Raw genomic sequence first — 57671 nt, 5'->3', positions numbered from 1 at the left:
GTATTTTGTCAAGTCCAAATAAACAATCAGGCAGTTTACATGAAAAACCTGAAATTTCAACTCCTGAAATTATCAATGCTGCTGCCATCAGTCAAATTCAGAAAAGCAGAAAAAAGCAACCTTCATCAGATGAATTAATTGCCGGAATTCTTGATGGAAACAGAACTGCTTTAAGTCGTGCTATTACTTTAATTGAAAGCACTAAGCCGGAGCATACCAAAAAAGCAAACGAAGTTATTAAAGCATGTTTACCATTGGCAAATAAATCAATTCGTATTGGGATTACCGGCGTTCCCGGTGTTGGCAAAAGTACTTTTATTGAAGCTTTTGGCACTTTCCTGACACAATTAGGCAAAAAAGTGGCGGTTTTGGCAGTGGATCCCAGCAGTTCTCTTTCGCACGGAAGTATTTTAGGAGATAAGACCCGTATGGAAGAATTGGTAAAAGACGAAAATGCTTTTATCAGACCAAGTGCTTCTGGAGATTCTTTGGGCGGTGTAGCCAGAAAAACACGCGAATCAATTATTCTATGTGAAGCTACTGGTTTTGATACGATTATTATTGAAACCGTTGGTGTGGGTCAAAGTGAAACAGCCGTTCACAGTATGGTTGACTTTTTCTTATTACTGCAAATTTCCGGTGCAGGCGATGAACTTCAGGGAATTAAACGTGGTATTATGGAAATGGCAGATGCTATTGTGGTCAACAAAGCAGATGGCGATAATATCAAAAAATCTAATTTGGTTAAAATGGAATTCAATAGAGCTTTGCATTTATTTCCTTCCAAAAAATCAACCTGGCAGCCAAAAGTCACAACTTGTAGTGCTATAACCAAAGAAGGTATTTCAGAAATATGGAATACGATTTCTGAGTATTTTCAATTAACCAATGATACTGGATATTTTGAAAAAAAAAGAAAGGAACAGAATCAATTTTGGATAATGGAAACCATTAATGAACAACTCAAGCTTAACTTTTATAACAATCCAGAGATCATTTCGCAATTGGAAGAAAGTAAAAAAGCGGTGCAAAATAATGAAATATCACCTTTTGCAGCCGCTCAGTTATTATTAGAAAAATATTTTAAAAAATAACTTTTCTAATAAAAAAGAATTTAACGAATATTGCTTACTGAATTTTTAGCAGTATCGTGTTTTGTTTTCAGACGTCTTTTATCTATTGAGACTACTACTCTAACCTGCTTTTCTAATGTAGTTTTCAACTCTGATTCAGAATTGGATTTAACTGTTTTTTCTTTTGCACTTTTACTGTCCTGAGCTTTTACATTTGTTAAGCTGCACAATACTACTGCTACAGTAAAAACTGCTTTTTTAAGATTTTTCATATCGATGTAGTTTTTATGATTTATAGTACATCAATTAAACTGCTTTTTTGTTACCTTCTTTTTGATTTTTAATTAAAACAAAAAGCTGCTAAGAATTGAATAACATCTTAGCAGCTTTTTATTTTGAATATAATCTGAAATTATTTTTTCAAATCCCTCAACTTGTATTTTTTCTCTTTGTATAAATTTCCAGCAGTAATAACATGCGCTAAAGCGTCTTTTGCTAATTCCTCATTTAAGGTAACAGGAACTAAAGTCGTATCATTTTTGATTTCAAATTGAAGCGGTTTCAAATTTGGCTGCATAATCACAACCTGATTTTCGACTCTGAACGCATTGATATCATTAAATTGCATGATGGATCTTCCCTGAGTTTTCGCATCTAATTGATTAAGATTTCTTCCCACCATTGGTGTTTCAAAAGAAAGTCCCAAATAACTCAATAATGTTGGCGGAATATCAATTTGGCTCGCTAGTTTTTCATACGAAACTCCTTTAGGGACTCCAGGCCCCAATATTAAAGCCGGAATATGGAACTTGTTTATGGGTACTAAATTCTTTCCGTATGTTCTCGTGTTATGATCAGCAATTACAATGAAAATAGTGTTTTTAAAATAAGCTTCTTTTTTAGCCATTTCAAAGAATTTTCCAATCGAAAAATCAGCATATTTCATGGCATTATTTACTGTAGCCGCTTTTTTATCAAACTGTTTAATTCTTCCGACAGGATACTCAAAAGGTTCATGATTCGAAGTCGAAAACATCAAAGAGAAAAATGGTTTATCTCCTTTTGCCTTAAAATAATTATTTGCCTTTGTAACCAAATCTTCATCAGAATATCCCCAGGTTCCTTTGAAAACATATTTGTTTCCATCAGCATCAAAATCTTGCTGATCTACAATATCCTGAAAACCGTTTCCGTTGAAAAACGAAGCCATATTGTCAAAATTGGCCATTCCACCGTAGATAAAACTGGTGTCATATCCTTTTTGTTTTAAAGCATCGGCAAGCGTAAAAAATCCTTGCTGCGAATTTCCAAGTTTGACAACACTTTCAGACGGCGAAGGCAAAAATCCGGTTACAACTGCTTCAATTCCGCGAACGCTTCGTGTTCCTGTGCAATACAAATTCGTGAACAATAAACCTTCTTTCGACAATTTATCAAACTCCGGAGTTAATGGTTTTCCTCCCAGAATCCCAACATATTCGGCTCCTAAACTTTCCTGAAGAAAAATTACCAAATTGTATGGCTTCTTCGTAACAGAATCAGGCTGCTGTACATGCAGAAACGGAATATCAGCATCGGTAAAATCATTCGGACCTGCAATCATGTATTTTTTTACACGGGCAATGGCTTCGGCTTCCTCCATCTTGCCGTACATCTTGGTGTTTCCTTCGTTTTTAATAGAATAAGCTGCAAAGGCAACGGTATAAAATGAATTCAATCCAAGACAGTTTGTCAATTGATCGGTTGAAAAAACAGCATTACTGGCATTAATGGGCCGTTTTGAAGTAAGACTTGAACGTGCTCCAAAAAACAATAAAAAAGCCATTAATGGAAAAACCATTAACTTGAATTTGTATCCAGTGGCAGCTGTATAAAAGAGTTTTTTTCCTTTTTTGAAAGCAAAATAGATTACCACACCCAAAATTAGGAAGGTAACAATAATTGAAGTCAGATAACTTTTTAAAAGCATTCCCACAACTTCTTTTGGATAAATAAGATAATCAAGGAAAATCCTGTTCGGACGTGTGTCATATTGTTTTACAAAATCCGGTGAAGCCAATTCTACAAAAAGAATCAGAAACAAGAATAAAAAACTATAAATTACCAGAAATGAATTGGTAAACTTCAACCATTTATTTGGTAGAAAAGTAATTAAAACAGCCGGTAGAAAAGACAAATAACATAATAATATCAAATCCATTCGAAGACCAATTGGAAAAATATACCAGAAATCCGGTGTTTCGACCACTCTGTCTTTAAAAATAAAAAAAAGAAAGATTCTGCTTAAAGTAGTAATTAGCAATCCGATTGCTATGAAATTAAAAATGGGTTTTAAAAAACTTAATTTTTTCATTTAAAAATTTAATTACGGTATTATTTTTAATTACTCTTCGTAACGGCCAATTTCCCTGTCGTAGAACTCATTTGCTTTTACAATCAATCCCTCCATTTCAGCATTCAGTTCGGCTTCATCAAGATCTTCAGCTTCTTCCATAAATTCAACCTCATCATCTTTCAAATTAATAATAAATCTAGGGTAATCAAGGTGAATGATAAAAATATCATCTGGAAAATCAGTATTATCTCCGAGTAAAAATTTAGGTAATTCCATGTTTTAATTTATTTTAAATTTTATAATTGCCCAAAGGCTATTTTGTTATTTTTAGATTTTACAGATCAAAAACGTATTATTGTGAAATCTCATATGTTCCTTAGCATTTGCGGAATGTTATCATATTCCACCAATTAAATTTTTTAATTCTTTTGTTCTTGCTATTGTAGTTTGAGTCAAACAATCTATTTTCATTTTGTTCGTATATGGTCCACCACCATCCCCCGGGTCCTGACTTTTAAATTTGCAATTCAGATCCCTAAAATTCATCCAGGCTTTTTGAGCATCAATTAGATTCTTCTTATCCTTTTCTGTGAGTCCTTTTTTTAGTTTATTATATACAGTGTTCAATTCTTTATCTGCCTTTTCATATACGTCATAAAGTTCATCTTCTCCGGTAACAGATTGGGAAAAGGACATTATACTAAAAAGCAAAAACAGTACACAGATTATTTTTTTCATTAGGATTCAAAAATAAAATTTCGAGAATCAAATTTAGATATTTGAAACTTAATTATTGATTAATTTATTGGTTAGATAATGAAAGCGAATATACAAAAATACTGCTGCAGAAGTTAGTCCGGCCAAAAGTCCAATCCAGACACCTTCGGCTTTCCAGGAAGTGTATTCTCCTAAATAGTACGAAATTGGAAAACCAATAACCCAATACGCAACAAACGTAATATACATAGGTACTTTTACATCCTGCAAACCACGCAAAGCTCCTAAAACTACCACCTGTATTCCATCAGAAATTTGAAAAATAGCGGCTACCAAAAGTAATTTTGATGCTATACTTATCACTTCATTATTATCAAGAAGCTGTCCTCCATTTTCCATGTTTAAAAAGATATGAGGCAGGTAATTATGAAAAACAACAAACAAAATGGCAAAAACAGTTTCGATTATAATGGCCAATAAAAAAATAGAACGCGCTACAACAACTAGTTTTTTAAAATCCTGCAATCCTCTTTGATTACTAACTCTGATCATTGAGGTAACGCTTAATCCCATCGCGAACATAAAAGTCATTGAAGCCAGACTTAATGCAATTTGATTGGCCGCCTGACTCGTTTTTCCTATATTTCCGCAAAGCCAGATTGATGCTGTAAACAATACAACTTCAAAAAGCATTTGCATAGCAGATGGAAAACCAATGCTTATTATTTTTTTTATGGTTTCTTTTTTAATTTCGTCAAAGCTGAAATCTTTAAAAAATCGTTTTAAATCATTTCTCCTTGACAGCATAATATGCATAAACATAACCAGAAATATTCTTGAAATTACAGTTCCTAAAGCAGCACCAACAATTCCCATTTTAGGAAAAATCCATACACCATAAATCAACATATAATTAATTCCTACATGCAGCACATTTGCCATAATCATGGCATACATCGAATATTTGGTCATTGACATTCCGTCAGCAAATTGTTTGTATCCCTGATACATAATTAACGGAATCAATGAAAAAGCAACCCAGTCAAGATACGGTTTTGCAAGTGCAATTACCTCTGCTGGCTGGTGCAGTAATTCCATTATTGGCTTTGCCAGAACAATCACTCCAAAAAGGAATAGTCCTAAAATGGTACATAAAAATAAACCATGATGAAAAGCCGAACGAACTTTAGAATCATTTTTCTCGGCATCGCCTTCAGCTACAATTGGAGTAATAGCGGTAGAAAAGCCTATTCCCAGCGACATTGCTATAAAAATCATACTGTTTCCCAAAGAAACTGCTGCCAGTTCAGTACTTCCTAATTTACCAACCATTACATTATCGACTATGCCTATTAAGGTATGGCCAACCATTCCTAAAATTACAGGATACGCTAGTCTTAAATTATATGAAAACTCTTTTGTGTACTGCTTCAAATTCACTTTTTATCCTTTTTAGTCGGCAAAGATAATCAGATGCTTTGGATTCTTTAGAAATATTGATTTTTTAATCATTTGATTCATCTCATAATAATAAAAAAGACAGAATCACAGCAAGCTGATTACCAGTATAAAACAGCATATTTCGCTGGACTCAAAGTTCAAAAAACCTTTTAAATATTTACATAAAAAGCCTTTAAAATAAAGGGTTGACAACGTTTTTCTATTCTAAAATATTTATTAAATCTTTGCATTATGTAACGATTCCGAAAAATTATATAACAGCACGGCTGTATGTCAAAAGTACCTTTACCACATAGTAATTTTAAAAAAACACGCATGAAAAATTTAAAAAATATCAGAATTCTTTTTTTCGCAGCATTTGCAATGATTTTCTCAACAACTGCATCTGCACAAACAACATCTAATTACGATCAAAAATTCAAATTAGGATTTGGTGTAAGTGGCGGAATTCCGACTGATGGAGATGACTACGACTGGGCTCTTGGCGGTGATGTAAGACTTCAGTATGATTTATCTAAAAGAACCTCTATAACACTAACAACTGGTTTCACTAATTTATTTGTTGGAGATGACATTCCTGATTTAGGATTTATTCCTGCAAAAGCCGGATTCAAAGCTTTTGTTTGGGAAGATCAGTTTTATGTCATGGGAGAAGTTGGTGCTGGCTTTGCAGTAACTAATGGTTATAATGATACTACGTTTTTATGGGCTCCAAGTATTGGATATGCTACCAAACATATTGACATCAGTTTACGATATGAAGATTATGATAAATTCGATACCAACCAAATAGCGCTTCGTTTAGCGTATGGCTTCGAATTGTAAAAGTAAATCAAGTTATTTTTATTTTTTTTTTGGTAAAACCCGATGGATTTTTATAAATCTGTCGGGTTTAGTTTTTTATTTACTAGTGAAGAAAATAGAACAAAGCAATATTATTTAATTTTCCCCTAGCTCTTTCTTGTACATTTCAATGTTAGCTTTAGTTTTATCATCTAATTCCGGCTCTTTGATATCAGGATATTTTTGCATTTCTTCCCAGATAATCTTTGCTACAATATAACGCGCCATATCTTTATCATCTGCAGGAACAATATACCATGGTGCATGATCTGTGGACGTTTTATTTATTGCTTCCTCATAATATTCCTGATATTCATCCCAGTGTTCGCGTTCTTTTAAATCACCTGGCGAAAATTTCCAATTGTGTTTCTCTTCTTCCAAACGTCGCAATAAACGCTGTCTTTGCTCTTCTTTACTCAAATGCAGGAAAAATTTCATGACAATGGTTCCGTTTTCTGTAATATGCTTTTCAAAATTATTGATTTGTTTGATTCTTTTTTTCCAGAACTTCGGTGTAATATCTTCAACCGAATCAATTCCCGGTAAATTTTCAGCCAAAATATATTCAGGATGCACGCGCGTCACCAAAACATTCTCGTAATGTGTGCGGTTAAAAATCGCAAACTTCCCTTTTTCCGGCAAAGCGATATAATGTCGCCACAAATAATCATGTTCCAATTCGCTTGAATTTGGCGTTTTAAAACTATATACCTCTACTCCACGCGGATTAAATTCTTTAAAAACTTCCCTAATCAAACTGTCCTTCCCAGATGTATCCATCCCTTGCAGACAAATCAAAACAGAATATTTATTGTACGCATACATCACGTCCTGCAAATCACTCAGTTTCTTTTGAACTTTATCCAGTTTAGCTTCTTTTTCGTCAGAGTCAGCATCAATATCCAGCAAAGTCGGAATCTTGGATAATTTTATTTTATCTGTAACTTTAAAATTTTTTGGATCTATTGATTTCATATTTCTAAGTTTTTATACCAGTAAATATACTATTTTTACGAAGCATATTCCTGCTATTCATTGCAATACTTTTTCAATAAATTGTTTTTTCCTATACCATAACAAGAGCTTCCGCTGGCCGCTTTGTTCTGCCAGGAAAAATACAATTTGTTCTCAAAGCATTTTCATTGCTATCAGGGCTATATTTTAGTTTTCAAAAGAACATTTATTCTATTTCATAGTTCAAGTCATAATGAAAAAAATATTTTTACTTCTATTCTTCTTTAGTTTAAACCAAACTTTTTGTCAAGATATAAATGAAGATTCTGAACAGAAAATTCAACATAAAATTTACAGTAAATGCTTTGAGAGCCTAAAAGCAATTCCAGAAATAGAAAATCATATACCTTTAAAAATTATATCTTTTTGTAGTCTATTAGAATGTATTATGGGGTTTGAATATGCAAAAGATGAAAGAACTATTCAGGAGGCAATTTCAAAAAGAGCTATTGAAATTTCTGTTCTTCTTTATGATCAAGGTACCCCAATTTATCTGACTAGCGGAATGGATAGTTCATATGATGCCGATGAGAAAAACCAAAATTTAACTGATGACAATCATTTAGTATATATTAGTATTGCGGAGTGTCTCTCTTCTAAATCGTTAGAAAAAATTAAGGACATTATCAATGAACAGACTAAAAAATTAATCAATAAAAACCAAACTAAAACATATCTGTTAAAAGAGGAATTCTAAAACAAAATTCATGGAAAAGTTCACACTAGAAATATTATTTCAAATCATCGGAATCGGTTCGGCATCCGGATTATTCTTCAATAACAACTCCCTTTATATCATCAGCGATAACAGCGGGTTTTTATACGAATACAACATGCAGAATCAGCAATTGAATCAACATCCTTTAATTGACAATCCGTCTCAAAATATTCCAAAAAGTATAAAGCCGGATTTCGAATCTATCACGCAACACAACGATACTTTGTATGTTTTTGGTTCCGGTTCTACCGAAAACCGAAACAAAATGATTGCCTTCGATCTTAAAAGCAAAACCATTTTACAAAAAAACAATCTGGTCGATTTATATGCTTTGATGCAAAGTTTCGGCGAAATAAAACCGGAAGATTTCAATCTGGAAGGCGCTATTTTTGATGGCGAAAACTGGTATTTATTCAATCGTGGTAATGGTATTTCCAACAAAAACACCATTTTTACTATTCATGCTAAAAGTCTGGGTGAAGAATTTGCTTTGGTGGCAACGAATTATAAATTGCCCAAAATAAAAGGCGTCCGCTCTAGTTTTACCGATGCTGTTTTGGTCGAAGATAAAATCTATTTCCTCGCTACTGCCGAAGATACTCAATCAACTTACGATGACGGTGAAGTACTGGGAAGTTTCATAGGAAGAATAGATCTCAAAACCATGAAAATCGATTTTACCCAAAAAATCACTTCCACAAATAAATTCGAAGGTTTGACTTTCTATCAGAAAACAAATGACAAAATCGAGTTTCTGCTTTGCGAAGATAATGATACGGAACTTTTGGAAACGAAGATTTTTAAATTGAGTTTGCCGGTTAAGTAGTACTATTTCTATGAAAAAAATAATTCTCTCACTAATAATAATTTTCATTATTTCAATTGGCGGTTATCTGTTTTGTTACTTCAAAATAAACAATGCACAAAAAGATAACTTAGAATTTACAAGTATAGAAAATTTAATACAAAAAGAATATTCCAAAACTATACATGCAAAAGATTTAGACCCAAAATCATTTATAACACTCCTCGCTGAGAAATATAAAGAAGACTCTCCATTGAATTTCGTCACAATGATAGGAGATTTCCCTAATGACTGGGTAAAACCCAAAGATCTCCAATATTTAATTTCAATTATGTATTCAAAAGAAAAATGTTGTGGATATATGAGTTTTTTCTCTTCAACTATTTCAGATGAAAATGCTGAAATAGGTGGTTTTGCTATAATTTTTCTAAACTCTTATATTTCTCACACCAAAATAAATTTAGGATTAAATAGTAATCCTAAAACAAATGAAGAGACAACAAAGAAAATAGAAAAATGGTATAACAATAATCAAAACCTACAAACTAAATAAATGCTAAACAGTACCTATTCAAAAAAAACAGTATTAATTGGCGGCATTATACTTTCCGGACTTCTCCCTTTTCTGGCTATTTGTTCTTATTTAATATTCAAAGATTTAGGTTTTAGTAAAGAAACTCAATTCTACATTTCGAGATTTGCAATTTGGGTTTCATTACTCCTCTTATTCCTTTATTCCTTTAAAATAGAGAAACAGCCTTTTCTACTTTGGAAAGAAACTGGATATCCATTTTCTTTTTTAGCTGCAGCAATATTCAAAACATTCTTAAAATTATTCCTGGCTGTTTTCTTAACAGGTCTTTTATTTATGTTATTTAAAATGACTTCAGAAAGTACCGTATTAAATAAAGCTTTGGAACTTTTTAAAAAGAGTTATGTATTGCTTTTTTTTACTTGCGTAACCGCTGGTATTACCGAAGAATTAATTTTTAGAGGTTATCTGTTCCCAAGATTAGAAGTATTGCTAAAAAATCAAAAGCGGGCTATCATTATTTCAAGTCTTGTTTTTGGATTCATGCATTACGGTTATGGTACTTTGGTAAATGTTATTGGTCCAATCGTTATCGGATTGGTCTTTGCGCTGCAATATGAAAAATACAGAAACATTAAAATTGTGATTATCTGTCATTTTTTATGGGACTTATTTCTTTTGATTCTAAAAACGAAATAAATTTAAAATCAAAACAAAACACACAATAACAATAACTTACAAAAAAATTTAATTTATTTTTACATTTATTTCATCGCCTTCCCAACCTTTTTATCTTTTAGCCTCTCTTTAGTATAAAGACAACCATTGTGATAAACGAAACCATCATTTCCAACTGTAAAAAAATGCACCGCGATGCCCAGCGTCAGGTGTATGAGTATATGGCTCCAAAATTGTATCGCGTTTGTAAACGATATCTAAAGAAAGAAGAGGAAATTGAAGAAGCTCTGGCTGATTCTTTTTTTACTGTCTTCACAAAACTGGATCAGCTTAAAGAAGATAAAGCTTTTGAAGCCTGGGCGCGAAAAATAACCGTCAATCACTGTTTAGCAACAATTAAGAAGCATACTAATTTTAATATGTATCTGCATGATGTCAAATTACTTTCTCAGCCTTTTACAGACGAAATTAATGCTCTAGAAGAAGAAGATTTACTCAATTTACTAAATCATATTCCGGACGGCTGCAAAACTGTTTTCAACCTTTTTGTCATAGAAGGTTTTGCGCATAAGGAAATAGCCGGAATGCTCAACATTTCAGAAGGCACTTCAAAATCACAATTGAATGCGGCTAAAACCAAACTGAAGGAATTAGTAAATAAATTGTATTATCAAAAAGCAAAATAGTCATGGACAATCAAGATAAAATATTCGATAAGTTTAAAGAAGCCTCACAAAACTCGGAACAAAAGGATTTTTCGGGAATGGAAAAGGTCTGGTCTCGTGTTGAAAATAAGTTAGACAAGAAACAAGACAAAAAAACCATTTCATTATGGAAAAAAATAGCCATTGCAGCTTCTCTTCTATTATTAATATCTCTAGGATCTCCGTTTTTAAAATCAGATAAAACCAAAGAAATTCAAAATCATCAGGTTGTTGTTACGGATTCTGTAGAAAAACGAATTCAGAATGCCGTTGTAGAAAAAGATGGTGTCGCTGTCCAAAATTCTGAAATACTTCCTAAAGAAGATGCAGTTAAAATTCTGGACAAACAAATTCAAAAACAGCAAAATGTAGCGGTAAATGAAACAAAAAGTTCTTTGAACGAAATTGCAATAACAACCCCAACTACAACAGCTGCCAGTGAAACAATAGCTCCAATACAAGCCGAAGAAGAATATTCAAAAGACGAAGATTTTGCTGAAACAGACAAAGCTGACCAAAGTTTTGCGTATTCAAATGCTGCACGAAAAGAATCTGCTAAAGTTGCCTTTGCCGACAAACAAGAGCTAAAAGCTAAAAAATCAGCTCCTTTGATTGTCCTTAACGGAAATGCAATCTCCCACAGCAATGATGAAAAAAGAGATAAAATGATGCAGGATGAACTTCCTAATTTAAGTCCCGAAAATGTAGAATCTCTGGTTATATTAGATGAACCTTTATATATTATTGACGGTATTTATTATTCTGAAAATGATTTGTTTGGCAATAATCCAACAAGCCCTTATGCACCATTAAATAAACAAGAAATTAAAAGCATTACCATACTCCAAGATCTGGAAGCAATCTCAAAATATGGTGAAAAAGGAAAAAAAGGAGTTGTCATTATCACTACTAAAAACGGAAAACCAGCTACTCAGAAATAGCTAAAACCTAAACATTAATTTTTAAAATTTACTAGCATGAAAAACGTAAAACTTATTTCATTAGCCCTTTCTATGCTTATATGTTTCGTAACATTCGCACAGGAAAAAACCATTACAGGAATCGTTTCAGACGAAAGCAAATTACCGCTTCCTGGTGTTAACATTACAAATCAAAACACAAAGAAAACTGCCATAACAAATTTTAATGGAGCATACACTATTCAGGCACAAAAAGGAGATCTTCTGGTTTTTGATTATATTGGCTATAAATCTCAAAGACAAAAAGTAGAAAGCTCAAATACAATTAACATCAAACTGCTGCCTCAATCTCAATCTTTACAGGAAGTCGTTGTTGTGGGGTATGGGACCAGCTCTAATGAATATGAAAACAATAGTTATAGTACTTCAAAAAGAAAAGATAAAAAATTGAACTCGGAAATGCTTTCAGGAAGAGTTGCTGGTGTACAGATTTCGCAAAATACGTCCTACATGGCCAGCCCAAAAGTTGTTATTCGAGGAACTCAATCGCTTTCCTCTAAAAATGAACCTTTGTATGTCATTGACGGTGTTCTTGCAAAAGCAGATCAAATTGCTAAAATTAATCCGAATGACATTCAAGAAGTCTCTATTTTAAAAGATAGTGCAGCCACATCACTTTATGGCGGTCGCGCTGCAAATGGAGTTGTAATTGTAACTTCAAAAAACGAAATCTACAAAAATCTTACCGAGAAAGAACTTGATAAAAAACTCAAAAATTTAAATACAGCACAACCTGTTGAATCTAATCAGGAAGATTATGACTCTTTTGTTGAAAATGCTTTCGAAAGCCCGAAAACGGCTCCGCTTTCAACTTTTTCTATTGATGTTGACAATGCTTCTTACACCAACGTAAGACGTTTTATCAATAATGGACAAGCGGTTCCAAAAGATGCAGTGCGTGTGGAGGAAATGGTAAATTTCTTTAAATACAATTATCCACAGCCAAAAGACCAACATCCTTTTTCTATCAATACCGAATTAAGTGATTCACCCTGGAATAGTAAAAACCATATCCTGAAAATAGGCTTACAGGGAAAAAATATCCCAACTGAAGATTTACCCGCTTCTAATTTAGTTTTTCTGATAGATGTTTCAGGTTCGATGAGTAATGCTAACAAATTACCATTATTAAAACAATCGATGAAAATATTGGTAAATGAATTACGCAAAAAAGACAAAGTGGCGATTGTCGTATATGCAGGCGCTGCAGGAATGGTTTTGTCACCAACATCTGGAGACGAGAAAAAAACAATCATTGATGCTTTAGAAAATCTAAACGCCGGAGGAAGCACAGCCGGAGGAGCCGGAATTAATTTAGCTTATAAAATTGCTGAGGAAAATTTTATTAAAAACGGAAATAATCGAGTAATTCTGGCAACAGATGGTGATTTTAATGTAGGCAGTACTTCTAATTCCGAAATGGAAAAATTGATTGAAGAGAAAAGAAAAACCGGAGTTTTCCTTACTTGTCTGGGTTATGGAATGGGAAATTACAAAGACAGTAAAATGGAAACGCTGGCTGATAAAGGAAACGGAAACTATGCTTATATCGATAATATTCAGGAAGCGAATCGTTTTTTAGGAAAAGAATTTAAAGGTTCGATGTTTGCGATTGCGAAAGATGTAAAAATTCAGATTGAGTTTAACCCAAAACAAGTTCAGGCCTATCGTCTAATTGGTTACGAGAACAGAAAATTACGTCCGGAAGATTTTAAAAATGATGCAATTGATGCCGGAGAATTAGGAAGTAATCATACGGTTACGGCTTTGTATGAAATTATTCCATCCGGAATTGAAAGCGATTATCTAAACCAAAAGCCTGACGATTTAAAATATACAAAAACTGAAACTGCTTCAAGCAATTACAGCAATGAATTGGCAACAGTAAAATTCCGTTACAAAAAACCGGATGGCGATAAGAGCATCGAAATGGTAAAAGTGATTGAAAATAAATCGGTTCCTTTAGGTAAATCAACTGATGATTTTAAATTCAGTACAGCAGTTGCCTGGTTTGGTTTAAAATTGAGAGATTCAAAACTCATCTCCAACAAATCATATGAAAACATTTTAAAATTAGCCAAACAAGGATTAACTAACGACGTTGACGGATATAAAGCTGAATTAATTCGTCTTGTTGAATCTGAGATCAAGATTTATTAATAGATATTTTATTACATTTGACTTCCTTTTGAAATCCTGTCATTAAGGAAGTCAATATATTTATTTACAAATCAATTTCAAACAAAATTTAATGAACCCAATTTTAAATCAGAATTTATTTCTTGTAAAAGAACACGTTGGAATGTTTAAAGCTGCTAACAATTATGATATTTATGATCCTGCGAATAATCAGATCATCATGAATTGCAGAGAAAATAGTTTAGGGATTTTTACTAAAATATTACGTTTTACAGATTACAAAAGAATGACACCTTTTAACGTCGAAATCACTACTGCTTCGGGTGAAAAATTGATTTCAGTAAAACGTGGTGTAGCCTTTTTTCGTTCTACTGTGGAAGTTTTTGATGAGAGAGATCGTTTGGTTGGAACTTTCAAACAAAAGTTCTTTTCTTTTGGAGGAAAATTTGAAGTATTGGATAAAAATGAAAAACCAGTTTGTACGTTACAAGGAAAATGGACTGGTTGGGATTTTAAATTCACTCATGAAAACAAACAGCTCGCGCAAGTAAATAAAAAATGGGCAGGGTTAGGTAAAGAGTTTTTTACCAGTGCAGATAATTATGTTCTTCAAATTGAAGAGACCGTAGCAGCAGACTCTCCGCTTAGACAATTAATCCTTGCCGCAGTTATGTGCATTGACATGGTTTTAAAAGAATAAATAAGTTGTTAAACTTAGATTAAGAAAATAAAAAAAGCATCATTTTAGGAAGCAAAAACTGTATTTTTGTGTAACTCAACTGATGCTTTTTGCATTTCTAAAAAATACACTCATGTCAGACTTAAAAAATAAAAATGCCTTAATTACAGGTGCCGGAAAAGGAATTGGAAAAGCTATTGCTATTGCTCTTGCAAAAGAAGGCGTAAACGTAATCTTAATTTCAAGAACGCAATTGGATGTTGAACAATTGTCCGTAAAAATTGAAAACTTCGGAGTTAAATCGTTAGCCTTAACTGCAGATGTTTCAGATATTAATTCCATAAATGCAGCAGTAGAAACAGCATTATCAAAGTTTAAAACCATTGATATTTTAATCAATAATGCCGGAATTGCTTCTTTTGGAAAATTTCTGGAATTAGAACCAGCCGAATGGGAGAAAATCATTCAGGTAAATTTAATGGGAACTTATTATACAACACGTGCCGTTTTACCTAACATGATCGAAAGACAAACTGGTGACATCATCAATATTTCATCTACTGCTGGATTAAACGGAAATGCTATGACAAGTGCTTACAGTGCTTCAAAATTTGCCGTTTTAGGCTTGACCGATTCTTTAATGCAGGAGATGAGAAAACACAATATTCGTGTTACAGCTTTAACTCCAAGTACAGTTGCAACTGATATGGCAAAAGATTTAAACCTTACTGACGGTAATCCTGAAAGAGTAATGCAGTCTGAGGATATTGCCGAATTAATTATTGCACAACTCAAATTAAATCGCAGGGTGTTTATAAAAAACAGCAGTATCTGGTCTACTAATCCTTAAAAATACAAATTCTAATATTTTAAATTCCAAATTCCAATTTTTACAGTAACGAAAAGCAGTTGGAAATTGGATTTAAGAATTGGAATTTCAAAAACTAAAATGATGGAACAATATTTAAGACAATTGATTTCAATTGCATTTACAGATAAAAAAGAAATCTTTACCGGTTTTCTAATTGATTACTCTGATGATTGGATTTTACTAAGAAACAATCCTATTGATTTTATAATTGACGGCTTTGTAATTTTAAGAAACAAAAACATCGAAGCTATTGAAAGAGACGAAGAGCTTGAATTTAATGAGAAAGTGATTCGCCTGAAAGGTTTAAAAACAAATGCCGAAGACATCATTCCGATTAAGGATCTGAATACAATCCTGAACTATGTCAATACTAAATACGGTATTTTTCAGATTGTAAAAAAATCAGCAAAATCAGTTTATTTAGGCAAACTTATCGAGGTAAACGATGAAATACTAACTATTGATTTCCTGGACATCAGAGGTGCTTTTGGGGGAGAGTTAAGTTTCAATCCTGAAAAAATAAGAGTTATCGAATTTGATTCAGATTATATTAATTCATTGAAATTGGTTTCAGCAGAAAACGAAAAATAAGATTTTATAAAATACAACAAAGCCCTTTCAAAAACAAGAAGGGCTTTGTTGTGTTTTGTCACATCCAGCGGAGTCGAGATACTTTCTTTTCATGAGGTTCTCGACTCCGCTCGAACTGACAATGATATTAATTTGCTGAATTTTTTAAACTAAGCTTCAGCTAATTTGTTTAAAAGCTCCAAACGAACACTGCCTTCTTCATCAATTTTAGTCAGGTTGATTTCTTGTAAAGTATTAATTAATTCAGGATTCCATGGTGTTTTTACTTTTACGTAATTTTCTGTAAAACCATGAATGTAACCTTCTTTATTTTCACTTTCGAATAAAACGGTTCTGTTTGTTCCAATTTGGGTTTCATAAAAAGCACGGCGTTTTTTAACGGATAAGCCACGCAGCATTTTACTTCTTTTCGCTCTTACATTCGCCGGAACAACACCGGGCATATCAGCAGCTTCTGTATTATCTCTTTCAGAATAAGTAAATACATGTAAATAGGATATATCCATTTCATTTAGAAAATGGTACGTTTCTAAAAAATGCTCATCTGTTTCGCCTGGAAAACCAACAATAACATCAACACCAATACAAGCATGCGGCATTAGTTCACGTATCTTATTCACGCGTTCTGTATACACCTCACGTAAATAACGGCGTTTCATTAATTTTAAAATAGCATTGCTTCCGGATTGCAACGGAATATGAAAATGAGGTACAAAAGTGCGGCTTTTAGAAACGAATTCAATTGTTTCGTTTTTTAATAAATTTGGTTCAATCGATGAGATTCTTAAACGCTCGATTCCTTCAACTTTATCTAAAGCCTGAACTAAATCCAGGAAAGTGTGTTCGTGTTTTTTGTTTCCGAATTCCCCTTTCCCGTAATCACCAATATTCACTCCCGTCAAAACAATTTCTTTAATATTTTGAGCAGAGATTTCTTTTGCATTCTGTAACACATTCTCTAAAGCATCACTTCTTGAAATTCCCCTTGCTAATGGAATGGTACAATAGGTACATTTGTAATCGCAACCATCCTGAACTTTTAAAAAAGCGCGGGTTCTGTCTCCAATAGAATAGCTTCCAACATAAAAATCGGCTTCGGCAATTTCACAAGAGTGAACCTCACCCATATCATTTTTACTTAAATCATGAATGTAATCTGTGATTTTGAATTTTTCAGTAGCCCCTAAGACCAAATCAACACCATCAACAGCTGCTAATTCTTCAGGTTTTAATTGTGCATAACAACCAACAGCAGCAACAAAAGCCTTCTCATTGAGTTTCATTGCTTTTTTAACAACCTGTTTAAATTGCTTATCAGCATTTTCAGTTACAGAGCAGGTATTAATAACATATATGTCTGCTACTTCTTCAAAATCAACTCTGTCAAAACCTTCATTATTAAAGTTTCTGGCAATAGTTGATGTTTCTGAAAAGTTCAGTTTGCATCCAAGCGTATAAAAAGCAACTTTTTTTCTATTTTCCATGAGAATACACTACATTTTAAGTAGTAAGATATTATATTTACGTCTTCAATTGAAGAGTTTGCAAATTTACACACAAATTTCTTTAAAATAAAATCAATAACTCACTAAAAGTCAATATATTGAACTATTTAGCTATTTATTTTTCCTTAAAAAGCAATTGAATTAAATTTTAAGTGACAAAAAACTGAATAAATCCTTAAAATCGAGCTAAAAATTAAAAAAGCTTAAAAATGAAAGAAAACATCGACAAAAGACAAATAAACCCGATTAAATACAAAAGATAATTTTAAAAAAATAAATTTAACTCATAATTTTCTTTGTTGTCATTGATTTTAGTTCTAAATTCACGCATCGTAAATTTTATTAATTTTAATTCAATAAAATAAGCATTGAATCATAAGATTTTTAAATTTACAACGTTGTACATATTTCAAAATATAATTAATGGGAAAGCCGAAAACCAATTTTAGAGTAGGCAAATTTAAAATTCAAACTAAATATGAAAGCATTTTTCCCCACAATCTGCTTGATGCTATTCGTAATTTTCAGTACACAGGCACAAACAAATGCTCCGGCTGCTAATTCAAATTCGTTTCCAACAATCAGCACATTAACAACCTGGGCTAGTTTAAACTCACAACAACAGTTTGACATTGCCATACGTTCAGTTGGATTTAAATTTGAAGTTAAAGAACCGGGAGAAGGATCTACAGCCTATACGTACATTCGTAAAGTAGTAGTTAATGATGTTAATTATACTGATAGAATTGTATACCGAATTACAAATAATAACTCAGCAAGTATTATCTCTTTAGTTACGGCTTCTACAGATTTAGTAAGTTTATATACGCCTCAATTGGCTACTTTTAAAAACAACAACTGTAAAACTGAAATGTCTAAAGACAAAAACACAACATGCAGCTGTTACGAAAGTGCAAATTTTGCAATTGACCTTTGTGACGAGCGCGTAAAATTAACTATGGGTGACGGAAACAAATATTTCGTTTCTGTAGCCAAAAAATAATTAATCTAAAGTTTTTCTAAAAAACCACAAGCTTCTAAGCTAAAAAAGCCCAAATTTTAATATTAAAATTTGGGCTTTTTTAATTCATACCAGACTTCTTTTTCTCCTTCGTATTCAAATGAATTAATATATTTCAAACCGAGTTTTTCTAAAATAGATCTGGATTTTTCATTTTCTTCATCTGCATAAGCATATACAGCCTCAACTTTCATAGTGTTAAAAGCATAATCTATAAAGGCCTTCCCTGCCTCAGTTGCATATCCTTTTCCCCAATGTTTTTCTATAAAACGATATCCAATTTCATAAAAGTTTTTATGCTTATTAATTTCATTGGTAATGAATTTTATTCCGGACCAACCTATAAAATCATTTGTTTCTTTGAGAATTACTGCCCAACGTCCAGTTCCGAAATCTTTGTATTGCTGCTGAACAAATTCAATATAAGCACGACTTTGATCAATATGAGTAATGGGTTTATTCCCTACATACGTATGCACTTTTGGATTAGACTCTAATTCAAACATTGCCTCAACATCTGACATCTGCAATTCCCTCAAAAGCAAACGTTCTGTTTCAATTGGATTTTTCATCAAAAAATAATTTAGTTTAAAATATAGCGCTGCACAACCTCAGCAACACCATCATCATTATTTGATGCTACAATTATATTAGCCTTATCACGCAATTCAGGTGTTACATTATCAACCCAAACGCCTAAACCTGCATATTCGATCATTGAAAGATCATTTCCTGCATTTCCAACTGCAATAATTTCACTTTGATGAATTTTTAATTTTGAAGCAAGAAACTTTATACTTGCCGCTTTATCAATTCCATATTGAGCCGCTTCTAAGAAAAAAGGCTTTGACATTGAAATACTCAAATGAGGCATTGCGGCTTTCAAATCCTGTTCCACTTCTTTTAAATATACCGGATCTTCCAATAAAATACATTTTACTGCTGCTTTACTTACTGCTGCTTTAAAGTCAGAAACTTTATTATGCGGTAATCCTGTAATTTCTTTTTCGATTTCAATATATTCTGAATCAGTCTCGCTTACTATTTCACCATCAATATAGGTGATAATATGCGTTTTCATTTTCACACTATAATCGTATAAATCATGAATTTGTTCCGGTGTCAGACATTGTTCAAATAAGACCAAATCATCTTTCACTGTACTGATTACAGCACCATTAAAAGAAATAATATAGGAATCGTTTAAATCCAATTCTAATTGTTTTGCAAAAGCAGTCATTGCCGATGTTGGGCGGCCGGATGCCAAAACCACATAAACACCTTTTGCCTGTGCCTCAAGAAGTACTTTTTTATTTAATTCCGAAATTTTATGATCATCTGTCAACAAGGTATCATCCATGTCGAGTACCAGCATTTTATATTGCATGTTTTTTAGTTTTCAGTTTTCAGTCGCAGTAAACAGTTCTCTACTGAGACTAAAAACTGAGACTGCTAACTTGCATTATATACTCATTCTGAAATCTTCAATAACCGGATTTGCTTTTGCAAAATCAGTTTCCTGAATAAATACTTCAACAGCTAAATCAGTCTGACCAAATCCTGCCAGACGAGCCGATTGAATATTATCCTTTTTTACGGTTTCTACTCCCGCTTTTTCTAATCTTTCCTGTAAAGCAATTGCTAAAACTTCGCTCCCTGAAAATACCTTCATTAATCCCATGCCGTTTTATTTTTTATTATTATTTATTGTAATATTATTTTTAACTGATTTTGGAAATCATTGTTTTCATTCATTCCAATATGTCCTTGATCATTTAAAGGATAGAAATATCCGTTCGTTTTTAATATTTTACTCAATTTTACGGAGTTTTCATAAGGAATTAATCGATCATCTATCCCATGGAAAATATAAATCGGCGCCTTTACTTTTGGCAGATACCTAAAAGTATCTAAATGAAACTTCTTCATGAAATCTGGAAAAAATGGAACTCTGCCGCTAGATAATTCAGTAAAACTAAAATAAGGAGATTGCAATATCAAAGCTTTTGGTTTATTCTCAGAAGCTAAAATTGCAGCTAACCCTGAACCAATCGAATATCCGGTGATAATGATTTTATTTTCAGGATATCGCATATTTAATGTTTTATAAACTATCGAAATATCTTTATTTAACTGTTCTTCATTTTCAATTTTTCCTTCACTTTTTCCAAAACTTCGATAATCTAAAATAAAAATATCATAGGATAGATTAGTATATATTTTTGCTATTTTACCCCAGCTTTCAATATTTCCTGCATTTCCATGAAGATAGAAAATAAGTCCTTTCGAATTTTTAGCTTTAAACAAGAGTCCATTTAAATTTACTCCATCAAATGATTTAATATTTAATTCTTCAAATTTACTTTGATAATCAAATTTATATTCTTTTGAAAGCGAAGCACTTTTAAAAATCATTCCAATCTGATTGAAGTATACATAAGAAACAATAATTAAATAAATCACAACTAAAAATGCTAAAAGTACAATTGTCAAAAATTTAAGTGTTCTTATTATTTCCATAAACTATCTAAGAGATTTACTCCTCCTCTTCAATTCCGTCTTCTTCTTCGTCCAATTCTTCTCCTTCTTCATCCATATCAAAGAAATAAGGTTCCAACAACATTTTATCAGCCAGAATTTCAATACGTTCTGTCAATGTTTCGGCAAAAATGATACGTTGTGTTTTTGTTATGCTATTAGAAATACGCATGATTTTTGTTTCATTACGCAATTTCAAAATTGGGTCAGCATCGTCAAGAATAAACATTTTTAAACGATTTACATTATAACCTGCCGTGGTAAACATATCGCTTAACTTGTTTGGTGTGCCGATTAAAACATCAATTCCGGTTGAAATATAATTTTTATCATAATCCATATCGCCCTTGTCGTGTACACCATATACTTCAAGATTGGCATACTTACCATATTTCTCAAAAAGTTCTTCCATAGCCAAAACCTTCTCCTTGTCTTCCACAATAATCAAAGCACGCGGTGACTCTTCTGTTTGTCCAGCCAATTGCTGAATCACATTCAATACAATTGTTGTCGATTTTCCAGTTCCTTTTGGAGAAATAATCATACAATCAGCGCCACTTTTAATAGTAGAAAAAGTTTCCATCTGCAATATGTTTGCTTCCGTTAAACCATTTTCAATTAGACCGTCTTGTAACTTCTCGTTTATTTTTTTTAGTTTCATGTTTTGAATGCTTTAGGCTTTAGGCTGTAAGCCATAAGCTAAAAATTATTTGTATTCCTTAAAAAGCGTAAAGCTTATAGCCCAATGTGCAAAGCTTATTTACTCGCAAACATTTTTACATCCGTTTCAGAAATTTCAGTTCCTCCTAGAATAATAAGTCTTTCAACTACATTTCGAAGTTCACGGATATTTCCAGTCCAGTCATATTCCTGTAATAATTTTATCGCCTGCAGTGAAAAGACTTTGACAACATTTCCTTGTTCAGACGCTATTTTATCTGCAAAATGTCTTATCAAAGCCGGAATATCATCTCGTCTTTCATTTAATGGCGGAACTTTAATTAAAATTACAGCCAAACGATGGTACAAATCTTCGCGAAAACGGCCTTCAGCAATTTCTGTCTTCAGATCCTTATTGGTTGCTGCCACAACGCGAACATCAACTTTAATATCTTTTTCTGCTCCAACTCTGGTAATCATGCTTTCCTGTAATGCACGCAACACTTTGGCTTGCGCCGAAAGACTCATATCTCCAATTTCATCTAAGAAAATAGTTCCTTTGTCTGCTGCCTCAAACTTACCTGCACGATCTTTCACCGCCGATGTAAAAGCACCTTTTACATGACCAAACAATTCACTTTCAATCAATTCACTAGGAATAGCGGCACAATTTACTTCAATTAAAGGAAAATTTACACGTTCACTTTTTTCATGTAATTGATGTGCTACCAGTTCTTTTCCGGTTCCGTTTGGCCCTGTAATTAAAACTCGTGCTTCTGTAGGCGCAACTTTGTCAATCATCACTTTGATATGATTAATGGATTCACTCTCCCCGATCATCTCGTAGTTTTTACTGACTTTTTTCTTCAGGATTTTATTTTCAACTACCAGTTGTTTTTTATCCAAAGCATTACGAACTGTATTCAATAAACGATTCAAATCCGGTGGTTTTGAGATATAATCAAAAGCTCCCAGACGCATTGTATGAATTGCTGTTTCCATATCGCCGTGACCAGAGATCATGACCATCGGAATTTCTGGCTTAATCTTTTTTACTTCTTCTAAAACCTCAACACCGTCCATTTTTGGCATCTTGATATCGCATAAGACCAAATCATAATCGTTATTTTTTATTTTATCAAGCCCTGCCAAACCGTCTTCTGCTTCATCAACCTGATACAAATCGTTTTCTTCAGATAATATTTTTGAGAGCACTCTGCGAATAGCTGATTCGTCTTCTATAATTAAAATTTTACTCATACTGTGTTTAAATTATTCATTTCGTTTATTGAAAACAAAATCTTTTGGTGTTGAAACTAAATGCAAATCAAGCTGTGGAAACGATATTGAGATATTATTTGCCTCAAAAAGTTCATAAATTTTAAATCGGACTTCACTTTGTATACCCGGTGCTTTCAAACCGTTTGGAACATAAAAATGGATAGAAAAATTAAGTGAGGAGGAGGCAAAATCATCAAAGGTCACGTTTATCCTTTCCGCTTTTACAATGCTATCAATAGATTGTACACATTCAAGTAGCAATTTCTCTACTAATTTTACATCACTCCCATATGCGACACCTACAGAAACCTTTTCACGATTACTGGACTTATTTTGTGTCCAATTGAATAACGGATCCTGCATGAAAATATGATTAGGAATAATCATGACACGGTCATTTCTGGTAATCATAACGGTAGTACGCAATTTTATTTCTTTTACTTCGCCAACATGATCGTTAATTTCAATAACATCACCAACATGCAATGACTTGTCTAAAATGATTAATACTCCTGAAATTATGTCTTGAAAGAAAGTCTGCAAAGCAAAACCCAAACCAACAAAAATAGCAGCAGAAGCTGTTAAAAATACTCCAACATTGACACCAACCTCTTTGAGTATTACAACTACAACAAAAATGTAAACTATATATTTGAAAACCTGAAAAACGCTGCTAAAGCGCTTCATCTCATCAGGATTTAGTTTTTTCTTAAAAAAGTTATGTATTGCTTTTAGCACAAACTGTGTTGCTATAATGGCAACGATAACCACAGCGATATCTAAAATAGAAATCTTTACATTTTTACCATTGATAAAATTCGTGGTAACAAAATCTATTATTTCCTGCCACATAAAAACTAGTATTTAAGCCATTTGTACAATTCTTTCCAGGATGGTTTTTTACCATACATTAATATTCCAACTCTATAAATTTTGGCTGCAAACCAAACAACTGTAAAAAATGATGCAAAAAGTAAAGTTACAGAAATTCCAATTTGCCACCAAGGCACTCCAAAAGGAATTCGCATTAACATCACAATGGGCGAAGTCAGCGGAATCATCGAAAATACAACGGCAATTGTTCCGTTAGGGTCATTTACAACCGTAAAAAAACCAATGTAAACACTTAAAATAAGGGGCATTATAATTGGTAACAAAAATTGCTGTGAATCTGTTTGATTATCTACTGCGGCACCAATTGCGGCATAAAATGAACTGTATAAAAAATACCCTCCTATAAAATAAACAACAAAACCAATCAGGATGCCTGCAATTGGTAAATTCCATAATTCACTGATATACATTTGTGCCGATCCTGCAAATTCATGTTGTGCTGATTGCATTAACTCTGGCGGAATTTTAGCTGTTGGTCCTACATTAACACCAAAAAATGCCGAAGCCGCAAACATCAGGCCCAAACCAATTATCGCCCAAATTAAAAATTGCAATAATCCGGCAAGTGAAGTTCCTACAATTTTACCAATCATCAATTGAAATGGTTTTACTGATGAAATGATGATTTCGATAATTCGGTTGGTTTTTTCTTCGATCACACTTCGCATCACCATATTTCCATAAATGATAATAAACATCATAATCAAATATCCAAATGCACCTCCAATACCAATTTTTATTTCGTTTAATCCTTTCAGACTTTCTTCTCCCGAAGCTTTTGACAAATGAATATTAACTTCAGCTTTCGCTTTTTGAATGGCTAAGGTGTCTAGTTTTGCTTTTTCGAAATTTAGTTTTGTAATTTTTGAAGCAATAATTTCCTGGGTATTTTCAATAAAAGAAATACTGGGACTATTATTCGAAACAAAATCTATTTTGCTTTCTAAATCTTTTAAATTATTTGTTCTTGGAATAATAATTAAACCACTAAAATTTTCTTTTGTAATACTGTCTTTCAACGCTTTTGTATCAATTTCAGAAAGATTTAAATATCTATATTCTCCATCCTTTTTATTCTGTTTTACAAAATCCTCGGCAAATAAGCCTGTTTCATCGTGAATCGCAATTCGTTTGGTTTCTGCTTTCATCGAACTCAAATAACCAATAAATCCAGCTATTGCGACAAACAATAACGGACTTAAAAATGTCATAACAACAAAAGATTTATTGCGCACTTTGGCAATAAATTCTCTTTTTATAATCAGCGAAATGATGCTCATAAATATTTTTATTTTCAAATTCCAAATCTAATTTTAAAACCTTCAAATCCGAAACTGGAATTTATTTTTTGAATTTTATTTCTGTGTTACGGTTTGAATAAAAATATCGTTTACACTCGGTATTTTTTCTACAAAATGCGTTACTTGTCCACGTTGTGTCAGGATATGTAATAATTCATTGGGCGTTGCATTTCCTATTTGAATGTCTAATTTCAAATCATCATTTAAAGATTTAAAATTTGCCGGCGAAAAAGTAAATTTCTGCGTTATATCGTACATTAGACCTTCAACGTTGCTTGTCAAAATTCCAACTTCAAAACTATTAGTTTTAAATTGACGTTTTACATCGCTGACTTTTCCTTCGATCAATTTGTTCGATTTATGAATTAGAGCAATATGATCGCAAAGTTCTTCAACACTTTCCATTCTGTGAGTTGAAAAAATAATAGTTGCCCCTTGTTCTTTTAATGCCAGAATTTCATCTTTAATAACATTTGCATTTACGGGATCAAAACCAGAAAAAGGTTCGTCAAAAATGAGCAATTTAGGTTTATGCAATACACAAACCACAAACTGGATTTTCTGTGCCATTCCTTTCGAAAGCTCCTGGATTTTTTTATTCCACCAACCCTGAATTCCCAAACGGTCAAACCAATATTCTAATTGAATTTTAGCTTCAGCCTTAGAAAGTCCTTTCATCTGGGCCAAATACAAACATTGTTCTCCTACTTTCATAGAAGTATACAAACCTCTTTCTTCAGGGAGATAGCCAATAGTCTGTACGTGTTTTGGCTGCAATTTTTCTCCATCTAAAATTATTTCACCGCTATCCGGCAAAGTAATTTGATTGATGATTCTGATGAGGGAAGTTTTTCCGGCTCCATTTGGCCCTAGCAATCCGTAAATACTGCCTTTTGGCACATTTAATGAAACTTCGTTAAGCGCTACATAATCGCCATATTGTTTTACGACTTTATGTACTTCAAGTAAGTTGCTCATGCTGTTTTTAGAATTTCTGCGTCAGCTTGACCATTGTGACCAAGCGATTGTAAAAGTAAATAATTAGTACCGATTCTAAGTAATAATACATAAAAAACCCATTCTAAATTTTAATTCAGAATGGGTTTTAAAAATTTATTTTCTTTTTTAGAAAAAGTTGAGTTTATGAAAACATATCTTTTACTTTTTCAAAAAATGATTTTTCTGATTTTTCAGGACTTGGAATAAAGTGTTCGTCGTTTAAGGCATTTTCAAAAAATTGCTTTTGCTCTTTATTCAATGTCTTAGGTGTCCAAACGTTTACATGAACTAGTAAATCTCCGCTTCCGTAACCATTGATACTTGGAATACCTTTTCCTTTTAATCTCAATATTTTTCCTGACTGAATTCCTTCCTCCAGTTTAATACGAACTTTTCCGTTGATTGCTTCAATGTCTTTAGAAACACCTAAAACAGCTTCCGGGAAACTAATGTATAAATCATAGTGAATATTTTCACCTTCACGCTTCAAAAATTCATGTTCTAACTCTTCAATTGCAACGATCAAATCTCCCGGAATACTATTTCCCGGAGCATCGTTTCCTTTGTTAGAAACTTTCAATTGCATACCGTCAACAACACCAGCAGGAATTTTGATTGAAACAGTTTCGTCTTCAACTACCATTCCCTGAGCATCTGCTTCAGAAGGTCTTTTATCTAAAATTTGTCCGGAACCGCCACAGGCTGGACAAGTTGATGCAGACTGCATTCTTCCCAAAATTGTGTTTGTTACACGCATTACCTGTCCCTGACCATTACAAGTCGAACACGTTTTGTACGTTACTCCTTTTGCCTGAACTTTTCGCTTTACTTTTACTTTTTTCTCAACTCCATTCGCAATTTCTTCTAAAGTCAATTTTACTTTAATTCGAAGATTACTTCCTTTAGCGCGACGAGGTCCGCCTCCGCCTCCACCGAAACCTCCAAATCCGCCACCAAAAATATCACCAAACTGGCTGAAAATGTCATCCATATTCATACCACCGTGACCACCTCCAAATCCGCCGGAGCCATCAAAAGCCTGATGTCCGTATTGATCGTATTTCGCTTTTTTGTTAGGATCGCTTAAAACTTCATAAGCTTCAGCCGCAAGTTTGAAGTTTTCTTCTGCCTCTTTGTCTCCTGGATTTTTATCCGGGTGATATTTCAACGCACTTTTTCGGTATGCTTTTTTAATTTCAGCACCGTCAGCATTTTTTGAAATGCCTAATATTTCGTAAAAATCTTTTTTCATAATTAGGTTTAAATTCCAAACTATAAATCCCAAATTCCAATAATAAAGAATTGGCTTTTAGAATTTTATTTGCATTTTTTAGTTTCCGATTACTACTTTAGGGAAACGAATAATTTTGTCTCCTAATTTGTATCCTTTTTCAATAACATCAACAATTTTCCCTTTTAATTTCTCAGACGGTGCTGGAATTTGGGTAATTGCTTCGGCAAAATCAGCATTAAAAGCATCACCCGCTCTTACTTCAACTTGTTCTAAACCTTTTGAAACTAAAGTGCTTTTTAATTTTTCATGAATCAGCTCAACACCTTTTTTCAAATTTTCATCTTCAGATTTGTTGATCTCTACAGTTGCTCTGTCAAAATCATCCAAAACAGGGAGCATTGCTAACAAAACTTCTTGATTTGCTGTTTTAAACAGATCGATACGCTCTTTTGAAGTTCTTTTTTTGTAATTTTCAAATTCGGCAAATAATCTCAAAAACTTATCTTTTTCTTTTGCCAAGTCTTGAGCCAATTGCTCTTCAACACTTAATTCTTCAACAATTAACTGTTCTCCGTTGGCATTGTTTTCTAACGTTACATCATCTAATTCCTGATCGAATTCTGTATTTTCCGTAGTCATATTACTTTTATTTTTAAAAATATCTTTAAACTTCATTTTTTATTCTTTCTGTTGGATAGCAAAAGTACTGCCAAATCTTTTAAGATGTCAAATTGTCACTTCTGTTTAAACTTATAGAATTCATAAGACATGATTTATTAAAGAAAATTTAGTATAATTTTAAGACTATTACGTTTTAGTTTGTATTAAATTTGAAGCTGAAAAACCAAATCATATTATTACCTATCAAAATTGAATTTAAGGGTTAGCCTCGGCTTATATAAATTATTAATTCAAGTTTACCTTATATTAAAAAAAGCTTCGTATCTAACGAAGCTTTTTTTTGTCTTTTCCATAATAATTTTCGAAAACCTCTGATAAAAAATTAAAAAACTGAGTTCTGTCGATATGCTTTATTGCACGGGCGGAGGGATTCGAACCCCCATCAACGGTTTTGGAGACCGCTATTCTACCCTTGAACTACGCCCGTAACTTAAAGCGGCAAATTAAAAGTTTTTTTTCTTTCCATGCAATTATTTCATCACAAATAAAATCTTGGCAAAACTAGCGTAAATCCTAGCAAACTTATCTATTAAGAAGAAGCCAGCAAAGCCTTTTTCAATCCTTCAAAATCAACCGAAACCTGTTCACCAGAAACCAGATTCTTAAGTGAATATGAGTTAGAAGCAATTTCCTGATCGCCTGCAATTACTGCAAACGGAATCAAGCGTTTATCTGCATACTGAAACTGTTTCCCAACTTTTACATTGTCCGGATACAATTCTACTTTTATATTTTCTTGTCTTAATTTCTGAATGGCCTGTGATGCATACAAAGCCTCAGCATCTCCATAATTAATAAACAACGCTTTTGATGTCGCCGCAACCGTTTTAGGAAATAGTTGCAATTCTTCCAGAACTAAATAAATTCGGTCTAAACCAAAAGAAATTCCAACGCCACTCATATTTTTCAAACCAAAGATACCCGTCAAATCGTCGTATCTTCCGCCACCGCCAATAGAGCCCATTGAAACTGTTTTTGGAGCTCCTACTTCAAAAATTGCTCCGGTATAATAATTTAGTCCGCGTGCTAATGTCACATCCAGATCTAATGTTGCCGTCGACAACCCTAAATTTGCCACATTGTCACAAATAAATTTAAGTTCCTGCACTCCTTTCATTCCTTCTTCTGATGAAGCTAATAAATCGGAAAGCTGATTTATTTTATCTGAAAAAGTTCCCGTAAAACTAAAAAGAGGCTGTACTTTCACTAATGCTTCTTCCGAAATTCCTTTTTCAATCATTTCTTTCTTTACACCATCCTCCCCAATTTTGTCCAGTTTATCAAGAGCAACCGTAAAATCGATCAATTTATCTGAAGCGCCAATTACTTCTGCAATTCCGGACAATATTTTTCTATTATTAATTTTGATAGTAACTCCCTCTAAACCTAAAGAACTAAAAACAGTATCATACAATTGAACCAATTCTACTTCCTGCCACAATGATTTTGACCCAACAACATCTGCGTCACATTGATAAAATTCTCTGTAACGCCCTCTTTGCGGACGATCAGCTCTCCAAACCGGTTGAATTTGATATCTTTTAAAAGGAAACTCAATTTCGTTTTGATGTTGTACAACGTATCTCGCAAACGGAACTGTTAAATCGTAACGCAGGGCTTTCTCTGAAATTTTTCCGGTAAATTTATTTAGCTCAATTCTTTGATTCAAATCAATAGTTTCGGCCGAATTAATTTGCAGCGATTCTATAGATTCCGGCAATTCAATTTTATTTTTATTGAAGAAAAAATTACCCGAATTCAATATTTTAAAAATCAACCGATCGCCTTCTTCTCCATATTTCCCCATTAAGGTATCTGAATTTTCAAACGAAGGAGTTTCTATCGGCTGAAAACCAAATTTTTCAAAATTATTTTTTATGGTCTGAATAATATATTGACGTTTTGACACCTCTGCAGGCGAAAAATCTCTAGTTCCTTGTGGTATACTTGGTTTTGAAGCCATTTCTTTAGATTATTTGATTTTTGGATCTTTAGATTATTAAATTTCTTTTGTTTGAAATCTTAAATTTAAATGATCCTAAGATTATTGGATTTTCTCAGATTTTAGATTTCTCTTAAATTCTAATCGTGTGCAAATATCTTATTTTTTAAAATAAATTAGCCTACTTCGAAAACAAACTTGTAACAAAAAACGTATTTTCGTGTCAAATTAGTCATGATGCTAAAATTATTTAAAGAAAATATCCGAATTGCTTTTGGTTCTATCAAAACACAATTGCTGCGAACGATTCTTACCGTATTAATTATCGCTATCGGGATTACGGCTTTGGTAGGGATTTTAACGGTTGTAACAGCGCTTGAAAACACTGTTTCTACCAATTTTGCATCTATGGGTGCCAATACTTTCAACATTAATCAATACGAAAATACGGTTAGAAATCGTGGCGGTAAAGAACGCGAAGTCATCAATCCAATTATTTCATATCCTGAAGCGGTCGCTTTCAAAAACAAATATAAATATCCTTTTACCGAAACTTCTCTTTCATTTACTGCAACATCATCTGCCGAAGTAAAATATTTAGACCAAAAAACAGATCCTGAAATTAAAATCCTGGGAGTTGATGAACATTTTATTTCTAATTCTGGTTTAGAAATTAACTTGGGACGCTCTTTTAATCAATTTGATATTGACAACAATACCTATTCCTGTATTGTCGGTTCTGATTTTGAAAAAGGATTATTGAAAGATGTAAACCCAATTGACAAAATCATTTCAATTCGTGGTGCCCGCTTTAAAGTCATTGGAGTATTAAAAGAAAAAGGCTCAACATTTGGAAACAGTCAGGATTTACGCGTTTTAATTCCAATTCAGGTAGCACGTTCTTTATTTACCGCCCCAAATATCAATTATACAATGAGCGTCATGGTTTCTAAAAAAGAACTTTTAGATCAAGCCATTGATAATGCGACAAGTACCATGCGAAGAGTTCGAAAACTGAGCCCGGTTCGTGACAATAATTTCGGAATTGGCCGAAGCGACGATTTGATCAACAGAATCCTCGGAATCACACAATATTTAGATTGGGCCTCCGCTGTTATTAGTATCATTACAATCTTAGGATCATCAATTGCATTAATGAATATCATGATAGTTTCGGTTACAGAACGTACCCGGGAAATTGGTGTTAGAAAAGCATTAGGGGCAACAAGAGCGACCGTTGCATTTCAATTTTTCATTGAAACTTTGTTAATTGGACAAATTGGCGGATTAGTTGGTATTATATTAGGAATGTTAATTGGCTTTGGTATTGCTACTGCCATGAGTTTTGTATTCGTAGTACCATGGTTTGCCATCATCATCGCTTTTGGAACCAGTTTTATGGTTGCAATTGTTTCCGGATTATATCCAGCAATAAAGGCATCAAAATTAGACCCTATCGAGGCCTTACGTTATGAGTAGTCTTATGTATTTGAAGCAGAATTTACTCGTTTCACAAGACTAATTGTCCCGCTATCCGCTTCAAACTTTTGCACCGAACCCCGGTACAAAAGGTTTTTCACTTCTATCGTGGCTAGATTAGAGGTTTTCAACTTTTAAGAAATTTCCCCTACAATGTTCTGAAAACCTTGCAGCAAATCATGCGGTCATTATTATAAATATCTTTTCGAAGTTCAATATTCTTAAAATTCATTTTTTCAAGTAAATCAGTCATTTCCTTTCCTAAATACTGATTGATTTCAAAATACAATTGTCCTTTTTCCAAAAGACTGCTTTTTGCCAAAACAGCTATTTTTTTATAAAAAACCAAAGCATCATTATCGTCTACAAAAAGCGCCAAATGCGGCTCATAATCCAAAACATTCTTTTTGATTTCTTTCTTCTCTAAATTTCGAACATAAGGCGGATTCGACACAATGATATCAAAATTACAAGTAAGCACATCTGTTTCTAAAATATCCAAAAACATAAAAGTAACATCCACATTATTATTAGCAGCATTCTTTTTGGCGGTTTCTATCGCTTTTTTCGAAACATCAATACCATAAACCTCTGCATTTATCAGGTTTTTAGCCAAAGAAATGGCAATACACCCACTACCGGTTCCTATGTCAAGAATTTTTAGTTTTTTATATTTCTCCGTTTTTGTATTCTCATTGATAATCCACTCTACCAATTCTTCTGTTTCCGGTCTCGGAATCAAAACATTTTCATTTACTTCAAAATCCAATCCGTAGAAATTTGTTTTCCCAAGTAAATACTGAATAGGAACTTCTTTTTTTAACTGCTTTAAAAAAGCGCTCCATGCAACCAAATCAGCATCTGAAAAAGTCAATTCATGATTCAGCGCCAAATCAATTTGTCTAAGTTTATGTTTGTTTTCTAATATCAGATAAAAAAAACTCTCTGCTTCATATGCATCATACAACGAAGAAAGTTCCTTAATAAATTGAGTTCTGTATTGTTTAATTTTCATTTGGGAGCTTTTGAGCATTTTTAGCTAAATCCAATTGTATTTTCGATATAAGTATCGCAAAATAAATTTTGTTACAATGTTATTTTACAATTCTTTCAACATCCAGACAGGGCAGGAATTATGCCCGGTACATCCCAATGGAGCATCTAAATACTCAAATCCAGACTTTTTATATAATTTTTGGGCAGTATACATAAAAGGCATCGTTTCGATATAACATTTTTCAAAACCAAAACTTTTAGCTTCCTCCAAACATTTCTCCATCATTTTACTTCCAATTCCTAATCCGCGGGTTTTAGGCAAAAAATACATCTTTTGTAATTCGCAAATCTTTGGATCACCATTTTCCAAAGGCGCAATTCCACAGCAACCCACAATTTCTCCTTCATTTTCAATCACAAAATAAACAGATTCTGGCTTATTATATTCCTCAAACATTAAATCTAAACACGGATCTGCATACGCTGTTCCTACTTTCGGGATCTCCATTTCTTCAAAAACCGATCGTATTAATTGAGCAACTGCCTGATTGTCTTGTTTTTTAATTCTTCTGATAAACCAATTTTCCATATTCTAAATTCATCTGATATACTACAAAAGTAAAAATACTTTTTTGATAGTTTCATAACTATCCCAATAACTATCGGCATAAAACTCAAAAATAATTACTTTTGTATCGTGGATATACATGAGAAATATATAAAACGTTGCATTGAGCTGGCTCAAAATGGGCTTGGAACAACCTATCCAAATCCAATGGTGGGAAGTGTAATTGTTTACGAAGATAAAATTATTGGCGAAGGTTGGCATAAAAAAGCAGGAGAACCTCATGCCGAAGTCAATGCAATTCGATCTGTAAAAGACAAATCGCTGCTTAAAAAAGCTACTATTTATGTAAGTTTAGAACCTTGCAGCCATTTCGGAAAAACACCTCCTTGTTGTAATTTAATTATTGCAAATGAAATTCCGAATGTAGTGGTTGGAACTTTAGATCCTAACGAAAAAGTAGCGGGAAAAGGCATTAAAAAATTAATTGATGCCGGGGCAAATGTTACAGTTGGCATTTTAGAAAACGAATGCCACGAACTCAACAAACGCTTTTTTACCTTTCATCAAAAAAAGAGACCTTACATTATATTAAAATGGGCCGAAAGTCAGGACGGATTTTTAGCTCCTGAAAAAGAAATCAATCAGGAAAGAAAACCCGTTTGGATTACCAACACCTATTCCAGACAATTGGTTCATAAATGGCGAAGTGAAGAACAGGCTATTTTGGTTGGTACTCAGACGGTAATTGATGATAATCCGAAATTAAACGTTAGAGATTGGTCAGGAAATAATCCTGTTCGCGTTGTTTTAGATCAAAATAACCGTATTTCAAAAGAGAGTTTTATTTTTGATGGGAGCGTTAAAACTATCATATTTACAAAATCTGAAATTAGCTTTCCAGCAGAAAACACTATCTTTGAGGTAATTTACTTTAATGAAAATACTGCATTTCAGGTTTTGACTGTTTTACATCGACATCAAATTCAGTCTATTATCATTGAAGGCGGTTTGCAAACTTTACAATCTTTTATAGACCAAAACATTTGGGATGAAGCTCGCATTTTTATTGGAAAACATTCTTTTGGAAAGGGAATAAAAGCCCCGGCTCTCCTAAAGAAAAATGTAATAAAAACTCACATTCAAAATGATGAATTAATACACTTTAGAAATCATGATTGATACAATAATTTTTGACTTTGGAGATATTTTTATCAATTTAAATAAAGAAGCTACCATTTCGGAATTGCAAAAATTAGGTATGACCGAATGGAATTCAGAGTTTGACCGTTTGAATCTACTATTTGAAACCGGTGACATTTCGTATGATGATTTTTTGGAAGGTTTTCAAAAGCAACTTCCGAATGCTTCAATTGAAGAAATTCTTAAGGCGTGGAATGCCGTTTTAGCAGACTTTCCTTTATATAGATTAGAATTCCTGCAGCTTCTTTCTGAAAAATACAGATTATTTTTATTGAGTAATACAGATTCTATTCACATTGCCACTTTTGAAAATAAAACCGGGATATCATTTTACAGTGATTTTTATCAATGTTTTGAAAAAGTTTATTTCTCATTTGAAATTGGAAGAAGGAAACCAGACCCAGAAGCTTTTCAATATATTATCAACAAACATGAATTATCACCAAAACGAACTTTGTTTGTAGATGATAAAAAAGAAAACACAGATGCAGCGGCAGCTTTAGGCCTTCATATTTGGAATTTACAGGTTGGCAAAGAAGATGTTATAGATTTATTTGAAAAACAAATACTTTAGAAATTAGCTTTGGAATATAACGACACCTATAAAACTATAGCTTTTGGGTCCGAAGAAATACTTTTTAAGGAAAAAGGAAGCAAATTCTTTGGCTATGCTTTTCCTTTAGAAAATGAAGACGAAGTAAAACCCTTTATAGAAAACTTAAAAAAAAAGCATCCACATGCTGTACATTACTGCTACGCCTATCAATTAGGGACTGCTCCAAAAATATCATATCGGGCTAATGACGACGGTGAGCCAAGTAATACGGCCGGAGCACCAATTTACGGACAAATACAATCTTTTGGCTTAACCAACGTTCTGGTTGTGGTAGTGCGAATTTTTGGAGGAATCAAATTAGGCGTCGGCGGATTAATTGCAGCTTACAAAACTGCAGCTCAATTGACACTTGAAGTTTGCGAAATTGTAGATAAAACCATCGATGTAGATTTTTTAATCTCTTTTGATTACAAAAACATGAACAAAGTGATGCGTGTAATTAAAGAAAAAAAGTTAGAAATAACTTCTCAGGAAATGGAAATCGATGAAGATTCCGGACTTCCAATTGGCAAAATAACAACAAAAACACGTAAAAAAAATGCCGAATCAGTATTCGGCATTTTTGATTTAATGTTCGAAATCGACATTAAAATGATATAAATTGATATAAAAACGCACATCGTTTTAACAATTACACCAGTGTTTTAAATAATTCTAAAATATAATCAGGAGGAGCAGTTGGACGACCTGATTTTAACGAAATAAATACTAAAATAAACACTGCCGTTGTTAATAACTCATCCGCTTCATTATAGATTGCACAGTCAAATTCAATCTTAACAGAAGATTGGCTTTTGAAAGTAGTATGGATCGTTAAAAGCTCATCATAACGCGCCGATTTTTTATAATTTATCTGCATCGAAACAATGGGCAGTCCAATTCCGCTTTCTTCCATGCTTTTATACGAAATCCCTTTGTTTCTAAGCCATTCCACGCGTCCTATCTCAAAATACGGAACATAATTTCCGTGATACACAACACCCATTTGATCAGTTTCAGAGTAACGAACACGTACTTGAGTTTGATGATTTTTCATTATTTATATATTAAAAAAAATTAACTTTAAAAAGCCTCCTTACAACATTTTTTTATAAAATTAGAGGGCAAAATATTTTTTTTTACAGAATTTTGTTCACATATTTGTTATCCCGAAATACGGAATAAAATTGCTCCATTTTTATTAGGAGAATCTTTATCAATAATAAAAAAATTTATCTGAATTTATGACTAAAACTGCTCAATCGGTATGGGAAAACTGTTTGTCCTTTATAAAAGACAATATTCAAGACCAAGCATACAAAACTTGGTTTGAACCAATCAAATCAGTTGAGCTAACCGACAACGCGTTATATATTCAGGTACCAAGTAAATTTTTCTACGAATGGCTAGAAGAACATTACGTAAAATTATTGAAAGTTGCGCTTACCAAAGAACTGGGAAAAAACGCAAAGTTACTCTATAAAATTAAAATGGAAAACACTTATGGCAATAAACAACCGTTTACCGAACAATTGCCAAGTGCCAACAGAGTGCCAATGAAACCGCAAGAGGTTGACGCTCCGTTTAAAAACTTAAATCCGGAACTTAAAAATCCGTTTGTAATTCCCGGAATTAGAAATTTAAAAATTGAATCGCAATTAAATGCAAATTACAGTTTTGATAATTTTCTTGAAGGAGACTCAAACCGTTTGGCGCGTTCTGCAGGTATGGCTGTAGCTAATAAACCTGGAGGGACATCATTTAATCCGTTATTGATTTTTGGCGGAGTTGGTTTAGGGAAAACACACTTAGCACACGCTATTGGTGTTGAAGTAAAAGACAAATATCCTGAAAAAACAGTTTTATATATTTCTGCCGAAATTTTCACCCAGCAATATATAGATTCGGTTAAAAAGAATAATCGTAATGATTTCATTCATTTTTACCAGTTAATCGATGTTTTGATTATTGATGATGTTCAGTTTTTATCTGGAAAATCAGGAACTCAGGACGTATTTTTCCACATTTTCAACTATTTGCACCAAAACGGAAAACAGGTAATTTTAACTTCGGATAAAGCTCCTGTTGACATGCAGGATATTGAACAGCGATTGTTATCTCGTTTTAAATGGGGATTATCTGCTGAGTTGCATCAGCCGGATTATGAAACCCGTATTTCGATATTAAAAAACATTCTTTACCGCGATGGTGTTGAAATGCCGGAAGATATTATTGAATATGTTGCCCGTAATATTAAAAGCAATGTTCGTGAGCTTGAAGGTGCTATTATTTCATTAATTGCTCAATCTTCTTTCAACAAAAAAGAAGTTACAATCGAGTTAGCGAAAAGTGTTGTAGAGAAATTTGTTAAAAATGTAAAGAGAGAAATCTCAATCGATTATATTCAAAAAATTGTGTCTGATTATTTTCAGTTAGATATTGAAACCCTTCAATCTAAAACCAGAAAAAGACACGTGGTTCAGGCGAGACAATTGGCGATGTTTTTTGCAAAGAAATTCACAAAAGCTTCTTTAGCAAACATTGGTTCACAAATTGGAGATCGCGATCATGCTACCGTATTACATGCTTGTAAAACAGTTGACAACTTAGTTTCTACAGACAAACAATTCAAAAAATTTGTCGAAGACATCAACAAAAAATTAACGCTATAAACGCGAATCATGCCAGTAAAAATTTTAATGGTTTGTTTGGGAAATATTTGCAGATCACCTTTAGCAGAAGGTATTTTAGCATCAAAACTACCAAATGAAACTTTTATAGTTGATTCAGCCGGAACCGGTTCCTGGCATGTAGGTCACTCTCCTGACAAACGTTCTATTGCCGTTGCCCAAAAAAATGGCTTAAGCATTGAAGGTCAAAAAGGAAGACAATTTAAAACTTCTGATTTTGAAGAGTTTGATTATATTTACGTAATGGACAATTCTAATTACCGCGATGTGATCCATCTTGCCAAAACACCTGATCACAAAAATAAAGTTCATTTAATTCTGAATGAATTATTCCCTGATGAAAATGTAGATGTACCAGATCCTTATTTTGGTATAACCAACGGATTTGACAATGTATATCAAATGCTAGATGAAGTAACAGATGTCATAGCAAAAAAACTCATAGAAAAACATTCTTAATACCTATCTTGCCTTTCAGTTATTTATGGATGAATAATTGTTGGCTTTTTCGTTTTTATAATCTATAAAATAAAGCATATGAAACTTCTCGGAAAACTATATTTAATTCCAACTACTATGGGCGAAAGCGATCCGATGGATGTTTTACCTCAAACCGTAAAAAGAAGTATTGAACTTATAGATTATTATATCGTTGAGAATGACAAAACAGCAAGAAAATCTATAAAAGCAGTTTATCCCGAAAAAAAACAATCAGAATTAGTTCTTTTTACTTTGAATAAACGTACGGAACCAAGCGAGTATTTAAACTTCATTAAACCTTTATTAGAAGGGAAAAACATGGGATTAATGAGCGAAGCAGGCTGTCCCGGTGTTGCAGATCCTGGTGCTGTGATTGTAAAAATTGCCCATGAAAAAGGTATTCAGGTTGTACCTTTAGTTGGTCCTTCTTCTATTTTATTAGCGATGATGGCTTCCGGAATGAATGGTCAGAGCTTTACTTTCAATGGCTATTTACCAATTGATAAAGACGAGAAAAAATCAGCACTAAAACATTTTGAAAAATTATCTCAGGATAAAAATCAATCACAGATTTTTATTGAAACTCCATACAGAAACAATAAATTAGTTGAAGATCTTTTGCAGATTTTAAACCCTTCAACACATCTTTGTATTGCGACTGATATCACATTACCAACAGAATTCATTAAAACATTGCGTGTTTCTGACTGGAAGAAACTAAAAGTTGATTTGCATAATCGACCAACGATTTTTATTATTCATAAAATGTAAACTAACTTTAAATTATTGCAATGAAAAAGTTTTTAATTCTGATCTTAATTTGCTTTGTGCAGAATTTATTTTCTCAAACCAAAAGTACTGTAAAAAATATTTCCAATGATGAAAACCAAGTTTACAATACAGCCGGAATAGATATTGCACCCGAATTCCCCGGAGGAATGAATGAATTTTATAAATTTATTGCTCAAAATTATATAGTTCCAAAAGAAAAACCTGCTTCTCTAAAAGGAAAAGTCTACGCTACTTTCATTATTGAAAAAGATGGTTCGTTAAATGAAATAAAAATACTTAGAGACATCGGTTTTAGTACGGGAAATGAAGCTATTCGAGTCTTAAAAATATGCCCCAAATGGACTCCTGGAAAACTACAGAACCTTCCTGTCAGAGTACTTTACGCCCTTCCTATAAATATCAATTAATATTTATTTGTATACTTCCCTTTCACTCACAAGTTTTTCTTAATCAAACTTCATCATGAGTAAACTTCCAAATGTAACGACAAGCATTTTCACGGTAATGTCGAAAATGGCAGCCGAGTATAATGCAATTAATCTTTCGCAGGGATTCCCAAATTTTCCTGTTGATGAAAGATTGACAGACATTTTAGCGAAGTTATCCAGAGAAAATGTGCATCAATACACCCCAATGGCAGGTTATCCTCCATTGATGAACCAAATTGCAAAATTAATTCAGAGTTCTTATAACAGAACCATTAATCCTGATTTAGAGCTTTTGGTAACTGCGGGTGCAACACAGGGAATTTTCACTTCAATTTTAGCTTTAGTAAAAACAGACGACGAAGTTATTATTCTGGATCCGAGTTACGATTCATATGAATCTCCGGTTTTACTTTGTAAAGCGAAACCTATTCGGGTGGCGCTAAATGATGATTACACCCCAAATTGGGAAACCATTGAAAAAGCGTGTTCTTCAAAAACGAAAATGATTATCATCAATAATCCGCATAATCCAACAGGAAAAATATTAAATGAAAATGATTTTTTAGAACTTGAAAAAATACTTGCAAAACATCCTGATATTCTGGTCTTATCTGACGAAGTGTACGAATACATTACTTTTGAAGAAAAACACATTTCAGCACATACGAAAGATTTTCTCTTGAACCGTTGTATAATGATTTCTTCTTTCGGAAAATCATTTCATATTACCGGCTGGAAAATTGGTTATACGGTAGCACCTGAATATTTGATGAAAGAAATTAAAAAAATACATCAGTTTTTGGTTTTCAGTGTTAACAGTATTTCTCAAGCAGCGATTTGTGAATATCTTGATATTGTGGATGTAAATCTGCTTGGAAAATTCTATCAGGATAAACGTGATTATTTCCAGAAATTATTACAAAATAGTCGCTTTGAATTGAAACCTTGTGAAGGTACTTATTTTCAGGTGGCTTCCTATGCCAATATTTCTAATGATGATGATGTAACTTTCTGTAAAAAATTAATCATCGATCATGGTATTGCAGCAATTCCAATTTCAACCTTTTATTCCGATCATAAAGACCAGAAATTAATACGTTTTTGTTTTGCCAAAGATGACTTTACACTTGAATCTGCAGCAAAAAAAATATGTCAAGTATAAAGTTTTTTAAAAATTTATAACAATATTATGCATGCATCCTATTTAAATTAATTAATTTTGTAAAATAAAAAGTATGAGCTATACAGATAAAATGTTACGAGACGATGCCTTAAAAGGTAAAGTTATTGTAGTTACAGGCGGCGGAAGTGGTTTAGGAAAAGCAATGACTAAATATTTTTTAGAATTGGGAGCTCAGGTAGCGATTACTTCAAGAGATTTAGAGAAACTAAAAGCAACAGCAACTGAACTGGAAACTGAAACTGGCGGGAAATGTTTACCGCTTCAATGTGATGTTCGTTATTATGAAGAAGTTGAAAACATGCTTCAGGAAGTTTTAAAAGCTTTTGGAAAAGTTGATGTTCTTTTGAACAATGCAGCCGGAAATTTTATTTCCCCAACTGAACGTTTGTCAGCCAATGCATTTGACACTATTATAGATATTGTTTTGAAAGGTTCTAAAAACTGTACACTTGCTTTTGGAAAACACTGGATAGACAGCAAACAAACATCGGCTACGATTTTAAATATTGTAACTACTTATGCCTGGACTGGATCTGCTTATGTGGTTCCAAGCGCAACTGCAAAAGCAGGGGTTTTGGCCATGACAAGAAGCTTGGCTGTAGAGTGGGCAAAATACGGAATTCGTTCTAATGCTATTGCTCCGGGACCATTCCCAACAAAAGGTGCCTGGGACAGATTGTTACCTGGAGATCTTGCTGAAAAGTTTGACATGGCAAAAAAAGTCCCATTAAAACGTGTAGGAGATCACCAGGAGTTAGCCAACTTAGCAGCTTATTTAGTTTCTGATTTCTCAGCTTATGTAAATGGTGATGTAATTACAATTGATGGCGGTGAATGGCTTAAAGGTGCCGGACAATTCAATTTATTGGAAGCAATTCCTGAAGAACTTTGGGACCAGCTTGAAATGATGATAAAAGCAAAAAAGAATAAATAATTACAAGTGCTTACTAAATTCAGAATATTTTATATAAACTATACTGATTGCACTAAATCCCGATAGCATCGCTGTCGGGATTTTTTTTATTATTTTCACCATATAAGTGATATAAGTTCAGTGAAGTACTATTTTACTTGAATATCTTATTGCTTAAATTTACTTACATTACTTATATGGTTAAATACATTAATATGTTCAATCAATTCACTTAAATTATTATTTTTGTCAAACAAATATATAATATCAAATTATGCTCATTATTGGAATTGCAGGAGGAACAGGAAGTGGAAAAACAACAGTAGTACATCAAATCATGAACGAATTGCCAGATACTGAAGTTGGCGTAATTTCTCAGGATTCTTACTATAAAGAAACCCATAATTTGTCGTTTGACGAAAGAGCTTTAATCAATTTTGATCATCCCAGATCTATTGATTTTGAATTATTAGAAAAACACCTTAAAGCTTTAAAAGCAGGTGAAACAATCGATCAGCCAGTTTATTCTTTTATACAGCACAACAGAACTGACGATACGGTTTCAACACATCCCCGAAAAGTAATGATTGTTGAAGGTATCTTAATTTTGACAAATCCCGAATTACGAGAGCTTTTTGATATCAAAATTTATGTTCATGCCGATTCTGACGAAAGATTAGTGCGCCGCTTAAAACGTGATATTTCAGAACGTGGACGCGATATCGACGAAGTTTTAACACGTTATCAAAATACGCTAAAACCTATGCATGAGCAATTTATTGAGCCCTCAAAAGCTTTTGCCGACATCATAATTCCAAATGACAAATACAATACGGTTGCAATAGATGTAGTTCGTGCGGTAATTAATCAGCGAATTTTATAATTTTTATTGTAAATTTATTCCATAATAATTAGGAGCTGTTTCCCGCTTTCACCTTTATCTTTTTATGGCAGAAAAAGCCATAAAAAGGATACCGGCTCTATCGGGGCTAAAAAGACGAATCTATTCAAAAGAAGTAATCGGTTAAAAATAAACTAAATGAAAAATCCATACAAAGACAAAAAATGGTTCAAATTCCTGAGCAATAAATATGTTTGGGTTTTGCTTTTTTTTGTGGTCTGGATGTTATTTTTAGACAATTACTCCTATTTTGATCATCGTTTTTTGGACAATCAAATCAATGAACTTGAGGACAATAAAACCTATTATCAGGAAGAAATAAAAAAAGATCAGGAACAAATCAAACAACTCAAAAATCCTGAACAGATAGAAAAATATGCACGCGAGAAGTATTTCATGAAAAAAGACAGCGAAGACATATACATCATCAAATTCGAAGGCGATACGATTCAAGAAAAAGAATAAATTTATAAAAAACACCCAAATGGCCACTAACCTATTCGACGATTTTAATCCGGTTTCATCCAAACAATGGAAACAAAAAATTCAGTTTGAATTGGATGGAGCCGATTACAACAAAACCGTAATTTGGAATTCTCCGGAAGATATTCAGGTAAAACCATTTTATCACAGCGATGAATTTTCTAAAACTGCTTCGGTAAAAACGCAGGCAACTAATTTTAAAATCTGCCAAAATATATTTGTCTACGATATCGAAAAATCGATTCAACGGGCGATTAATACCCTCGAAAGAGGTGCTGAAAGTTTACGCTTCACTATTCAGAACGAAACAACTGATATCCAGAAATTATTAGAAAATCTTCCTTTGGAAAGCAGGAATGTTTACTTCAATTTGAAATTTATTTCAATCGATTTCGTAAAAAAACTGGACTCCATTTCGATTCAAAAAAAAGCTATTTTTTTCTGTAATATGGATCCGATTGGTCATTTTGCAAGAGAAGGAAATTGGTTTCCAACATCGGATAAAAATAATTTCGAAACGCTCGAAAAGATTTCAAAAGCAAACGCGAATCTTTCTTTACTGAGTATTGATTTAGGTTTGTACCAAAATGCCGGTGCCAATATTACCCAGCAAATTGCCTACGGTTTAGCTCACGCCAATGAATATTTGAACCGTTTCCCAAATATTACAAAACCAATTGTTTTTCAAATTTCTGTAGGGACTAATTATTTTTTTGAAATTGCAAAACTTCGTGCTCTGCGAATGCTTTTCCATTTAATTGCCGCCGAATATAATCCGGAATTAGAATGCCATTTATTGGTTACACCAACCAAACGCAACAAAACGATTTACGATTACAATGTCAACATGCTTCGTACCACAACAGAATGTATGTCGGCAGTATTAGGCGGAGCTGACGCTGTCGCCAATTTATCATATGATGCGTTATATCACAAAGACAATGAATTTGGAGACCGAATTGCAAGAAATCAATTGTTAATTTTAAAGCACGAAAGCTATTTTGACAAAGTCAATAATCCAGCAGATGGAAGTTATTACATTGAAAGCCTTACCATGCAATTAGCTGAAAAAAGTTTGGCCTTATTTAAAAATATTGAAGCTGAAGGTGGTTTCCTAAAACTTCTGAATGACGGTACAATCAAAAAGAAAATTCAGGAAAGTGCTAATAAGGAACAGGAATTATTCGATTCTAAAAAAGAAGTTTTATTAGGAACAAATAAATATCCAAATCCGGAAGATAGAATGAAACAGGATTTAGAATTATTTCCTTTTGTAAAAATAAAACCAAGAAAAACATTAATTACACCCATAATAGAAAAAAGATTAGCCGAGAAACTGGAACAGGAACGACTGGAACTTGAATAATCCTATTTGAAGTAATTAATTCTCAAAGAATCAACATGGTAAGAAAAGACCTTAAGCATATTAATTTAGAAAGTCAAAAGTCAAAAGTCGAAAGTCAAAAATCAGAAGATTGGACTAACAGCTTTATAACTGCTGAAGGAATCGAGCTAAAAGAAACGTATTCAGAAAAAGATATTGAAGATTTGGAATTTACTGATTTCGGAGCAGGTTTCGCACCTTATCTGCGTGGCCCTTATTCAACCATGTACGTACAGCGTCCCTGGACCATCCGTCAATATGCAGGATTTTCAACAGCAGAAGAAAGCAATGCTTTTTACAGAAGAAATTTAGCAGCTGGTCAAAAGGGTTTATCCATCGCTTTTGACTTACCAACCCATCGAGGTTATGATTCAGATCACGAAAGAGTGGTTGGTGATGTTGGAAAAGCAGGAGTTGCCATTGATTCGGTTGAAGATATGAAAGTGCTTTTTGATCAGATTCCCTTGGATGAAATGTCAGTTTCTATGACCATGAATGGTGCTGTTTTACCTATTATGGCATTTTATATCGTAGCTGCAGAAGAACAAGGTATCGCAATTGAAATGTTATCAGGAACAATTCAGAATGATATTTTGAAAGAATTCATGGTGCGTAATACTTATATTTATCCACCAACACCTTCGATGAAAATCATAGCAGATATTTTTGAATTTACGAGCAAAAAAATGCCAAAATTCAATTCTATTTCGATTTCTGGATATCATATGCAGGAGGCCGGAGCGACAGCTCATATTGAATTGGCTTATACTCTGGCTGATGGTTTAGAATATATCCGAACTGGATTATCAACAGGAATGACAATTGATGAATTTGCACCCAGATTATCCTTTTTTTGGGCAATCGGAATGAATCACTTTATGGAAATTGCTAAGATGCGCGCGGGTAGAATGATTTGGTCTAAATTGGTTAAACAGTTTAATCCAAAAAGTGATAGATCATTAATTTTAAGAACGCATTGCCAAACGAGCGGTTGGAGCTTAACAGAGCAGGATCCTTTTAATAATGTCACAAGAACTTGCATAGAAGCCTCAGCTGCCGCTTTTGGAGGAACTCAATCCCTTCATACAAATGCCCTTGATGAGGCCATTGCATTACCAACTGATTTTTCAGCAAGAATTGCACGTAATACTCAGATTTTTCTACAGGAAGAGACTAAAATCACTAAAACAGTCGATCCTTGGGCAGGAAGTTATTATGTTGAAAGCCTTACCAACGAAATGGTTGAAAAAACATGGAAACTCATTGAAGAAGTGGAAGAATTAGGAGGAATGACAAAAGCCATTGAAACAGGAATTCCAAAATTGAGGATTGAAGAAGCTGCAGCCAAAAAACAAGCAAGAATAGACAGTGGACAAGATGTCATAGTTGGCGTAAATAAATTTCGATTAGAAAAAGAAGATCCTTTGCATATTTTGGATGTAGACAACCAAATGGTCCGTAAAAAGCAAATCGAAAGGCTTGAAAAAATAAAAGCAACAAGAAATACTGAAAAAGTAAATCAATCACTCGAAAAATTAATTCATTGTGCTAAAACCGGACATGGAAACTTACTGCAAATCGCTGTTGAGGCTGCGAGAAACAGAGCCACACTCGGTGAAATAAGTAATGCTCTTGAAAGCATCTTTGGCAGGTTTAAAGCGCAAATAAAATCTATTACCGGTGTGTATAGTGCAGCAATAAAGAATGACGAAAATTTCGAAAAAGCAAAGCAACTCGCAGATGCCTTTGCCAAACAAGAAGGAAGACGCCCGAGAATTATGATTGCAAAAATGGGCCAAGATGGGCATGATCGCGGTGCAAAAGTAGTAGCAACAGGGTACGCAGATGTAGGTTTTGACGTAGATATTGGCCCTCTTTTTCAAACTCCGTCTGAAGCTGCAAAACAAGCAGTTGAAAATGATGTACATATTTTAGGAATTTCTTCACTGGCAGCAGGTCACAAAACATTAGTTCCACAAGTTATTGAGGAACTTAAAAAACATGGTCGTGAAGATATTATGGTGATTGTTGGAGGTGTTATACCAAAACAGGATTATCCATTTTTATTTGATGCAGGAGTAATCGGTATTTTTGGTCCAGGGACAAAAATTAGTGAAGCTGCCATCCAAATTTTAGAAATACTTATTGATTAGAAATGCTATCGCATAAAAAATCCCGAATTATATCGGGATTTTATTTTTCTAATTCTTAATCGTTAATTGTGGCATGACTATCTGCTTCAATATAAGAAAGATCATAACCTCCAAAGGCTTTCATATAACTTCTTAAAGAAGTGCCATAAGCATCTCTAAAACGTTTATTCCCTTTATTCCTGAAGAAGTTTTTTACTGAACCTGCACCACCTAAATGCGCAGCCGCTAAAATTCCTGATTCGGTAATTTCAACTCCATTGATAATTTTTCCTTCATACTTTTTAATCTCTCTACGTAAAATCCATTTATTTTTAGATAATAACGCAATAAAAGCTTTCTCTTGTAATGCCGGATTTTTTAAAAAGGTTTTTTCATTGTGAACACCTACAGCTCTTAAAGTTTTAGAGCCAAATTGGTACTTACCCATGTAACCGATAGAATTTACTTTTCGGTATTTTCCCTGAGATTCTTTAAAACCTACTGCTTCTTTAAAACCAATCAGGCGCTTTCCCGTAAATGGAACATTTAACTTGTGTAAGACAGGATAGTCATCCTCCTCTTGTGATGGAAATATATATTCAGATCCATCTGTTTTTTCTGTTATAAACCAAGGTTTGGTTTCTCGATTAAAGGGTTTAAAACCCAAACTTAAAAATGTAATAATAACGACTAAACTCGCATAAAAATACCACTTCTTTATCATAAATTGTTTTTCTTCAAAACGCTGTCACCTTTTTGAAATTTCTGCGGTGCAAAGGTAACAAATATAAAACAATACTGAAAATCAGTACTTTATGTTTTTTAAAAATAAATCACATAACCTTTAATCCCTTTATTGGTGCTATATTCGAAGGTTGGGGCCGGAATTTTAATCGAGTTAAAAACAGAAAAAATTGTTTTAAAAAAATGTGATTTTGTGGAAATTTTAGTCAAATCTATATCAAAACTAAGATAAAACTGACGAAATATTTCTGGATTTTGAGAAGAAAACGGAATTTCGTTTTCAATATTTCCTGTTAGCATGCCATCAGCTCCATAACCAAATGCAAGATTTAGCCACTTCGGAATTTTACTATCTTTTGCAAAAGAATGCAGGTTTACAGAAAGCCAATACGTTTGTCCATTATAGTCTTTTAAAATCTGTTCACTAAGTGAAGAACCCAATTTTTCAGGACTTCGATTTGCGTAATAAGTAGTATGGAAAGAAAATTTAGGTGTGATTCGTTGTTCTTCCCAAATTAATTCTTGGGAAACATACAAAGCTGTTCCAGTGGCATTGGCAATTATATCACCTGCAGATGCGCCCCATTCTGCAGAGTATCCGTCTAAAGCTTCGACTGCGGTAAGAAATACAAAACCTAAACCGGCACCATAAATTAATTGTTTTTTACGACTTGTACGACCCCACTTCAGAGCTTCGGCACCAAATCTCCCTAAATGATAAGCAGAATAAAAGTGCCCAATTTTATCCATTTGAAGCCATTCATTATTATCATTAATAAAATGAAAATCAGACTGTGGATAATCGGCATACCAAACCTGATTCAGGCCAATTAAAGTAGCCGAAGCCAAAACGGCTTCGGTTATGATAACTGTATTTTGTCTTTTTTTATTTAAAGTATCTGAAGGAGTTAAAAAACTTTCAAATTTACTTTGCGCTTCAATGGATTGAAAACTCAAAAAAGATGAAATCGATAAGAAAAGGGAAACTTTAAAATTCAAAACTATCTTATTACACCCTGACTAGCAATCCAGTCTGAATATTTTTTTGCATTTTTTGTATGTTGCTCATAAGTCGAAGCAAATTCATGGTATCCAAAACGATCGATACTGGCACAGAAATAAATATAATCGTGTTTCTCTGGGTTTAAAACTGCTTCTACCGCTGTAATATCTGGCATTGCAATTGGTCCGGGTGGAAGCCCAATATTTACATAAGTATTGTAAGAAGATCTCATAACCAAATCGTTGTAAAAAACTCTTTTGATTACCTGATCAAAATTATTGTCTCTCAATTTTAAAGCATAGATAACAGTAGGATCAGCTTGCAAAGGCATTTCTAAACGTAAACGATTCAAATATACTCCGGCAATGCGCGGTCGCTCATCTTTTTTAACCGATTCTTTATGTACAATAGAGGCTAAAATTGTAGCCTGAACTGGAGTTAATCCCTGTTTTTTTGCTTTATCAATTCTTTCTTCAGTCCAAAAATTATGATATTCCTTAATCATTTTATCACGAAATTTCTCTGCCGAGGTATTCCAATACACTTCATAAGTATTCGGAATAAACATGGCAAAAACATTGTCTTCATTAAAACCATTTGCAGCCATGAAATCAGGATCTTTAAAAGCTTTCATTAAGGATAAACTATCTGCTTCAATTTGAGAACCTATTCTTCCCGCAAAATTCTCTAAACGTTCCTGATTATTAAAAGCTAATTTAACCGGAATATTGGATCGCATAGCGCGCACCAAATCAATATTATTCATATCTTTTTTGAGTAAAAAACGACCTGATTTTACATTTTCAGGATAGTTTCTTTTGTCCGCTACCATTTCGAAGTCTTCGAAATTCTTAATATAAGGAGCTACTATCTTTTTAACATCTGTATAATTGGCTCCTGTTGGAACATATACATACAGTTCTTTTTCTTCAAATTTTGTGTTGGCACTAAAAATTCTGCTAATTAAAATAAATCCGTAAATCATTAAAACCGAAATTACGGCTACGGCAGTTAACGTGATAATCTTTTTTATACTCAAAGCTAAAAATTTAAATTTGTTCCTTAATCAACTGAAAAATTGCTTCGTCCTGATATTGTCCATTTAGCAAGATCCAATCTTTTTTAATTCCTGTTTTCTCAAAGCCAAATTTAGTAAAAAGAGCCACACTTGCTACATTTCCTATATTAATATTTGCATACAATTGATGCAGATTTAAATTATAAAAAGAATAGTTAATTAATAACTCTAAAGCCTCAGAACCAATATTTTGATTTCTGTTTCCTTTTTTTTGAATCACAATACCAACTCCTGCCCTGTTATTTTTAGGATCAAATTCAAATAAATCAATTAATCCGATAGCAGGAAAATCTTCATCCTGACAGATTGCCAGACGCAATTGTTTCGCTTCATAAATATCCTGATGTGCATTTTCAAGATACTGGCGAACCAAAAAACGGCTATAGGGTGTTTGCGTATTGCTAACCTCCCAAATACTCTGATCATTTTCCATGGCATATACAAACTCTAAATCATTAGGTTCTAGAGCTCGGAGATAAATGTTCTTGCCTTTAAGTGTAATCATTAATTTTTTAAATTTAGAAGAATATCAAGTTTGAATTGATAATGCTAGATTTCAATTGTTCCCTTAAAAACAAATTTAGCCGGTCCGGTAAGGAAAACATTTGTAAAATGATCCCCAAGTTTATCAAATGAAACGACCAATTTTCCGCCTTCCACATTTAAATTGATTGAAGTTTTATCCGTTTGGCCGGTTGCATTCATAGCAATTGCAACTGCTGTTGCACCGGTTCCGCAAGCCAGGGTTTCATCTTCTACACCTCTTTCATAGGTCCGAAGTGAAAACTCAGAATCATTTACTTTTTTTACAAAATTGATATTACTACCTTTTTCTCCATACAATTCTCCGTAGCGAATCGCAGCTCCGTTATCTTTTACATTATAATGTTCCAAATCATCAACAATTTGTACATGATGAGGAGAGCCTGTATTCAAAAAAGTATAAGAATCTTTCTTATGCACTTCATCAATATCAATCATTTGTAATGAAATAACAGCATCTTCACCTACTGTAGCATGATGCAAACCATCTGTTGCTATAAAAGTTGTTTTATTTTCGATAACCCCCAATTGATTGGCAAATGCTACCAAGCATCGGCCGCCATTTCCGCACATCGAACTCTGATTACCATCAGAATTATAATAAACCATTTTAAAATCGGTTTGAACATCATTTTCAAGTAAAATCAAACCATCTGCACCAATTCCAAAACGTCTGTCGCACAAACGCTCAATCATCTGAACATCTTGTTTTGGAAAAAAATCTGTACGATTATCAATCATTACAAAATCGTTCCCAGTACCTTGATATTTATAAAATTCTATTTGCATTTCTTTTTTAATTATAAAGTACAAAAGTACAAACTATTACTTAACCGTTGATTGTAAATTTTAAAATCATCCGATAGCAAATTAATGTTAATTTTTTAAGATTACCCATTCAAAAATCATAATTTAAAATTTATTAAACAAATCATTAGTACTTATACAGTATAATTTGTGATTCAATATGTTAAAACAGCATTCGTTTTAACATACAATTAATTAATAAAATGTTAATGATTGTTAAAGAGCGTTAAAGCGTTTTTCCAGACAGTTTTTTCACGTAATTTTACATTAAATAACTTAAACATAAATACTAATTATGAAAAGATTTTCAACCTTATTTTTAGTGTCCTTATTAAGTGGCGCTACTACACTTGGAGCTTACAAGTTATTATTTGACAGTAACGATCCTTATTTTGGAAAAGGGAATTCGATTACTACACTTGCCCCCGATTCATATGGAAAAAATGTTGGATTAGCAGCCGAAGCTGTTGATTTCACTGAAGCCGCAGACAAGACAATCCACACTGTGGTTCACGTTAAAAATGTTTCGCGTCGAACTGTTAGTAATCCTATGTTAGAGTTTTTCTACGGTTATGGAGGAGGACAACAGCAAGAACAAGTAGGAACTGGTTCCGGTGTCATTATTTCTGAAGACGGTTACATTGTAACTAACAATCACGTAATCAAAGATGCAACAGAAATTGAAATTACCTTAAATAACAAAAAATCATACAAAGCAAAACTGATTGGAACCGATTCTAAAATGGATATCGCTTTATTAAAAATTGATGCTGATGAAAAACTTCCTTATACTGCTTTTGCTAATTCTGATAGTGTAAAAGTTGGGGAATGGGTTTTGGCAGTTGGTAATCCTTACAACTTGACTTCCACGGTTACAGCCGGTATCGTTTCGGCAAAAGCCAGAAATTTAGATACAAGTGGAATACAATCTTTCATTCAGACTGATGCTGCAGTAAACCCTGGAAATAGTGGTGGTGCATTAGTAAATACCCGCGGAGAATTAATTGGTATTAATACTATGATCTCTTCAATGACAGGATCATACGTTGGGTATTCTTTTGCAGTCCCATCAAATAATGCCCGTAAAATTATTGAAGACATTATGGAATTTGGTAATGTGCAACGAGGAATCTTAGGAGTTGAAGGTGGCGAATTAAACAGTAATGCTTCTAAAGAATTAGGAATTTCTGAAACACAAGGTTTTTATATCAATAAAGTTTCCCCGAAATCAGGTGCTCAAAAAGCCGGACTTACAAAAGGTGATATTATTGTAAAACTTGACAATCAAAATGTAGCTACTTTTGCTGATCTATCAGGTTATATTAATACGAAAAGACCAAATGATGTGGTACAAGTAACTTACATGCGAGAAGGAAAAGCAAAAGTTGTTCCGGTAACATTAAGCAAAAATGAATTTTTTAGCACTGAATTTAAAGGAATCGAATTAGAAAATATTGATACTAATGACAAAAAGAAATTCAAAATTGATTATGGAGTAAAAATTAAAAACATTACTAATGAGAATTTGATGCAATATCAAAACGAATTACAAGGCAATATTATTTTAAGCATAGATAATATCAAGGCTACAAATGTTGAAACGGTGTCGAAACTTTTAAATAAAAAAGACGAAGGTCAAAGTGTACGCATCGAAATGATCAATAAAAATGGTGAAATATTTAGAATCATTATCTAGAAAATAAATCTTAAAAAATAAAGCAAAGCCATCTTACAGATAAGTAAGGTGGCTTTTTTATTATAAATAAATGAAAAAATAGCTTACGAAATCGATTGAAATAGATACTTTTGCCAAAAATATAAAATAAGTGAGTGTTTTATTATTTCAATTTAATTTATTATGAGCAACAAATCTTTGTACCAAAAAGAGGTATCGTTACAAGTCGACCGAAGAAGAGCTGGTGTCGAATTAGTTAAAATCATTAGTGATTTATGGTATGATAAATCAATAGAAATGGTTTTATTCAAAAACCAGTTATTGGATAAAAATGTCAGTGACATAATGAACTTACATCAATATGCAGGTGAATTCGTAGGTAAACCTATTAGTGTTTTTGATTCGGTTGAAATTGCAAAAGTAATTTTATCGTTAGATTTTCCACCTGCAAAATTAGACTTAGGAAAACTTACATACGAATTTCTTTTAGAAGAAGAAAAATATCCGGATGCGAGATATTTTGTAATGGAAAAATTGAAAAAAGTAAAATCAACAAAAGAGATAAAGCCAAAAGATGTGGTTTTATATGGTTTTGGAAGAATTGGACGTTTGCTTGCCAGAGAATTAATGTCAAAAACAGGAAAGGGAAACCAATTGCGTTTGAGAGCTATCGTGACCCGTGACAAAAATGATGCATCCATTTTAGAGAAACGTGCTTCTCTACTGCGTTATGATTCAATTCATGGTGATTTTCAGGGTTCTGTAATTGCAGACCCAAGGAATAATGCTTTAATCATAAACGGCACTACCGTTCACATCATAAATGCCGATAATCCGGAAGAAATAGATTATACACAATACGGAATCACTGACGCTTTAGTTATTGATAATACTGGTGCTTTTACGACAGAGGAAACTCTAAAAAGACATTTAACCTCAAACGGGGCTAGCAAAATTCTATTGACAGCGCCCGGAAAAGGAATTCCAAATATTGTTCACGGTGTTAATCATAACGAATATAATCCGGACGAAATAAATATTTTTTCTGCAGCTTCATGCACTACAAATGCGATTACGCCAATTTTAAAAGTTATTGAAGAAACTTTAGGAGTTTCAAAAGGTCACTTAGAAACTATTCATGCCTACACAAACGATCAGAATCTGGTTGACAATATGCACAAAAAATACCGTAGGGGAAGAGCTGCTGCCTTAAACATGGTTATTACTGAAACCGGTGCCGGAACTGCAGTTGCAAAAGCAATTCCTTCTCTAGAGGGTAAATTAACTTCAAACGCAATCAGAGTTCCTGTTCCCAATGGATCTTTAGTTGTTGTAAACTTAGAAGTTAAAAAAAAGACATCAATAGATGCAATCAACAAAATAATGAAAAAGTATGCTTTAGAAGGCGAATTGGTAGAACAAATCAAATATTCACTAAACAATGAACTAGTTTCTTCTGATATTATTGGTATTTCTGCTCCTTCTATTTATGACAGCAATGCTACTATAGTTTCTAAAGATGGGAAAAACATTATACTTTATATTTGGTATGACAATGAATATGGCTATAGTCATCAGGTAATTCGTTTAGCAAAATATATCGCCAAAGTAAGGCGTTTTACTTACTATTAATGTAAAACCAATTTCATTAAAACCATCAAGCTTATTGATGGTTTTTTCTTTTTAATTAAATTGGAAGAACTGTAGTACTCTTTACTTCAGAAATCACAAAGACTGTATTTATTAGAGAAACCTCAGGTAAAATTGACAGCTTTTTCTGATGAAAATGATGGTAACTTTCCATATCCGGAATGATTATTTTAAGCATATAATCAAAATTTCCCGATACATAATTACACTCTACAACTTCCGGCATGTTTAAGATCAACTGATTAAAGCCTTCAGAAGTATCATAGGTCTGTTTAGTAAGCGTAACCTGACAATAAACTGTTAGGTTATTACCTAGTTTTTTCTTGTTCAAGATCGAAACATATTTCTCTATAACCCCTTCTTTTTCAAGACGTTTAACCCTATCATGAACTGGTGTTAATGACAAATTTATTTTATTTGCAATGTCTTTCAAAGTATAATGTGCATTTTCCTGTAAAAGACGTAAGATTTTCTTGTCAATTTCATCTAAAGCCATAGCGCAAACGTTTTCTTAAATTAATAAAATTTAGTCATTTTTTCTTTTTTGAGAATTACAAGTCTATCAAAAAAGAATATTTTTCTGTAAAAATATAAAATAAAATAATATTTTCTTATTTACAAGACAAATAACAATAATATATTCTCTATCAGTAGCTTTGTAAACAAATAAAAAAAACATTAAAAAAAATAACGATATGATAATAGGTGTTCCAAAAGAAATCAAGAATAATGAAAACCGTGTTGCTGTTACTCCAGCTGGTGTAGCAGAAATGAAAAATAACGGTCACGCTGTATATGTACAAACAACTGCTGGTGAAGGTAGTGGTTTTACTGATCAGGAATATATCGCTGCTGGTGCACAAATTTTAGGTACAATTGAAGAGATATATGCTATTGCTGAAATGATTGTTAAGGTCAAAGAGCCTATTGCTTCTGAATATCCTTTAGTTAAAAAAAATCAGTTAGTATTTACCTATTTTCACTTTGCATCATCTGAACCATTAACTCATGCCATGCTAGAAAGCGGAGCAGTATGTTTGGCTTATGAAACTGTTGAAAAAGCAGACCGTAGTCTACCTCTATTAGTACCAATGTCTGAAGTGGCTGGACGTATGTCTATCCAAGAAGGTGCTAAATATCTTGAAAAACCTTTAAAAGGAAGAGGAATTCTTTTAGGAGGTGTTCCAGGTGTACCTCCTGCTAAAGTTTTAGTTTTAGGTGGTGGAATTGTTGGAACTCAAGCTGCAAAAATGGCTGCAGGTTTAGGAGCTCATGTTACAATTATGGATGTAAGTTTACCACGTTTGCGTCAACTTTCAGATATTATGCCGGCTAACGTTACAACTATTATGTCTAATCGTTATAACATCTACAACGCTATTAAAGAATCTGACTTGATCATTGGAGCTGTATTAATTCCAGGAGCAAAAGCACCAAACTTAATTACCCGTGAGATGCTTAAAGATATGCGACCAGGAACTGTTCTTGTTGACGTAGCTGTTGACCAGGGTGGTTGCATTGAAACTTGTACTCCTACAACTCACGAAAATCCAACTTTTATTATTGATGATATTGTACATTATTGTGTAGCTAATATGCCAGGGGCTGTACCTTATACTTCTACTTTGGCGCTTACAAATGCAACTTTACCGTATGTTCTTCAATTAGCGAACAAAGGATGGCAAAAAGCATGTGCAGAGAATGAAGAATTGAAGAAAGGATTAAATGTTGCTAACGGTAAAATCTTATACAAAGGTGTTGCTGAAGCTTGGAATCTTCCTTTTAATGAAGAATTAGTATTGGCAGACGCATAGTTGATAGTAAAGAAGTGTTTCCTAAGTAATAAAGCAAAAGGCTTTTCGCAATGAAAAGCCTTTTTTGTTGCAAAAAACTCCCATACAAAGCAGTTTTAACTTTTATAGGATTATTATTTATTTTCGTCTAAAACTTCTTGCAATACTTTGGCTTCAGTTCCATTAGGGAAAGCAACTTTAATTTTCTGTGAAATTGTTGGAGCTATCTCAGTAATTTCTTTTTTATCGTAAGATTCTCCTTTTTTAATATGCCATCCGTAAAAAATTGCCGGAACATGAGTATCATAACTGTACATTGTACCATGAGAAGTTCCTGTTGTAGAATATTCAATATCTCCAGGTTTATCTACAATCACTAAATCACCATTTTGAGTTGCATCATAACCTTTTGCTACAAAATTTAAGCTGTAATCATTTCCTCCATTAGCCAAAATTTCTTCCTCAGTATAGACTTTTTTAACTTGTGGCTGAGAAATTAAAAAATCTTTAAAAGCTTGTTTTACTTTTACCAATTCCAAACCATTATTATTAATCATTTCTTTGTTAAGGAAAACATTAAAATTTGAATAATTCAATAGTAAATCAGATCCAAAAGTTTTTGCTGAGAAATCCTGCATGCTTTTCTTAACCTCTTTTGATGGATAATTATCCACATTATACTTGTGATCTTTTAAATAAATAACGTTTTCAGCACCAGCATGGTCCGCAGTTAAGAAAAGTAAATAATTTCCTTTGCCCACAGCTTTATCTAAGTAAGTCAAGAAATCAGCAATTGTTTGATCTAATCTCAAATAAGTATCCTGAAGTTCCATAGATCTTGGTCCAAGTAAGTGCCCGACATAATCTGTAGAAGAAAAGCTAATCGTTAAGAAATCAGTAATATTATCTTTTCCAAGTTCTTCTTTTTCGATAGCTCTTTTTGCAAAATCTGCTAATAAATCATTTCCATAAGGAGTTGCACGAATAATACCTGCATCATTTTTCTCGTACATCGATTTTAAATCATATGGAAAAACTGGCGCCTCACTTCCATATAATTTACCTTCATAAGGATTATCATCAGGAAGACTTTCATTGTATACGGATGCCGGTTTAAATAAATTCCACCCTTTATTGATGTATTTTAGATAGTTTTTCTCATTATTAAATTCAGATACCCATTCAGGCAGCTTATCACCGTAAAAAGTACTTGAAATAAAAGAACCCGTTTTACTAAACCAAAATGCCCAATTTGCAAAATGACCGGCAGGTAAAATTGCACCACGATCTTTAAGACTCATTCCAATTACTTTACCTTTAAAATTAGTTGCCATACGAACTTCATCTGTAATTGTAGTAGTTTGAAGGTTTTTAGGAGACATCGCACCCTCTTCTGCCGTTCCGTCACCAACTATTTTCACACCTGCATCATCGGTACAATATAAGTCCTTTTCAAGAGTTCTGCTAAACCATTCGTTACCCACAATTCCATGTACAGCTGGTGTTGTACCTGTATATATTGAAGCATGGCCCGGAGCAGTATAGGTTGGCATGTAATTATAATGCATGTTTTGAAAAACATATCCATTATCCATTAGCTTTTTAAAACCATTTGGTGAAAAATCATCTGAAAAACGATATAAATATTCCATTTTCATTTGATCAACTACTATACCCACAACTAATTTAGGACGTTGTTGTGCACTTAAATTTGTAATTATAAAAAGCGCCAACAGTAAAATACTTTTCTTCATGTTAAAATAAATAATTTGAACACAAAAATACTCATTCCTATTCAAAAAAATCTCTAAAATCAAATTTAAGAAACAATAATTGATTATAATTTAACAATCAAAAATTTAGAAACAGCGACTAATTTAAAAACAAAAAACCCTTCATCGTTGATGAAGGGTTTTTAAAAGAAAGGCGACGACATACTCTCCCACAAAACTGCAGTA

59 protein-coding genes and 1 tRNA gene are annotated in these 57671 nt (G+C 33.1%); 30 read left to right on the top strand and 30 right to left on the bottom strand.

Annotated elements, in window-relative coordinates; genetic code table 11:
- Positions 1-5: 5 nt before the first annotated feature.
- Positions 6-1094, top strand: a complete 1089-nt coding sequence (meaB, locus tag ACEN2I_RS00300; protein WP_441764123.1) for a methylmalonyl Co-A mutase-associated GTPase MeaB — start codon at positions 6-8, stop codon at positions 1092-1094.
- A 20-nt stretch (positions 1095-1114) separates the two neighbouring features.
- On the opposite strand, the gene ACEN2I_RS00295 is transcribed toward meaB, so the two are convergent.
- The 5 genes from ACEN2I_RS00295 to ACEN2I_RS00275 form a co-directional block, all read right to left on the bottom strand.
- On the bottom strand, positions 1115-1345 hold the full coding sequence (locus ACEN2I_RS00295; protein ID WP_441764122.1) for a hypothetical protein: 231 nt from the start codon (positions 1343-1345) through the stop codon (positions 1115-1117).
- A gap of 140 nt (positions 1346-1485) precedes the next feature.
- A complete protein-coding gene (locus tag ACEN2I_RS00290; RefSeq protein WP_441764121.1) occupies positions 1486-3426 on the bottom strand; it encodes an LTA synthase family protein in 1941 nt (646 codons plus the stop codon).
- A gap of 30 nt (positions 3427-3456) precedes the next feature.
- Positions 3457-3684 carry a hypothetical protein gene (locus tag ACEN2I_RS00285; RefSeq protein ID WP_160376333.1) on the bottom strand — a complete coding sequence of 76 codons (228 nt, stop codon included), beginning with the start codon at positions 3682-3684 and terminating at the stop codon, positions 3457-3459.
- Positions 3685-3804: 120 nt separating this feature from the next.
- Positions 3805-4146 carry a lysozyme inhibitor LprI family protein gene (locus tag ACEN2I_RS00280; protein WP_441764120.1) on the bottom strand — a complete coding sequence of 114 codons (342 nt, stop codon included), beginning with the start codon at positions 4144-4146 and terminating at the stop codon, positions 3805-3807.
- Positions 4147-4194: 48 nt separating this feature from the next.
- Positions 4195-5565 carry an MATE family efflux transporter gene (locus ACEN2I_RS00275; RefSeq protein ID WP_441764119.1) on the bottom strand — a complete coding sequence of 457 codons (1371 nt, stop codon included), beginning with the start codon at positions 5563-5565 and terminating at the stop codon, positions 4195-4197.
- Between the two features lie 336 nt (positions 5566-5901).
- Between ACEN2I_RS00275 and ACEN2I_RS00270 the strand changes: the two genes are divergently transcribed.
- The gene (locus tag ACEN2I_RS00270) at positions 5902-6411 is read left to right on the top strand and encodes a hypothetical protein (RefSeq protein WP_441764118.1); all 510 of its coding nucleotides are present in this window, start codon (positions 5902-5904) and stop codon (positions 6409-6411) included.
- A 114-nt stretch (positions 6412-6525) separates the two neighbouring features.
- Here ACEN2I_RS00270 and ACEN2I_RS00265 read toward each other — a convergent pair whose 3' ends face one another.
- A complete protein-coding gene (locus ACEN2I_RS00265; RefSeq protein ID WP_441764117.1) occupies positions 6526-7404 on the bottom strand; it encodes a PPK2 family polyphosphate kinase in 879 nt (292 codons plus the stop codon).
- 232 nt (positions 7405-7636) lie between these two features.
- Here ACEN2I_RS00265 and ACEN2I_RS00260 point away from each other — a divergent pair, with 232 nt between their 5' ends.
- The 10 genes from ACEN2I_RS00260 to ACEN2I_RS00215 all read left to right on the top strand — a co-directional run bounded on the left by ACEN2I_RS00260 (position 7637) and on the right by ACEN2I_RS00215 (position 16140).
- Complete coding sequence (locus ACEN2I_RS00260) at positions 7637-8140, top strand: hypothetical protein (RefSeq protein ID WP_441764116.1); 504 nt, start codon at positions 7637-7639, stop codon at positions 8138-8140.
- A 10-nt stretch (positions 8141-8150) separates the two neighbouring features.
- Complete coding sequence (locus ACEN2I_RS00255) at positions 8151-8987, top strand: DUF6929 family protein (protein WP_441764115.1); 837 nt, start codon at positions 8151-8153, stop codon at positions 8985-8987.
- A 10-nt stretch (positions 8988-8997) separates the two neighbouring features.
- The gene (locus ACEN2I_RS00250; protein WP_441764114.1) at positions 8998-9519 is read left to right on the top strand and encodes a hypothetical protein; all 522 of its coding nucleotides are present in this window, start codon (positions 8998-9000) and stop codon (positions 9517-9519) included.
- Complete coding sequence (locus ACEN2I_RS00245; protein WP_441764113.1) at positions 9520-10197, top strand: CPBP family intramembrane glutamic endopeptidase; 678 nt, start codon at positions 9520-9522, stop codon at positions 10195-10197.
- 164 nt (positions 10198-10361) lie between these two features.
- Positions 10362-10862 carry an RNA polymerase sigma factor gene (locus tag ACEN2I_RS00240; protein WP_441764429.1) on the top strand — a complete coding sequence of 167 codons (501 nt, stop codon included), beginning with the start codon at positions 10362-10364 and terminating at the stop codon, positions 10860-10862.
- Positions 10863-10864: 2 nt separating this feature from the next.
- Complete coding sequence (locus ACEN2I_RS00235) at positions 10865-11821, top strand: hypothetical protein (protein ID WP_441764112.1); 957 nt, start codon at positions 10865-10867, stop codon at positions 11819-11821.
- Between the two features lie 36 nt (positions 11822-11857).
- Positions 11858-14020, top strand: a complete 2163-nt coding sequence (locus ACEN2I_RS00230; RefSeq protein WP_441764111.1) for a YfbK domain-containing protein — start codon at positions 11858-11860, stop codon at positions 14018-14020.
- Between the two features lie 91 nt (positions 14021-14111).
- Entirely contained in the window at positions 14112-14699 is a 588-nt protein-coding gene (locus tag ACEN2I_RS00225; RefSeq protein ID WP_441764110.1) for an LURP-one-related/scramblase family protein, read from the top strand.
- Positions 14700-14811: 112 nt separating this feature from the next.
- Positions 14812-15528, top strand: a complete 717-nt coding sequence (locus ACEN2I_RS00220; protein ID WP_441764109.1) for a 3-ketoacyl-ACP reductase — start codon at positions 14812-14814, stop codon at positions 15526-15528.
- Between the two features lie 102 nt (positions 15529-15630).
- Positions 15631-16140 (top strand): hypothetical protein, encoded by a 510-nt coding sequence (locus tag ACEN2I_RS00215; protein ID WP_441764428.1) that lies wholly within the window; start codon positions 15631-15633, stop codon positions 16138-16140.
- 149 nt (positions 16141-16289) lie between these two features.
- Here the strand turns inward: ACEN2I_RS00215 and mtaB are convergent, their stop codons facing one another.
- Entirely contained in the window at positions 16290-17624 is a 1335-nt protein-coding gene (mtaB, locus tag ACEN2I_RS00210; protein WP_441764108.1) for a tRNA (N(6)-L-threonylcarbamoyladenosine(37)-C(2))-methylthiotransferase MtaB, read from the bottom strand.
- Positions 17625-18123: 499 nt separating this feature from the next.
- On the opposite strand from mtaB, the gene ACEN2I_RS00205 reads away from it, so the two are divergent.
- A complete protein-coding gene (locus ACEN2I_RS00205) occupies positions 18124-18648 on the top strand; it encodes a hypothetical protein (protein ID WP_441764107.1) in 525 nt (174 codons plus the stop codon).
- Between the two features lie 62 nt (positions 18649-18710).
- Here the strand turns inward: ACEN2I_RS00205 and ACEN2I_RS00200 are convergent, their stop codons facing one another.
- The 13 genes from ACEN2I_RS00200 to hisS form a co-directional block, all read right to left on the bottom strand.
- On the bottom strand, positions 18711-19238 hold the full coding sequence (locus tag ACEN2I_RS00200; protein WP_441764106.1) for a GNAT family N-acetyltransferase: 528 nt from the start codon (positions 19236-19238) through the stop codon (positions 18711-18713).
- An 11-nt stretch (positions 19239-19249) separates the two neighbouring features.
- Positions 19250-20041 carry a Cof-type HAD-IIB family hydrolase gene (locus ACEN2I_RS00195; protein WP_441764105.1) on the bottom strand — a complete coding sequence of 264 codons (792 nt, stop codon included), beginning with the start codon at positions 20039-20041 and terminating at the stop codon, positions 19250-19252.
- An 87-nt stretch (positions 20042-20128) separates the two neighbouring features.
- A complete protein-coding gene (locus tag ACEN2I_RS00190) occupies positions 20129-20347 on the bottom strand; it encodes a putative signal transducing protein (RefSeq protein WP_294932018.1) in 219 nt (72 codons plus the stop codon).
- A gap of 23 nt (positions 20348-20370) precedes the next feature.
- Entirely contained in the window at positions 20371-21186 is an 816-nt protein-coding gene (locus ACEN2I_RS00185) for an alpha/beta hydrolase (RefSeq protein ID WP_441764104.1), read from the bottom strand.
- Positions 21187-21202: 16 nt separating this feature from the next.
- Positions 21203-21865, bottom strand: coding sequence for a DEAD/DEAH box helicase (locus ACEN2I_RS00180; RefSeq protein ID WP_441764103.1), 663 nt, complete (start codon positions 21863-21865; stop codon positions 21203-21205).
- A 95-nt stretch (positions 21866-21960) separates the two neighbouring features.
- On the bottom strand, positions 21961-23124 hold the full coding sequence (locus tag ACEN2I_RS00175) for a sigma-54-dependent transcriptional regulator (RefSeq protein ID WP_441764102.1): 1164 nt from the start codon (positions 23122-23124) through the stop codon (positions 21961-21963).
- 12 nt (positions 23125-23136) lie between these two features.
- The gene (locus tag ACEN2I_RS00170; protein ID WP_441764101.1) at positions 23137-23997 is read right to left on the bottom strand and encodes a mechanosensitive ion channel family protein; all 861 of its coding nucleotides are present in this window, start codon (positions 23995-23997) and stop codon (positions 23137-23139) included.
- A 5-nt stretch (positions 23998-24002) separates the two neighbouring features.
- Positions 24003-25319 carry an ABC transporter permease gene (locus tag ACEN2I_RS00165; protein ID WP_441764100.1) on the bottom strand — a complete coding sequence of 439 codons (1317 nt, stop codon included), beginning with the start codon at positions 25317-25319 and terminating at the stop codon, positions 24003-24005.
- 75 nt (positions 25320-25394) lie between these two features.
- The gene (locus ACEN2I_RS00160) at positions 25395-26318 is read right to left on the bottom strand and encodes an ABC transporter ATP-binding protein (protein WP_441764099.1); all 924 of its coding nucleotides are present in this window, start codon (positions 26316-26318) and stop codon (positions 25395-25397) included.
- 163 nt (positions 26319-26481) lie between these two features.
- Positions 26482-27591 (bottom strand): molecular chaperone DnaJ, encoded by a 1110-nt coding sequence (dnaJ, locus tag ACEN2I_RS00155; RefSeq protein ID WP_441764098.1) that lies wholly within the window; start codon positions 27589-27591, stop codon positions 26482-26484.
- A gap of 78 nt (positions 27592-27669) precedes the next feature.
- A complete protein-coding gene (locus ACEN2I_RS00150; protein WP_441764097.1) occupies positions 27670-28248 on the bottom strand; it encodes a nucleotide exchange factor GrpE in 579 nt (192 codons plus the stop codon).
- A 362-nt stretch (positions 28249-28610) separates the two neighbouring features.
- A tRNA-Trp gene (locus ACEN2I_RS00145) sits at positions 28611-28681 on the bottom strand.
- A gap of 102 nt (positions 28682-28783) precedes the next feature.
- Positions 28784-30217, bottom strand: coding sequence for a histidine--tRNA ligase (hisS, locus tag ACEN2I_RS00140; protein ID WP_441764096.1), 1434 nt, complete (start codon positions 30215-30217; stop codon positions 28784-28786).
- Positions 30218-30430: 213 nt separating this feature from the next.
- On the opposite strand from hisS, the gene ACEN2I_RS00135 reads away from it, so the two are divergent.
- Positions 30431-31675: an ABC transporter permease gene (locus ACEN2I_RS00135; RefSeq protein WP_441764095.1), complete on the top strand. Its 1245-nt coding sequence runs from the start codon at positions 30431-30433 to the stop codon at positions 31673-31675.
- A gap of 148 nt (positions 31676-31823) precedes the next feature.
- Here the strand turns inward: ACEN2I_RS00135 and prmC are convergent, their stop codons facing one another.
- Positions 31824-32690: a peptide chain release factor N(5)-glutamine methyltransferase gene (prmC, locus tag ACEN2I_RS00130; protein ID WP_441764094.1), complete on the bottom strand. Its 867-nt coding sequence runs from the start codon at positions 32688-32690 to the stop codon at positions 31824-31826.
- 84 nt (positions 32691-32774) lie between these two features.
- On the bottom strand, positions 32775-33260 hold the full coding sequence (locus ACEN2I_RS00125) for a GNAT family N-acetyltransferase (protein ID WP_441764093.1): 486 nt from the start codon (positions 33258-33260) through the stop codon (positions 32775-32777).
- Between the two features lie 108 nt (positions 33261-33368).
- Between ACEN2I_RS00125 and ribD the strand changes: the two genes are divergently transcribed.
- From ribD to ACEN2I_RS00110, 3 genes are read left to right on the top strand one after another with little or no spacing between them, the layout of a single operon-like run.
- Positions 33369-34418, top strand: coding sequence for a bifunctional diaminohydroxyphosphoribosylaminopyrimidine deaminase/5-amino-6-(5-phosphoribosylamino)uracil reductase RibD (gene ribD / locus ACEN2I_RS00120; RefSeq protein WP_441764092.1), 1050 nt, complete (start codon positions 33369-33371; stop codon positions 34416-34418).
- Positions 34411-35013: an HAD family hydrolase gene (locus tag ACEN2I_RS00115; protein WP_441764091.1), complete on the top strand. Its 603-nt coding sequence runs from the start codon at positions 34411-34413 to the stop codon at positions 35011-35013. The genes ribD and ACEN2I_RS00115 overlap by 8 nt, the downstream gene beginning before the upstream one ends.
- A 9-nt stretch (positions 35014-35022) precedes the next feature.
- Positions 35023-35655: an IMPACT family protein gene (locus ACEN2I_RS00110; RefSeq protein ID WP_441764090.1), complete on the top strand. Its 633-nt coding sequence runs from the start codon at positions 35023-35025 to the stop codon at positions 35653-35655.
- Between the two features lie 31 nt (positions 35656-35686).
- Here the strand turns inward: ACEN2I_RS00110 and ACEN2I_RS00105 are convergent, their stop codons facing one another.
- Positions 35687-36091, bottom strand: a complete 405-nt coding sequence (locus tag ACEN2I_RS00105; protein WP_441764089.1) for an acyl-CoA thioesterase — start codon at positions 36089-36091, stop codon at positions 35687-35689.
- 187 nt (positions 36092-36278) lie between these two features.
- Between ACEN2I_RS00105 and dnaA the strand changes: the two genes are divergently transcribed.
- From dnaA to scpA, 10 genes are all read left to right on the top strand, one after another.
- Entirely contained in the window at positions 36279-37706 is a 1428-nt protein-coding gene (gene dnaA / locus ACEN2I_RS00100; RefSeq protein WP_041517015.1) for a chromosomal replication initiator protein DnaA, read from the top strand.
- 9 nt (positions 37707-37715) lie between these two features.
- Entirely contained in the window at positions 37716-38183 is a 468-nt protein-coding gene (locus tag ACEN2I_RS00095) for a low molecular weight protein-tyrosine-phosphatase (RefSeq protein ID WP_441764088.1), read from the top strand.
- Between the two features lie 78 nt (positions 38184-38261).
- Positions 38262-38975, top strand: coding sequence for an SAM-dependent methyltransferase (locus tag ACEN2I_RS00090; RefSeq protein ID WP_441764087.1), 714 nt, complete (start codon positions 38262-38264; stop codon positions 38973-38975).
- A gap of 20 nt (positions 38976-38995) precedes the next feature.
- Entirely contained in the window at positions 38996-39403 is a 408-nt protein-coding gene (locus ACEN2I_RS00085; RefSeq protein ID WP_441764086.1) for an energy transducer TonB, read from the top strand.
- A gap of 55 nt (positions 39404-39458) precedes the next feature.
- Entirely contained in the window at positions 39459-40586 is a 1128-nt protein-coding gene (locus ACEN2I_RS00080) for a methionine aminotransferase (protein WP_441764085.1), read from the top strand.
- A 73-nt stretch (positions 40587-40659) separates the two neighbouring features.
- Entirely contained in the window at positions 40660-41541 is an 882-nt protein-coding gene (locus ACEN2I_RS00075; protein ID WP_441764084.1) for an SDR family oxidoreductase, read from the top strand.
- A 253-nt stretch (positions 41542-41794) separates the two neighbouring features.
- Entirely contained in the window at positions 41795-42403 is a 609-nt protein-coding gene (udk, locus tag ACEN2I_RS00070) for a uridine kinase (protein ID WP_441764083.1), read from the top strand.
- Between the two features lie 156 nt (positions 42404-42559).
- Positions 42560-42886, top strand: a complete 327-nt coding sequence (locus tag ACEN2I_RS00065) for an FtsB family cell division protein (protein WP_441764082.1) — start codon at positions 42560-42562, stop codon at positions 42884-42886.
- 19 nt (positions 42887-42905) lie between these two features.
- A complete protein-coding gene (locus tag ACEN2I_RS00060; RefSeq protein WP_441764081.1) occupies positions 42906-44270 on the top strand; it encodes a methylmalonyl-CoA mutase subunit beta in 1365 nt (454 codons plus the stop codon).
- Positions 44271-44305: 35 nt separating this feature from the next.
- Complete coding sequence (scpA, locus tag ACEN2I_RS00055; protein ID WP_441764080.1) at positions 44306-46441, top strand: methylmalonyl-CoA mutase; 2136 nt, start codon at positions 44306-44308, stop codon at positions 46439-46441.
- A 55-nt stretch (positions 46442-46496) separates the two neighbouring features.
- On the opposite strand, the gene ACEN2I_RS00050 is transcribed toward scpA, so the two are convergent.
- The 5 genes from ACEN2I_RS00050 to dapF form a co-directional block, all read right to left on the bottom strand.
- Positions 46497-47144, bottom strand: coding sequence for a peptidoglycan-binding protein LysM (locus ACEN2I_RS00050; RefSeq protein ID WP_441764079.1), 648 nt, complete (start codon positions 47142-47144; stop codon positions 46497-46499).
- 98 nt (positions 47145-47242) lie between these two features.
- On the bottom strand, positions 47243-48121 hold the full coding sequence (locus tag ACEN2I_RS00045; RefSeq protein ID WP_441764078.1) for a DUF2279 domain-containing protein: 879 nt from the start codon (positions 48119-48121) through the stop codon (positions 47243-47245).
- A gap of 44 nt (positions 48122-48165) precedes the next feature.
- A complete protein-coding gene (mltG, locus tag ACEN2I_RS00040) occupies positions 48166-49206 on the bottom strand; it encodes an endolytic transglycosylase MltG (protein ID WP_441764077.1) in 1041 nt (346 codons plus the stop codon).
- A gap of 10 nt (positions 49207-49216) precedes the next feature.
- A complete protein-coding gene (locus ACEN2I_RS00035; RefSeq protein ID WP_441764076.1) occupies positions 49217-49750 on the bottom strand; it encodes a GNAT family N-acetyltransferase in 534 nt (177 codons plus the stop codon).
- A gap of 44 nt (positions 49751-49794) precedes the next feature.
- Positions 49795-50577 carry a diaminopimelate epimerase gene (dapF, locus tag ACEN2I_RS00030; RefSeq protein WP_441764075.1) on the bottom strand — a complete coding sequence of 261 codons (783 nt, stop codon included), beginning with the start codon at positions 50575-50577 and terminating at the stop codon, positions 49795-49797.
- A 313-nt stretch (positions 50578-50890) separates the two neighbouring features.
- On the opposite strand from dapF, the gene ACEN2I_RS00025 reads away from it, so the two are divergent.
- Complete coding sequence (locus ACEN2I_RS00025; protein ID WP_441764074.1) at positions 50891-52291, top strand: S1C family serine protease; 1401 nt, start codon at positions 50891-50893, stop codon at positions 52289-52291.
- Between the two features lie 162 nt (positions 52292-52453).
- Entirely contained in the window at positions 52454-53902 is a 1449-nt protein-coding gene (locus tag ACEN2I_RS00020; RefSeq protein WP_441764073.1) for a glyceraldehyde-3-phosphate dehydrogenase, read from the top strand.
- Positions 53903-53957: 55 nt separating this feature from the next.
- On the opposite strand, the gene ACEN2I_RS00015 is transcribed toward ACEN2I_RS00020, so the two are convergent.
- Positions 53958-54416, bottom strand: coding sequence for an Lrp/AsnC family transcriptional regulator (locus ACEN2I_RS00015; protein ID WP_441764072.1), 459 nt, complete (start codon positions 54414-54416; stop codon positions 53958-53960).
- Positions 54417-54615: 199 nt separating this feature from the next.
- Between ACEN2I_RS00015 and ald the strand changes: the two genes are divergently transcribed.
- Positions 54616-55734 (top strand): alanine dehydrogenase, encoded by a 1119-nt coding sequence (gene ald, locus ACEN2I_RS00010; protein ID WP_441764071.1) that lies wholly within the window; start codon positions 54616-54618, stop codon positions 55732-55734.
- A gap of 113 nt (positions 55735-55847) precedes the next feature.
- Here the strand turns inward: ald and pafA are convergent, their stop codons facing one another.
- Positions 55848-57467 (bottom strand): alkaline phosphatase PafA, encoded by a 1620-nt coding sequence (pafA, locus tag ACEN2I_RS00005; RefSeq protein ID WP_441764070.1) that lies wholly within the window; start codon positions 57465-57467, stop codon positions 55848-55850.
- Positions 57468-57671: the final 204 nt, after the last annotated feature.

Origin of the sequence: Flavobacterium sp. W22_SRS_FK3 (assembly GCF_052113665.1) — a bacterium.
Classification (GTDB): Bacteria; Bacteroidota; Bacteroidia; order Flavobacteriales; family Flavobacteriaceae; genus Flavobacterium.
The sequence above is the reverse complement of the archived record's forward strand: the minus strand, read 5'-3'. Positions and strand labels throughout refer to the sequence as shown.

Bases quoted from the DNA above. Each gene is read 5' to 3' on its own strand.
- ACEN2I_RS00295 (WP_441764122.1), bottom strand. From the start codon at position 1,345: ATGAAAAATCTTAAAAAAGCAGTTTTTACTGTAGCAGTAGTATTGTGC.
- ACEN2I_RS00290 (WP_441764121.1), bottom strand. From the start codon at position 3,426: ATGAAAAAATTAAGTTTTTTAAAACCCATTTTTAATTTCATAGCAATC.
- ACEN2I_RS00285 (WP_160376333.1), bottom strand. From the start codon at position 3,684: ATGGAATTACCTAAATTTTTACTCGGAGATAATACTGATTTTCCAGAT.
- ACEN2I_RS00280 (WP_441764120.1), bottom strand. From the start codon at position 4,146: ATGAAAAAAATAATCTGTGTACTGTTTTTGCTTTTTAGTATAATGTCC.
- ACEN2I_RS00270 (WP_441764118.1), top strand. From the start codon at position 5,902: ATGAAAAATTTAAAAAATATCAGAATTCTTTTTTTCGCAGCATTTGCA.
- ACEN2I_RS00265 (WP_441764117.1), bottom strand. From the start codon at position 7,404: ATGAAATCAATAGATCCAAAAAATTTTAAAGTTACAGATAAAATAAAA.
- ACEN2I_RS00260 (WP_441764116.1), top strand. From the start codon at position 7,637: ATGAAAAAAATATTTTTACTTCTATTCTTCTTTAGTTTAAACCAAACT.
- ACEN2I_RS00255 (WP_441764115.1), top strand. From the start codon at position 8,151: ATGGAAAAGTTCACACTAGAAATATTATTTCAAATCATCGGAATCGGT.
- ACEN2I_RS00250 (WP_441764114.1), top strand. From the start codon at position 8,998: ATGAAAAAAATAATTCTCTCACTAATAATAATTTTCATTATTTCAATT.
- ACEN2I_RS00245 (WP_441764113.1), top strand. From the start codon at position 9,520: ATGCTAAACAGTACCTATTCAAAAAAAACAGTATTAATTGGCGGCATT.
- ACEN2I_RS00240 (WP_441764429.1), top strand. From the start codon at position 10,362: ATGCACCGCGATGCCCAGCGTCAGGTGTATGAGTATATGGCTCCAAAA.
- ACEN2I_RS00235 (WP_441764112.1), top strand. From the start codon at position 10,865: ATGGACAATCAAGATAAAATATTCGATAAGTTTAAAGAAGCCTCACAA.
- ACEN2I_RS00230 (WP_441764111.1), top strand. From the start codon at position 11,858: ATGAAAAACGTAAAACTTATTTCATTAGCCCTTTCTATGCTTATATGT.
- ACEN2I_RS00225 (WP_441764110.1), top strand. From the start codon at position 14,112: ATGAACCCAATTTTAAATCAGAATTTATTTCTTGTAAAAGAACACGTT.
- ACEN2I_RS00220 (WP_441764109.1), top strand. From the start codon at position 14,812: ATGTCAGACTTAAAAAATAAAAATGCCTTAATTACAGGTGCCGGAAAA.
- ACEN2I_RS00215 (WP_441764428.1), top strand. From the start codon at position 15,631: ATGGAACAATATTTAAGACAATTGATTTCAATTGCATTTACAGATAAA.
- mtaB (WP_441764108.1), bottom strand. From the start codon at position 17,624: ATGGAAAATAGAAAAAAAGTTGCTTTTTATACGCTTGGATGCAAACTG.
- ACEN2I_RS00205 (WP_441764107.1), top strand. From the start codon at position 18,124: ATGAAAGCATTTTTCCCCACAATCTGCTTGATGCTATTCGTAATTTTC.
- ACEN2I_RS00200 (WP_441764106.1), bottom strand. From the start codon at position 19,238: ATGAAAAATCCAATTGAAACAGAACGTTTGCTTTTGAGGGAATTGCAG.
- ACEN2I_RS00195 (WP_441764105.1), bottom strand. From the start codon at position 20,041: ATGCTGGTACTCGACATGGATGATACCTTGTTGACAGATGATCATAAA.
- ACEN2I_RS00190 (WP_294932018.1), bottom strand. From the start codon at position 20,347: ATGGGATTAATGAAGGTATTTTCAGGGAGCGAAGTTTTAGCAATTGCT.
- ACEN2I_RS00185 (WP_441764104.1), bottom strand. From the start codon at position 21,186: ATGGAAATAATAAGAACACTTAAATTTTTGACAATTGTACTTTTAGCA.
- ACEN2I_RS00180 (WP_441764103.1), bottom strand. From the start codon at position 21,865: ATGAAACTAAAAAAAATAAACGAGAAGTTACAAGACGGTCTAATTGAA.
- ACEN2I_RS00175 (WP_441764102.1), bottom strand. From the start codon at position 23,124: ATGAGTAAAATTTTAATTATAGAAGACGAATCAGCTATTCGCAGAGTG.
- ACEN2I_RS00170 (WP_441764101.1), bottom strand. From the start codon at position 23,997: ATGTGGCAGGAAATAATAGATTTTGTTACCACGAATTTTATCAATGGT.
- ACEN2I_RS00165 (WP_441764100.1), bottom strand. From the start codon at position 25,319: ATGAGCATCATTTCGCTGATTATAAAAAGAGAATTTATTGCCAAAGTG.
- ACEN2I_RS00160 (WP_441764099.1), bottom strand. From the start codon at position 26,318: ATGAGCAACTTACTTGAAGTACATAAAGTCGTAAAACAATATGGCGAT.
- dnaJ (WP_441764098.1), bottom strand. From the start codon at position 27,591: ATGAAAAAAGATTTTTACGAAATATTAGGCATTTCAAAAAATGCTGAC.
- ACEN2I_RS00150 (WP_441764097.1), bottom strand. From the start codon at position 28,248: ATGAAGTTTAAAGATATTTTTAAAAATAAAAGTAATATGACTACGGAA.
- hisS (WP_441764096.1), bottom strand. From the start codon at position 30,217: ATGGCTTCAAAACCAAGTATACCACAAGGAACTAGAGATTTTTCGCCT.
- ACEN2I_RS00135 (WP_441764095.1), top strand. From the start codon at position 30,431: ATGATGCTAAAATTATTTAAAGAAAATATCCGAATTGCTTTTGGTTCT.
- prmC (WP_441764094.1), bottom strand. From the start codon at position 32,690: ATGAAAATTAAACAATACAGAACTCAATTTATTAAGGAACTTTCTTCG.
- ACEN2I_RS00125 (WP_441764093.1), bottom strand. From the start codon at position 33,260: ATGGAAAATTGGTTTATCAGAAGAATTAAAAAACAAGACAATCAGGCA.
- ACEN2I_RS00115 (WP_441764091.1), top strand. From the start codon at position 34,411: ATGATTGATACAATAATTTTTGACTTTGGAGATATTTTTATCAATTTA.
- ACEN2I_RS00105 (WP_441764089.1), bottom strand. From the start codon at position 36,091: ATGAAAAATCATCAAACTCAAGTACGTGTTCGTTACTCTGAAACTGAT.
- dnaA (WP_041517015.1), top strand. From the start codon at position 36,279: ATGACTAAAACTGCTCAATCGGTATGGGAAAACTGTTTGTCCTTTATA.
- ACEN2I_RS00095 (WP_441764088.1), top strand. From the start codon at position 37,716: ATGCCAGTAAAAATTTTAATGGTTTGTTTGGGAAATATTTGCAGATCA.
- ACEN2I_RS00090 (WP_441764087.1), top strand. From the start codon at position 38,262: ATGAAACTTCTCGGAAAACTATATTTAATTCCAACTACTATGGGCGAA.
- ACEN2I_RS00085 (WP_441764086.1), top strand. From the start codon at position 38,996: ATGAAAAAGTTTTTAATTCTGATCTTAATTTGCTTTGTGCAGAATTTA.
- ACEN2I_RS00080 (WP_441764085.1), top strand. From the start codon at position 39,459: ATGAGTAAACTTCCAAATGTAACGACAAGCATTTTCACGGTAATGTCG.
- ACEN2I_RS00075 (WP_441764084.1), top strand. From the start codon at position 40,660: ATGAGCTATACAGATAAAATGTTACGAGACGATGCCTTAAAAGGTAAA.
- udk (WP_441764083.1), top strand. From the start codon at position 41,795: ATGCTCATTATTGGAATTGCAGGAGGAACAGGAAGTGGAAAAACAACA.
- ACEN2I_RS00065 (WP_441764082.1), top strand. From the start codon at position 42,560: ATGAAAAATCCATACAAAGACAAAAAATGGTTCAAATTCCTGAGCAAT.
- ACEN2I_RS00060 (WP_441764081.1), top strand. From the start codon at position 42,906: ATGGCCACTAACCTATTCGACGATTTTAATCCGGTTTCATCCAAACAA.
- scpA (WP_441764080.1), top strand. From the start codon at position 44,306: ATGGTAAGAAAAGACCTTAAGCATATTAATTTAGAAAGTCAAAAGTCA.
- ACEN2I_RS00050 (WP_441764079.1), bottom strand. From the start codon at position 47,144: ATGATAAAGAAGTGGTATTTTTATGCGAGTTTAGTCGTTATTATTACA.
- ACEN2I_RS00035 (WP_441764076.1), bottom strand. From the start codon at position 49,750: ATGATTACACTTAAAGGCAAGAACATTTATCTCCGAGCTCTAGAACCT.
- dapF (WP_441764075.1), bottom strand. From the start codon at position 50,577: ATGCAAATAGAATTTTATAAATATCAAGGTACTGGGAACGATTTTGTA.
- ACEN2I_RS00025 (WP_441764074.1), top strand. From the start codon at position 50,891: ATGAAAAGATTTTCAACCTTATTTTTAGTGTCCTTATTAAGTGGCGCT.
- ACEN2I_RS00020 (WP_441764073.1), top strand. From the start codon at position 52,454: ATGAGCAACAAATCTTTGTACCAAAAAGAGGTATCGTTACAAGTCGAC.
- ACEN2I_RS00015 (WP_441764072.1), bottom strand. From the start codon at position 54,416: ATGGCTTTAGATGAAATTGACAAGAAAATCTTACGTCTTTTACAGGAA.
- ald (WP_441764071.1), top strand. From the start codon at position 54,616: ATGATAATAGGTGTTCCAAAAGAAATCAAGAATAATGAAAACCGTGTT.
- pafA (WP_441764070.1), bottom strand. From the start codon at position 57,467: ATGAAGAAAAGTATTTTACTGTTGGCGCTTTTTATAATTACAAATTTA.